The sequence below is a fragment of the Niveispirillum sp. CC-CTL257 genome (assembly GCF_059489915.1).
Window position 1 is genome coordinate 871,006 of the sequence record NZ_JCAJXE010000003.1, and the last position, 57,671, is coordinate 928,676.

Annotated in this window: 50 protein-coding genes, 1 pseudogene and 1 riboswitch (1 of these 52 running past the window's edge); of the genes and pseudogenes, 29 read left to right on the plus strand and 22 right to left on the minus strand. The window is 61.9% G+C overall.

Features of this window, described 5'->3' with window-relative positions; all coding sequences use genetic code 11:
* Window positions 1–31: 31 nt before the first annotated feature.
* From ABC729_RS20555 to ABC729_RS20585, 7 genes are all read right to left on the minus strand, one after another.
* Window positions 32–625 (minus strand): putative metalloprotease CJM1_0395 family protein, encoded by a 594-nt coding sequence (locus ABC729_RS20555; RefSeq protein WP_495609469.1) that lies wholly within the window; start codon window positions 623–625, stop codon window positions 32–34.
* Window positions 626–778: 153 nt separating this feature from the next.
* A complete protein-coding gene (locus tag ABC729_RS20560) occupies window positions 779–4,090 on the minus strand; it encodes a flagellar hook-basal body complex protein (RefSeq protein WP_495609470.1) in 3,312 nt (1,103 codons plus the stop codon).
* 270 nt (window positions 4,091–4,360) lie between these two features.
* A complete protein-coding gene (locus ABC729_RS20565) occupies window positions 4,361–4,648 on the minus strand; it encodes a hypothetical protein (RefSeq protein WP_495609471.1) in 288 nt (95 codons plus the stop codon).
* Between the two features lie 28 nt (window positions 4,649–4,676).
* A complete protein-coding gene (locus ABC729_RS20570) occupies window positions 4,677–6,767 on the minus strand; it encodes a hypothetical protein (RefSeq protein ID WP_495609472.1) in 2,091 nt (696 codons plus the stop codon).
* Window positions 6,764–8,170, minus strand: a complete 1,407-nt coding sequence (flgK, locus tag ABC729_RS20575; protein WP_495609473.1) for a flagellar hook-associated protein FlgK — start codon at window positions 8,168–8,170, stop codon at window positions 6,764–6,766. Before flgK ends, ABC729_RS20570 begins: the two co-directional genes overlap by 4 nt.
* Window positions 8,171–8,427: 257 nt before the next feature.
* Window positions 8,428–8,730 (minus strand): DUF2934 domain-containing protein, encoded by a 303-nt coding sequence (locus tag ABC729_RS20580; protein WP_495609474.1) that lies wholly within the window; start codon window positions 8,728–8,730, stop codon window positions 8,428–8,430.
* A gap of 126 nt (window positions 8,731–8,856) precedes the next feature.
* Window positions 8,857–10,347, minus strand: coding sequence for a class I SAM-dependent methyltransferase (locus ABC729_RS20585; protein WP_495609475.1), 1,491 nt, complete (start codon window positions 10,345–10,347; stop codon window positions 8,857–8,859).
* An 89-nt stretch (window positions 10,348–10,436) separates the two neighbouring features.
* Between ABC729_RS20585 and ABC729_RS20590 the strand changes: the two genes are divergently transcribed.
* The 6 genes from ABC729_RS20590 (at window position 10,437) to ABC729_RS20615 (ending at window position 14,028) form a co-directional block, all read left to right on the plus strand.
* A complete protein-coding gene (locus tag ABC729_RS20590; RefSeq protein WP_488967248.1) occupies window positions 10,437–11,021 on the plus strand; it encodes a thymidine kinase in 585 nt (194 codons plus the stop codon).
* 75 nt (window positions 11,022–11,096) lie between these two features.
* Entirely contained in the window at window positions 11,097–11,573 is a 477-nt protein-coding gene (locus ABC729_RS20595) for a YchJ family protein (RefSeq protein ID WP_495609476.1), read from the plus strand.
* 91 nt (window positions 11,574–11,664) lie between these two features.
* Entirely contained in the window at window positions 11,665–11,835 is a 171-nt protein-coding gene (locus tag ABC729_RS20600; protein WP_495609477.1) for a hypothetical protein, read from the plus strand.
* 40 nt (window positions 11,836–11,875) lie between these two features.
* Window positions 11,876–12,922, plus strand: coding sequence for a ferrochelatase (gene hemH, locus ABC729_RS20605; protein WP_495609478.1), 1,047 nt, complete (start codon window positions 11,876–11,878; stop codon window positions 12,920–12,922).
* Between the two features lie 120 nt (window positions 12,923–13,042).
* Complete coding sequence (locus tag ABC729_RS20610) at window positions 13,043–13,777, plus strand: substrate-binding periplasmic protein (protein WP_495609526.1); 735 nt, start codon at window positions 13,043–13,045, stop codon at window positions 13,775–13,777.
* Window positions 13,778–13,833: 56 nt separating this feature from the next.
* The gene (locus ABC729_RS20615) at window positions 13,834–14,028 is read left to right on the plus strand and encodes an AbrB/MazE/SpoVT family DNA-binding domain-containing protein (RefSeq protein WP_495609479.1); all 195 of its coding nucleotides are present in this window, start codon (window positions 13,834–13,836) and stop codon (window positions 14,026–14,028) included.
* 202 nt (window positions 14,029–14,230) lie between these two features.
* Here the strand turns inward: ABC729_RS20615 and ABC729_RS20620 are convergent, their stop codons facing one another.
* The 3 genes from ABC729_RS20620 to ABC729_RS20630 are packed head-to-tail and all read right to left on the minus strand — an operon-like array spanning window position 14,231 to window position 15,789.
* A complete protein-coding gene (locus ABC729_RS20620) occupies window positions 14,231–14,845 on the minus strand; it encodes an SCO family protein (RefSeq protein ID WP_495609480.1) in 615 nt (204 codons plus the stop codon).
* Window positions 14,846–14,856: 11 nt separating this feature from the next.
* Window positions 14,857–15,354, minus strand: coding sequence for a copper chaperone PCu(A)C (locus ABC729_RS20625; RefSeq protein WP_495609481.1), 498 nt, complete (start codon window positions 15,352–15,354; stop codon window positions 14,857–14,859).
* Window positions 15,355–15,405: 51 nt separating this feature from the next.
* On the minus strand, window positions 15,406–15,789 hold the full coding sequence (locus ABC729_RS20630) for a hypothetical protein (RefSeq protein WP_495609482.1): 384 nt from the start codon (window positions 15,787–15,789) through the stop codon (window positions 15,406–15,408).
* Window positions 15,790–16,071: 282 nt separating this feature from the next.
* On the opposite strand from ABC729_RS20630, the gene ABC729_RS20635 reads away from it, so the two are divergent.
* From ABC729_RS20635 to ABC729_RS20690, 12 genes are all read left to right on the plus strand, one after another.
* Window positions 16,072–16,647, plus strand: coding sequence for a PAS domain-containing protein (locus ABC729_RS20635; protein ID WP_495609483.1), 576 nt, complete (start codon window positions 16,072–16,074; stop codon window positions 16,645–16,647).
* A 699-nt stretch (window positions 16,648–17,346) separates the two neighbouring features.
* A complete protein-coding gene (locus ABC729_RS20640) occupies window positions 17,347–18,669 on the plus strand; it encodes a replication initiation protein (RefSeq protein WP_495609484.1) in 1,323 nt (440 codons plus the stop codon).
* 117 nt (window positions 18,670–18,786) lie between these two features.
* Window positions 18,787–19,002 (plus strand): alkylphosphonate utilization protein, encoded by a 216-nt coding sequence (locus ABC729_RS20645; RefSeq protein WP_495609485.1) that lies wholly within the window; start codon window positions 18,787–18,789, stop codon window positions 19,000–19,002.
* Between the two features lie 102 nt (window positions 19,003–19,104).
* Window positions 19,105–20,094 carry a ParA family protein gene (locus ABC729_RS20650; protein ID WP_495609486.1) on the plus strand — a complete coding sequence of 330 codons (990 nt, stop codon included), beginning with the start codon at window positions 19,105–19,107 and terminating at the stop codon, window positions 20,092–20,094.
* Window positions 20,084–20,926, plus strand: coding sequence for a ParB/RepB/Spo0J family partition protein (locus tag ABC729_RS20655; RefSeq protein WP_495609487.1), 843 nt, complete (start codon window positions 20,084–20,086; stop codon window positions 20,924–20,926). Before ABC729_RS20650 ends, ABC729_RS20655 begins: the two co-directional genes overlap by 11 nt.
* Before the next feature lie 85 nt (window positions 20,927–21,011).
* A complete protein-coding gene (locus ABC729_RS20660) occupies window positions 21,012–21,665 on the plus strand; it encodes a hypothetical protein (protein ID WP_495609488.1) in 654 nt (217 codons plus the stop codon).
* Window positions 21,666–22,111: 446 nt separating this feature from the next.
* The gene (locus ABC729_RS20665) at window positions 22,112–23,296 is read left to right on the plus strand and encodes an efflux RND transporter periplasmic adaptor subunit (RefSeq protein WP_495609489.1); all 1,185 of its coding nucleotides are present in this window, start codon (window positions 22,112–22,114) and stop codon (window positions 23,294–23,296) included.
* Window positions 23,297–23,317: 21 nt separating this feature from the next.
* The gene (locus ABC729_RS20670) at window positions 23,318–26,443 is read left to right on the plus strand and encodes an efflux RND transporter permease subunit (RefSeq protein WP_495609490.1); all 3,126 of its coding nucleotides are present in this window, start codon (window positions 23,318–23,320) and stop codon (window positions 26,441–26,443) included.
* A gap of 5 nt (window positions 26,444–26,448) precedes the next feature.
* On the plus strand, window positions 26,449–27,837 hold the full coding sequence (locus ABC729_RS20675) for an efflux transporter outer membrane subunit (RefSeq protein WP_495609491.1): 1,389 nt from the start codon (window positions 26,449–26,451) through the stop codon (window positions 27,835–27,837).
* A gap of 564 nt (window positions 27,838–28,401) precedes the next feature.
* Window positions 28,402–29,421 carry a glycosyltransferase family 4 protein gene (locus tag ABC729_RS20680; RefSeq protein WP_495609492.1) on the plus strand — a complete coding sequence of 340 codons (1,020 nt, stop codon included), beginning with the start codon at window positions 28,402–28,404 and terminating at the stop codon, window positions 29,419–29,421.
* 156 nt (window positions 29,422–29,577) lie between these two features.
* Window positions 29,578–29,883 (plus strand): PepSY domain-containing protein, encoded by a 306-nt coding sequence (locus ABC729_RS20685; RefSeq protein ID WP_495609493.1) that lies wholly within the window; start codon window positions 29,578–29,580, stop codon window positions 29,881–29,883.
* Window positions 29,883–30,461, plus strand: a complete 579-nt coding sequence (locus ABC729_RS20690) for a cytochrome b/b6 domain-containing protein (protein WP_495609494.1) — start codon at window positions 29,883–29,885, stop codon at window positions 30,459–30,461. Before ABC729_RS20685 ends, ABC729_RS20690 begins: the two co-directional genes overlap by 1 nt.
* A 69-nt stretch (window positions 30,462–30,530) precedes the next feature.
* Here ABC729_RS20690 and secD read toward each other — a convergent pair whose 3' ends face one another.
* The 9 genes from secD to ABC729_RS20735 all read right to left on the minus strand — a co-directional run bounded on the left by secD (window position 30,531) and on the right by ABC729_RS20735 (window position 43,173).
* On the minus strand, window positions 30,531–33,074 hold the full coding sequence (gene secD / locus ABC729_RS20695; RefSeq protein ID WP_495609495.1) for a protein translocase subunit SecD: 2,544 nt from the start codon (window positions 33,072–33,074) through the stop codon (window positions 30,531–30,533).
* A 77-nt stretch (window positions 33,075–33,151) separates the two neighbouring features.
* Window positions 33,152–33,523: a hypothetical protein gene (locus ABC729_RS20700; protein ID WP_495609496.1), complete on the minus strand. Its 372-nt coding sequence runs from the start codon at window positions 33,521–33,523 to the stop codon at window positions 33,152–33,154.
* Between the two features lie 69 nt (window positions 33,524–33,592).
* Window positions 33,593–35,347 (minus strand): allophanate hydrolase, encoded by a 1,755-nt coding sequence (gene atzF / locus ABC729_RS20705; protein ID WP_495609497.1) that lies wholly within the window; start codon window positions 35,345–35,347, stop codon window positions 33,593–33,595.
* Window positions 35,347–38,862 carry an urea carboxylase gene (uca, locus tag ABC729_RS20710; RefSeq protein WP_495609498.1) on the minus strand — a complete coding sequence of 1,172 codons (3,516 nt, stop codon included), beginning with the start codon at window positions 38,860–38,862 and terminating at the stop codon, window positions 35,347–35,349. Before uca ends, atzF begins: the two co-directional genes overlap by 1 nt.
* An 18-nt stretch (window positions 38,863–38,880) precedes the next feature.
* Complete coding sequence (locus tag ABC729_RS20715; RefSeq protein ID WP_495609499.1) at window positions 38,881–39,531, minus strand: urea amidolyase associated protein UAAP2; 651 nt, start codon at window positions 39,529–39,531, stop codon at window positions 38,881–38,883.
* A 19-nt stretch (window positions 39,532–39,550) separates the two neighbouring features.
* Complete coding sequence (locus ABC729_RS20720) at window positions 39,551–40,366, minus strand: urea amidolyase associated protein UAAP1 (protein WP_495609500.1); 816 nt, start codon at window positions 40,364–40,366, stop codon at window positions 39,551–39,553.
* 14 nt (window positions 40,367–40,380) lie between these two features.
* Complete coding sequence (locus tag ABC729_RS20725) at window positions 40,381–41,211, minus strand: ABC transporter ATP-binding protein (RefSeq protein WP_495609501.1); 831 nt, start codon at window positions 41,209–41,211, stop codon at window positions 40,381–40,383.
* Window positions 41,208–42,029, minus strand: a complete 822-nt coding sequence (locus ABC729_RS20730) for an ABC transporter permease (protein WP_495609502.1) — start codon at window positions 42,027–42,029, stop codon at window positions 41,208–41,210. The genes ABC729_RS20725 and ABC729_RS20730 overlap by 4 nt, the downstream gene beginning before the upstream one ends.
* Before the next feature lie 67 nt (window positions 42,030–42,096).
* Window positions 42,097–43,173, minus strand: coding sequence for a putative urea ABC transporter substrate-binding protein (locus tag ABC729_RS20735; protein WP_495609503.1), 1,077 nt, complete (start codon window positions 43,171–43,173; stop codon window positions 42,097–42,099).
* A 68-nt stretch (window positions 43,174–43,241) separates the two neighbouring features.
* A riboswitch (guanidine-I (ykkC/yxkD leader) is annotated at window positions 43,242–43,359 on the minus strand.
* Between the two features lie 207 nt (window positions 43,360–43,566).
* Here ABC729_RS20735 and ABC729_RS20740 point away from each other — a divergent pair.
* The 3 genes from ABC729_RS20740 to ABC729_RS20750 all read left to right on the plus strand — a co-directional run bounded on the left by ABC729_RS20740 (window position 43,567) and on the right by ABC729_RS20750 (window position 45,494).
* Entirely contained in the window at window positions 43,567–44,076 is a 510-nt protein-coding gene (locus tag ABC729_RS20740) for a TIGR00645 family protein (protein ID WP_495609504.1), read from the plus strand.
* A 116-nt stretch (window positions 44,077–44,192) separates the two neighbouring features.
* Window positions 44,193–44,561 carry a DUF6249 domain-containing protein gene (locus ABC729_RS20745; protein ID WP_495609505.1) on the plus strand — a complete coding sequence of 123 codons (369 nt, stop codon included), beginning with the start codon at window positions 44,193–44,195 and terminating at the stop codon, window positions 44,559–44,561.
* A 114-nt stretch (window positions 44,562–44,675) separates the two neighbouring features.
* Window positions 44,676–45,494 (plus strand): substrate-binding periplasmic protein, encoded by an 819-nt coding sequence (locus ABC729_RS20750; RefSeq protein ID WP_495609506.1) that lies wholly within the window; start codon window positions 44,676–44,678, stop codon window positions 45,492–45,494.
* Here the strand turns inward: ABC729_RS20750 and ABC729_RS20755 are convergent, their stop codons facing one another.
* From ABC729_RS20755 to ABC729_RS20765, 3 genes and pseudogenes are all read right to left on the minus strand, one after another.
* Complete coding sequence (locus ABC729_RS20755; RefSeq protein ID WP_495609507.1) at window positions 45,495–45,752, minus strand: hypothetical protein; 258 nt, start codon at window positions 45,750–45,752, stop codon at window positions 45,495–45,497.
* Window positions 45,753–45,935: 183 nt separating this feature from the next.
* Window positions 45,936–46,271 (minus strand): annotated as a pseudogene (locus ABC729_RS20760) (MFS transporter); the annotation flags it as partial.
* Between the two features lie 25 nt (window positions 46,272–46,296).
* Window positions 46,297–47,262 (minus strand): alpha/beta fold hydrolase, encoded by a 966-nt coding sequence (locus tag ABC729_RS20765; protein ID WP_495609508.1) that lies wholly within the window; start codon window positions 47,260–47,262, stop codon window positions 46,297–46,299.
* Between the two features lie 138 nt (window positions 47,263–47,400).
* Between ABC729_RS20765 and ABC729_RS20770 the strand changes: the two genes are divergently transcribed.
* From ABC729_RS20770 to ABC729_RS20805, 8 genes are all read left to right on the plus strand, one after another.
* Complete coding sequence (locus ABC729_RS20770; RefSeq protein ID WP_495609509.1) at window positions 47,401–48,243, plus strand: helix-turn-helix domain-containing protein; 843 nt, start codon at window positions 47,401–47,403, stop codon at window positions 48,241–48,243.
* Between the two features lie 119 nt (window positions 48,244–48,362).
* Window positions 48,363–49,535, plus strand: coding sequence for a formate-dependent phosphoribosylglycinamide formyltransferase (gene purT, locus ABC729_RS20775; RefSeq protein ID WP_495609510.1), 1,173 nt, complete (start codon window positions 48,363–48,365; stop codon window positions 49,533–49,535).
* Window positions 49,535–50,752, plus strand: coding sequence for an MFS transporter (locus tag ABC729_RS20780; RefSeq protein WP_495609511.1), 1,218 nt, complete (start codon window positions 49,535–49,537; stop codon window positions 50,750–50,752). Before purT ends, ABC729_RS20780 begins: the two co-directional genes overlap by 1 nt.
* A gap of 3 nt (window positions 50,753–50,755) precedes the next feature.
* Window positions 50,756–51,697, plus strand: coding sequence for an AEC family transporter (locus ABC729_RS20785; protein ID WP_495609512.1), 942 nt, complete (start codon window positions 50,756–50,758; stop codon window positions 51,695–51,697).
* Between the two features lie 212 nt (window positions 51,698–51,909).
* The gene (locus ABC729_RS20790) at window positions 51,910–53,190 is read left to right on the plus strand and encodes an efflux RND transporter periplasmic adaptor subunit (protein ID WP_495609513.1); all 1,281 of its coding nucleotides are present in this window, start codon (window positions 51,910–51,912) and stop codon (window positions 53,188–53,190) included.
* A gap of 26 nt (window positions 53,191–53,216) precedes the next feature.
* On the plus strand, window positions 53,217–56,306 hold the full coding sequence (locus tag ABC729_RS20795; protein ID WP_495609514.1) for an efflux RND transporter permease subunit: 3,090 nt from the start codon (window positions 53,217–53,219) through the stop codon (window positions 56,304–56,306).
* Between the two features lie 209 nt (window positions 56,307–56,515).
* Window positions 56,516–56,863 carry a RidA family protein gene (locus tag ABC729_RS20800; protein WP_495609515.1) on the plus strand — a complete coding sequence of 116 codons (348 nt, stop codon included), beginning with the start codon at window positions 56,516–56,518 and terminating at the stop codon, window positions 56,861–56,863.
* A 117-nt stretch (window positions 56,864–56,980) separates the two neighbouring features.
* Window positions 56,981–57,671, plus strand: the beginning of a protein-coding gene (locus tag ABC729_RS20805) for a fumarate hydratase (RefSeq protein ID WP_495609516.1). It continues 932 nt past the right edge of the window; only the first 691 of its 1,623 coding nucleotides appear in the window; the start codon lies at window positions 56,981–56,983; the stop codon falls past the right edge of the window.

Below are 57,671 nucleotides of genomic sequence, written 5' to 3' on the forward strand. Positions count from 1 at the left end.
CAACGCGGGCAGCAACTCGCCGTCGAGACCTCTATGCAGAAATACTGATGTTGGTTCCGGCTTGCGCCACTGATGTTGCGCGCTGGTAGCTGGCGATGGCGTTGTTTGGATCAGCCCCGACCCGACTACCGGCGCCGGTATCGCTTTCATTCACGCCGCCGGTATTGCTTGATTGTCGCAGTTCCGTTTGGGCCTGTGCCTTGGTGGCATCTGCCCGCGCGGCAACGGCCCGATCTTGGGGGGACGGGTTCTGCGGTGCCAGAGCCGCACGCTTGACGACCTCCATCTTGGTGATCGTCGCTTCAGGATTGCCGCGCACGGGTGACGCGTCAATCGGCACTTCCCCCGCCGTCGCATAACGGCGTCCATCGGGACCTGTCGTGTATTCGAGCTGAATGCTGCCGGCATAAGGACCGCCAGCGGTTTTGTGCGCCTGCTCGTGGGTGCGCACTTCGGAATCGGTCTTTTTCAGCTGACGCAGTTGCGACTGCTGCTCACTGCTGAGGTCTTTTTCAGCCGCTGGCGTCCCCGGCGGGGCGGTGTCAGCCGTATCTGTGCCTTGCCCACGCCGCCCTGCGGCGACGGTTGGCTTGAACAAGGCGGACGATATTCCGGAAATGGCCATTGGGGGCTGCTGCGGGAGAACAGGGGTCTACCGCAAGGTACAACCACACGACCCGACACCAAACCCCAAAATGCGAAATCCCGGCCCCCAAGGAAGGGGACCGGGACTGACACGCCATGCAACTGGGGTAAGGGGCCGTTGCCGCCCGTCATCTTACCGCTTCAGGTTGATCGTCTCCGTCAGCATTTCGTCGGTGGTGGTGATCACGCGGGTGTTGGCCGTGTAGGACCGCTGCGCCACGATCAGCTTGGTGAACTCCTGCGCGATATCAACGTTCGAACCTTCGATGGAGCTGGCGGCGATCACACCAGCACCGTTGACGCCCGTAGAGGTGAAGCGAGCGCGACCGCTATCCGCCGTTTCGGTGAACGTACCGCCCGTCTCACGGCCCAGCGCGTTCGCGTTGTTGAACAGGACCAGCGGAACCTGTGCAATCACCCGGCGGCGACCATTATCGTAATTGGCAACAACGTCGCCATTCTCACGGATTTCTACATCGCGGAACGTGCCCTGCGGGCTGCCATCCTGAAGCAGCGAAGTGACGTTGATGGCGTTGCCTTCATACTCAGTCAGACCGGTCGCCTCACCAAAGGTACCTAGATCCAATGTGATACGCTGCGGGCCATTGCCATAGTCCACGGTGAAGCTCACTTGCGCCGGCTGGCCACCTTCGGTGACGGCGCTGACCGTCGCATTGCCGGTGCCGACATTGGCGGAAGACAGGCTAGACAGCGTACCGGCCTTCGCCGCATCCCCATTCGGCAGGGTACCACCGAAATTCAGCGTAATGTGCGGCGGGGTAGTGCCAATGTTGGAGCTGGGTTCGCCCAGGAAGGGGATACCATCCTGATTGCTGGTCATGGTGATGACACCGCCAACCGACGTGGCCTGCACGGGAATGCCGCTTTCCTGGTTAACCTTAAGGGCCAGATTGGCAGCAATCTCGTCCAGCGACACTTCATTGCCGGTGGTGGTGTAGGTGATGGTACGGTTGAAGTTGGGTGCCACTTCCTGCGTGCCGTTCAGCTGAATGCTGGCATCCTTGGCGGTCAGCAGGATGCCAGTGGTGACGCCATCATCCTTGATGGCCGAGGCCGTGAAGGGGGCACCGAAATCATTGCCGACTTTCGTGATGATGCTGTCCAACACGCTGGCCGGCGTCGGGAAGTCAGCAATATTCTGCTCCGTGATCTGAACCGAATAAGTGGTCCCGTTCATGGTAACCGCGTAGCGATTACCGACAACCGGCGTGGCCGTGGTGGTGGAGAAGTCGAAAAGCTGCGACGATGGATCCGTCGCCAGTTCGTCGGTGCCGGTCACACGGAACGGCGTGTCTACAGCATTTGCCGTCAGAACGATCTTGTTGCCGCTGACCGTCGCCGCCACATCGGCTGAGGTTATCGCCGGCAGGAACAGATTCGTCAGGGCCTCGGTCTGCGTCGGGGGCTGCGTCGGCAGGCCATCCAGGTCAGCCTGCGTCAACGGCCCATAGTTGTAGGCAGTACCGTTGATGGTGACACTATAGACATCACCTACCTTTGGTGCGGCGCTGGGGTACGACACCTCGGTCACCTGCGAAGCCGATGCCGAAGGCTGCGTTGTCGTGGTACCTTTCAGGGCGATCGGATCAACCTGGTTGGTGGACGGGCTGCGCAGGGTCACCGAATAGGTGGCACCGACGTCGCCCGGTACGCCCGTGATGGAGATACGCTGCGTCTGACGCGAACCCGTGATGTTGCCCTGTACAGAGCTGACGAAGGTAGTGTTGTCAGCGGGCGGCGCATTCTTGACGTTGGCTTGCATCAGGCGGTCGCGGCCGCTGACGGTGAAGGCCGTATTCACGGCATCAGCCGTCAGAACCAAGCGCGTACCCGATCGGCTGGCAGTGACGCCCAGACCCTGGGCATTGATATCGTTCGCGAAAGCATCCAGTTCCGTCTCCATGTCATTACCGGAAACGGGTGAGTAGGTGATCGTGGTGCCGTTAATCGTCACCGACATATCATTTTCGTCGGCAGTGATGTCACGATCAGGATAGCTCAGCTCCGTCACCTGCGATGCGGTTGAGGATGCAGCCGTTGTTGTCGTACCGCTCTGCTCGCCGACATTGAAGCTGTCGCCCACCGTCGTGCCACGCAGGGTCAAGGTGTTACCCGTAACCGATGCGATAACCTTCTCCGTGGAGGAGTTGGCATTCACCTGAGCTGCCAACGCGGTCACGACCCCGTTCAGATCCTTCAGCTGGCCGATATTGGCCGCCGTGACAGTCACCTTGTAGGATTGGGTCGAGTTGTTATCGACATTCAGAGTGAATTCGTCGCCGATATCCACCGAGCTGCCGGCAAAGGTGATGACCGACTGCTGCTGCTGCGTGCTCGTCGCTGCCGTCGTGACCGGGGTATTGGCCGTATTGATAGTCGGCGTCGCATTGTTGACGGTCGTGGTCAGCGTAAAGTCGTCGCCGGCGGTAGTGGAGGTGATCCGCAAGCGGCCGTTCGATACGTTGGCCGTCACGCCAACCGGCGGCACGGCACCGTTGATCTTGTCGGCCAGCGACTGCGCAACACCCGTCAGATTCGACAGCTGTGAGGAATTAGTGGTGGTCACCGACTCCGTGAACTCAACACCGTTTACGACAACACGATAGGTATCGCCGATCTTGAAGGCACCATCGCCGTTGGGCGACGTGAACTGTACTTCCTCAATCTGCTTGCGCGGCGTGATACCCTGGGTCAGCGACGTGGACTGCGCCGAAACCGGGAAGCCGTCCAGGTTGCCCGACAGCGGAAGGCTGCCGACGGCGCCGGGCGTATCGACGGACAGACGCCAGGCACCATCCACCTGCCCCGGACGCCAGCCCAGGGTGATGTCACGAGGTTTGCCCGTGCTGTCGAAAATCTGAATGGTGGTCGGCTGGATGGGCTGACCCGGGGTCGGATCGGTCGGCAGGTTTGCGCGCAGCTCGATCGACTTGGTGGGGACCGGGCTGTCGATATCAGCGGTCACCTGGATCGGCGTAGCGGAGGTCGAGAAGGAGTTCGTCGCCTCGCTGTAGATGTAACCGTTCAGCGCGAAACCGGAGCGGTTGACCAGGATACGCTCGTCATTCAGCTCGAAGGAGCCATCGCGGGTATAATAGCGCTCACCGGTCGGCACCGACGTGCCGTTCACTTCCGTCAGGCGGCTGACATTGAAGAAGCCCTGGCCACGGATGGCGAGGTTCGTGGTGCGATCGACGGTTTCGATGTTGCCAGCCACACTGTTGGCGTAGCTGGGGCGGGCCACCACACCACCAGGATTATGCACACGAGCATTGGATTGCAGCACCAGGTTCGTAAAGGCGGTATCAACGCGCTTGTAACCCGTGGTGCGTGCGTTGGCGATATTGTCAGAGATGTGACCAAGGGCGGCTGCCTGGGCCTGGAGGCCGGAGATGCCGGTGGTCAAGGATCCGAAGATGCTCATGGAACTGCTCCCGTTGGAGTGATGGCGTGTCGTGGTCTATTGAGCAAGTTCGATGCCAACCGCAGAAAAAATCTTAGCACTTTGATTTTATTGAATTCATGGGAACAAACTTGATCGGCATTCCCTGCCTCGGTACAGGGCGGGCGATGCCACTGGGCCAAATTTGCCGGGGAGGCGGTGTCTTTTGCCGGGACGAGGCAGACAGGAAAAGGGGCCGATCCACCTGCCGATGGATCGGCCCCTTTCAGGGCAATCTGTTGGATGAAAAGTTCAGTTCGGACGTGGGGGAACCGCGAAGAGACCCGTGCGGACGTCATTGGCCATCCCTTCCAGGAACTCTGCCGTCGTGCCGATGCCATGCTTCGCCAACAGGCCATAGACGGCGGCAGTGACCGACATGGTGCCAATCATGTCATACGGCACCCCCTCGCGCGAGGCGTTGACCCAGAAGGTGTTGAATTGGTCGAACAGCCGGGTGCGCATGGATTCATCGGCGCTGGGGGCGCTGCTGGGGGCGGGGGCGGCCGTGAAGCCATTGGGGGGGGCAAACGCGTTCATTTCTCAGTTCTCCTTTGGCTGGATCGGTTCAGGCAAGAAAGTTGATCAGGGACAGGGACTGCATGCGGCCAGTGATGGTGTAGCTGGCCTGCTGGGTAGACATTGCCGACTGCAGGCGGACAGCCACCTCGTTCTGGTCGATGCCTTCGATGGTGGCCAATTCGCCCTGGGCCTTGGAAATGGCGTCCTGGTGGCGGCTCTGCGTGTTGTCCATGGTGGCGGCGGCATTGACGACGCGGGAATGGACGCCCCGCAGATCGTTCTGCGCATCGATCAACAGATTGCGGCCTTCTTCCATCAGCTTGGTATAATCACCAGGGCGGTTTATGGCGGCGGTCAGCCGGCGCAGACCACTGACCAGCTTCTGGATCGCGGGGTCATTGCTGCTGACCCCGTAATTGACACTCAACCCGTCATCGACTTGCAGCTTCGCGATGTCATAGGCCGCCGATACCTGCCGCGAGGTCGCAAACTCAGTATCATAGAAGGGCAGACCTGGGGGGCTGACGATGCCTTCGAAGGTGTCCTGTTCGGCCAGCGGTGGGAGATCCTTGGTGATCAATCGTGTCTGGTTGCCGGCATTGTTGATATCCGCCACGGTCTGGAACTGGCTGTTCACATCCTTGGCGGTGAAAATCAGTTTCGTATCGTCCGCCGGATCAATGCTGGCCACTACCGACGCTGCAGGATCGGCGTTGATCTGCACGGCCATCCGCTGCGTCACCCAGTTCGACATGGAGGTCGGGGTGGTATAGGCCGGTACCTGCCCCGGTGCATCGGCCGGAAGGGGGGCATTGCCGCGCAGGATGTCAGTATCACTGGGGCTGATGACGTAGGAGTATTTCGTCGGCCCGGCGATAATCACCTGCGGCGGCGCATTCTCGTTCTGCACAATGGTGCGCGCACCGATGGAGACGTTGAATACGTCACCAACATCAGCTTCGGTCCCATGGAACTTCACATTGTCGATCTGCCGTTGCGTTTCGCTGGCTTCCTGTACCGTATAGGGTGCCTGATCGGCATTGACGGCATCGGGGGCCGTCAGAACGACATTCGCGTGCGTTCCATTGTCATAGACACGGCTGGTCAGTGTGAACTTCTCCTTCACATCATTCGCCGTCGCCGTAACGATACCGTTGGAAACCGACAGGGTCACATTGAAGGGCGGATCGCTGAACTGACGGATCTGATCGACAAGGCCGGTGCCCGTGCCGTTGGAGAACACTTCGTCCAACGACTTCTCATTTCCTGTCGTGACATAGGTAAAGCGCTTGCCATTCAGGACCATTTCATAGGTCTCGCCGGCATCCCCGCGCTCACCCACCAAAGTGGTGCGGGTAATCTGCTTTGCGGCGACGATGTCATCGACCGGCTTAGTGTTATAGCGAGAGCCTGCAAACAGATACCGGTCACCAACCCGTTCATTCAGCAGTGACTCCAGTTCCACGGTCATGCCGCGGATCACTTCACGTGTCGAGGCCATATCGGGCCAAGTGACATCGAAGGAGGAAATACCCGAACCTTCCAGGCTTTCGATGTTCAGCTTGATGACAGCGCCGTCGCCAGGGCCACCGGAAATGATGAACCGGTCGGCATCCACCTGCGGCGGAACCTGCTTCATGTTGACGGTGTTGACGGCGCGGCCGCCCAACCCATCGGTAACAGTGATCTCGAAGCTGCCCTTCGGCCCGGTCTGGCTGGGCACAGCGGAGATGGTGTAGGTCGCCTCGGCCTTGAACTTGCTGTTGATATCGTCCACCGACACCTTCATGGCACCAGAGGACTGGTTGGTAACACTGCTGACGCGTGAAGCGCCCGGCCCCTGCGGAAGACGCGTGGTGCTGGACAATTCCGTCGCCATGTCGGCCATACGATCCATCAGCGTGTCGTAAGACTTCACGCGGGTCATCGTCTGATCAATGGTCTGCGAATAGGCCTGACGGCGCACCAGTTCCGACTTCAGATCGAGAAGACGCTGCGACTGCGTGCCAAAGAAGGCCACGTCCTGTGACTTCTTACCCGTATTGAGCTGGGTCGAAAGGTCGTCGATCGCCGACTGCCCGCCCGTAAGCGTGCGGACCATGTTGATATAGCTGCCATAGCTGCTAATGCGGGTCATCTGACGATCCCCTCGATGGCATCCAACATATTATTGACCGTCTGCATCACGCGGGCGGCAGCGGAGTAGTTGCGCTGGAGCACCTGCAACATGGCGATCTCCTCATCCATGTTGACCCCGGTATTGTTCTTGTAGCGGCCTTCCAGCTGCGCCTTGAAATCGGTGGCGATGGTGGCCTGCTCGCTGGCGACCTTCTGGTTGCTGCTCCACTGAGCGATGACCGTAGAGACCATGGAGCTGTAGGACAGGCCGGTCGCCCGCAGACCGTCGGCATTCATGGTGCGGCCTGCGGCCTGCATCGACGCGGCCACGCCTTCGGCAGCGCTCGTCTTGACGCTATAGTCACCCGACAGAAGACCGGGATTGATCTCAATATTGCCGGCCCCGGTCCCAATGAAGAACCGGTTGGGCAGTTCGCCCTCCCCGACAGGGTTGGCGCTGGTATAGGCATCGGCAAAGCTGGTGGGTTCGCCCGGCTTGGTCGAACCCAGGAAAGCCTCCGCAATGGCTTGGGTCTGCGACCGTAACTTGCGCAGGATTTCCGCACCGGGCAGGTTGGAGGCGGGCTGCGGCGGTTCCTGCACGGACCCGTCCGAACGCAGCTCCAGCAGCGCACCCAGCTTTCCGTCTCGCACCATACCCGTCAGATCACGATCCGACGCAGAAGAGCGCAGCTGACCGTTGGCATAAGTGAACTTGACGGGCGCAGCATCCAGCAGCGATACGCCGGAAGTCGTGAAGATCGACAACTTGCCGTCCCCACGTTCTACGGTACGGATGCTCATCATCCCGGCCACTTCGCGCACCAGGGCATCACGGCGATCTTCCATCTCCATGGTCGGATCGCCAGCGCCGCGCGTTACCAGGATGTTGGTGTTGAGTTCGTCGATAGAGGACAAGGCTGCGTTCAGCTTGTCGACCGACTGGTTAATGTCCGTATCCAGCTGCTTCTCGATGCTGCCGATACCATCGTTCAGACGGCGCAGTTCGCGCGCCAGATCCTCGCCATGCACGACGATCTGGCCCTTGGCCACCGTGCTTTCCGGCGTGGCGGCCAGCTCTTTCCAGGCCGTCTCGAACTTGTCCAGCGCGTCGGTCACCGGCGGCTTGCCGGCTGTCGTGCCTAGCAGATCGGTCGCCTTGCGCATGTAATCGGCTGTCGTCGCCGCCCCGGATTCCTCCGAAATCGTTTGTTCCAGCTGCACGCGCAGCGCCACGTCTACCTGGCGCTTATACTGGGCTATACTGGCATTGCCCTGGTTATCAGAGGTCTGTTCCAGCGAATGCCGAGAACGGTTGGGATCATCCGCCTTGGCCACGTTCTCGGCAACCAGCCCCAGCTGCCCTTGGATCAGGCGCAGGCCGTTGCTTGAGTTGTTGAGGACGCCAAACAGGCTGGTCATCGGACGGGTCCCTTGTACCGGCGAAATGCCAGGACCGATCCCCATGACCGGCCCGTCCTGTCATCTGCAATAGGCGGGCCAACATTGGGGATTTAAGGATTTACAAGGGATTATGGGCATTCCAGGGCGGTCGATATGACCCGTGGGCAGAATCTGCCGGATGGAAAAAACCGGAAACGGCAAGGATGGCCTGGTGCAAGAACGAAAAACCCCCGCCCGTGTGGGCGGGGGTCTCAAAATCGGCTGGTAGGCCAGGATCAGGCCGAATGAACCGCCGCCGACAACAACGACAAGCGGCTGCGCACGATCTGTTCGGCCAACAGCCAATGTTCAACGTCACGACCGGGTGGCTGTCCTTCCGACAACCACAATAAGTAGGCTTCTTCCGCCACCTGACTGGTCGTCGGCTCAACTGCGATGGCAGCGTCAGCCTTAGGGACCGGATCGACCTTCTTGGTCCGGGGCTTGGGCAGGGCCTTCGCCTTCTTCACAGGTGGCACCAGGACAGGTTCGGTTTCGGGAACGGACAGGGCTTCGGACTTGGCGGATTTGCGCGGCATGGTGCTATCTCTCCATCGCAGGGAACCAAGCGGACTGGGCGCAAGGAGATGGTGCACTGCAACCGCAGAAATTTCCACTCCCTTCCTTTGGATTGCCTCGGAATTTCCGCAAGCCCACCCTGCGCTTTATGGCACCGCACCCAAAGCGTGCAGCACCGGCAGACGACGCCGGGCAAAGGATTCCCAGCGCTCGGCCAATTCCGCCTTGTGTCGTTCCGCTGTCGTGATCGCCTTGCCATCGCGCAGCACACGTTGGCCCAACGCTTCCAGCGCCGTGAAGGCATGAACCCCCGGTTCCTCCCCCCGCTGCAACGCCGCCAGGAACAGCTTGCCCAGCCTGTCGACCGCTACACCGCCACCCGTCACTGGGCTGGCCAAGGCCGGCATCCGGTCTGCCGATGCAGCATCCGCAAGCAGGAGTGAGTTCAGCCGCGCGCACGCGTCGCGTCGCTGGTCATCGCCCTCAGGCGGCAGGGCCGGTGCAATCAGGTCCAGCGCCTTCAGGGCCATCAACGCCGTCGCCCCCTCCCCCCCAACCTGCGCCATCAGGACCGCTTCATCCATCGGCCCCGCCCGCAACGCCGTCAGTATGGCGTGTGCCGCATCAAACGGCACCTCCAGGGGCCGCGTGGCTGGCGTCGCCCGGCGGGGCAGGTCACGCGGATGACCCAGCGGCGCCCAACGCCTTTGCACTGCCGGACCTGCCGTCCCCCCATCCCGGATGAACAGGTCGCGGCGAAAGGGCCGGTTGGTCACATAGTCGCGCAGCAACTCCCTGAAGTCAGGATCATCGGCTGCCGCCTTCCCCCCAACGGTAAGGATGGCATCCGCCAGCCCCTCCTCCTCCCACCGGTCGGCGGCCCGCACCTGCGCGGCCAGCCGTAGACCGGCAGAGGCTAAGGCCTGAGCCAGATCCGTGAAATAGGTCGGGTGCCAGCTCTCATTGAAATATTCATGCGCCAGATAGTCGACGGGCCGTTCCAGCAGGGCATCCAGGCGGGTTGTAACCGTCGGATTAACCCGGAAGTACCCGGCCTCATGCGCCCCCAACCGCTCTGCCAGGGCCAGGGAACCGTTGATACGCTCGGCCAAACTCCCCTGCCCCCGCCGCGCCGATGCCAGCATTAGTTCCCGCAGCGGCAGATACTGGGCCCAGCCCGGCAGAACGTTATAGCCGAGATAGACGACCCCGCCGGGCTTCAGATGCCGGTCCAGAAAGGCCACGATCTCCGCCCGTTGCTGTGGCCCCACCCAGGACCAGACGCCGTGCAGGGACACGACATCAAAGGCAGGAAGATCGCTATCGGCATAATCGGCAAAGCCCAACGGACTGACCGTCAGGTTCGGCAGGCCCGCACTATCGGTCAGCCATCTTGCATGGGCCACATGGTCCGGGTTGATATCATTGCCCCAGAACCGCGCCTGCGGGTTGGCGGCGGCCAGCAGGGCCAGACTGAACCCCTGGCCGAAGCCCAGCTCGCAATAATCAAAAGGCTGCCCCGGCTGGATTGGCGACCGTTGCCCCAGGGCATCGGCCATGGGCCAGGGTTGCAGCTCCGAGTGGAAGCTGTAGGTATAGCCAATTTCCGTGACATACCCGTCCGTCCAGCCGCGCATGATCCCCTTCCCTGCCCTATCCCTGTTTTCATGGCATGAAGTCGTGAACTCGGCTATGGAAAGCCCCGGCCCATCGACAGGAAACAGGCATGCGCTACGGAAAGCTGGAAGTCATCTGCGGACCCATGTTCTCGGGCAAGTCCACGGAGATCCTGAAGCGCGCCATCTGGTACACGCACGGCACCGGCTCCCACATCATGCTGCTAAAGCCGGCCTTTGACGTGCGCTATGCAGAGAACCGGGTGGTCAATCATGATGGTATTGGCTTCGACGCCATGCCTATCACCCGCATGCCGGCCATCGCTGACAGCATCAAGGCCGTCTTCATCGACGAGGTGCAGTTCTGCGTCGATCCGCATTATCACGGCGATGTCGTGGAGGATGTGCGCAGCCTGCTGCACCGGGGCATCGATGTTGCCGTATCCGGCCTGGACATGGATTGGCGCGGTCGGGCCTTCCCCGTGACAGCCACCCTGGCCGCCATGGCCGACGGCCTATGGAAACTGAAGTCCCGCTGCGCCGTCTGCGGGCATGAAGCGCACAAGACGTTCAAGAAGCACCGCAACGACCGCACCGTCGAACTGGGTCAGGCCGACCTGTACGAGCCCCGCTGCAACCTGCATTGGCACGATCACAGCGAGGCGTCGGGCCGGGAATTGTCATTGGATTTGTAATAAGCGCACTGGTGAAGGCCACAATGATGCGCTATCCCGCCCTTCAGCAAATGTCTTTCAGGAACGAGTGAGAAAATGAGCAAGTGCCCCTGCGACAGCGGTCGTGAGTTTGATGCCTGCTGCGGCCCCTATCTGGCCCGCACCACACCGGCCCCGACGCCGGAAGCGCTGATGCGTTCGCGCTATACGGCGTTCGCCAAGCAGGACATCAAGTATCTGGGCGAAACCCTGCTGCCGGGCACGCAGGATGATTTCGACGCTGAACAGGTCACCGAATGGGCATCCAAGAGCATCTGGACAGGTCTTGAGGTGCGCTCCACCGCCGATGGTCAGACCGCTGACGAGGCGTTTGTGGAGTTCGTGGCCAAGTTCACGATGGATGGCAAGGACCTGATCCACCACGAAACCGGCCGCTTCAAGAACCAGGACGGCCGTTGGTGGTATGTGGACGGCGTGATGGGCCAGCGCCCGCGCACCGTCGTGAAGGTGGGGCGCAACGATCCCTGCACCTGCGGGTCGGGCAAGAAATACAAGAAGTGCTGCGGCGCCTGATAGGCTCCACCTATCATCATAATCTGATCAATCGATTTCCTTGTTGCTATCCTTCCTGCCATCCTGAAACACACAGGATGGAGGAAGGATCATGGCAACCAAGTCCCTGGAAAAACTGATACAGTCGCTTCGTCAGCATGGGGCGGGACTGTCTGCGGAAAATGGCCGTTTGGTCATTGAAGGTTCGGCGCCAGCGGATATCTTGATGCAGGCGCACCGTCACCGCAAAGCACTGGCGGTGATGGTGCGCGCCCGTTCCTGACCAGGGCGGGCTCCCCTCCCCTGTCAGAGTATGTCTCAAATTGACCCAGAACAGCCCCTCGCCCGCCTTGCCCGCCGGCCATCCGCCCGTCAAGGCGCCCCAGATTGGCGTGCTGCTGATCAATCTGGGAACACCCGAAGCCACCGACTATTGGTCGATGCGCCGCTATCTGTCAGAATTCTTGTCTGACCGGCGCGTGGTCGAGGTGCCGCAGGCCATCTGGCAGCCTATTCTGCAGGGCATCATCCTGACCTTCCGGCCCAAGAAAAGCGGCCATGCCTATGCAGGCATCTGGAATCAGGAGCGCAATGAAAGCCCGCTGAAGACCTTCACCCGGGCCCAGGCCGACGGGCTGCGCACTGCCCTGAAGGGCGCGCATAATGACCGGATCGTCGTGGAATGGGGCATGCGCTATGGCCACCCATCGACCGCCAAGGGCATCGACAGCCTGATCGAACAAGGCTGCGAGCGCATTTTGCTGTTCCCGCTCTATCCGCAGTACAGCGCCACCACGACGGCGACCGCCTGTGACCAGGCTTTTCGCCATCTGATGACCCTGCGCCGGCAGCCGGCCATACGCACGGTTCCGACCTATCACGACGACCCCGCTTATATCGATGCACTCGCCGCCGGCGTCTCCCGCCATCTGGACGGCCTATCTTGGAGGCCGGAGCGGATCATCGCGTCCTTCCACGGCCTGCCGAAGATGTATCTGGAGAAGGGCGACCCCTATCACTGCTACTGCCTGAAGACGGCCCGCCTGCTACGGGAGAAGCTGGGCATGGATGCGGGGATGCTGACGCATGCTTTCCAGTCGCGGTTTGGTCGGACGGAATGGCTGCAACCCTATCTGGAACCCATGGTCAAGGCCCTGCCGGAACAGGGGGTGAAGAAGCTGGCGATCCTGGCCCCTGCCTTTGTCAGCGACTGCGTAGAGACGCTGGAAGAGGTCAATCAAGGCATTCGGGAGACTTTCCTTACCGCTGGGGGGACTGATTTCACCTACATTCCCTGCCTGAATGATCACGCCGACCATATCGGCCTGCTGCACGGCATTGTGGAGCGGGAACTGGCAGGCTGGATTTAAGAATCCTTACCCCTGGGGGGCAGAAGATTCTTTAACCTTCGATTGACCACGGACCAGGGTTAACCATAGTCTGAACAAGGTGTTGACGGTTTACGGGGGCATCCGGTGCGGCGCTTGGCGATGGTCCTGATGGTCTTGTCGCTTCCGGCCCTGCCCGCCCTTGGCCAGACCCCACCGTTGAAATTGGTCACTGGCACCGACTACGCACCTTATGTTGACCAGAGTTTGCCGGACGGTGGCCCTGTGACCCAACTGGTGCGACAGGCCTTTGCAAAGTCCGGCCAGAACGTGGAACTGACGGTAGAGCCGTGGCGACGGGGCTATGAAGGGCTACTTGCCCGTCGCTTCGACGCCACCTTCCCTTATATCCGGACCGAACAGCGGATGCGGGAAATGCTGTTCTCCGACCCGATTACAACGGTGCGCCAGCATCTGATCGTCGCGCTTGGGAATGAACGCGCAGCCATGGTTACCGGCTGGATGAAGGGCAAGCGGGTTTGCGCCGCTGTCGGTTATGGCTTGCCGCCCTGGATGGATACGCTGATCCGCCAAGGCGATGTGCTGCGCGTAACGCCAACCCAACAGCGCAGTTGCCTGTCCATGATCGTCGGTGGTCGCGCCGATTTCATGGTGGAGGATGAACGCATCGCCACCGCCCGCCGTGCGGAAGGCGCCGAGCGTGAAAAACTTGCCACCGTCCCAGGTCCCGCAGCCAGTGAAGCGACCCTGCACTTGATCGTCGCCCGTAACCACCCGAATGCGCAAAGCATACTGGATAATTTCAATCGCGGTCTGGCGCAGTTACGGGCCGAGGGGGCGATACCCGACCTATTGACGGCAAAGCCGCCTTCGTGACCCCATTGGCCTACCTGTCCCCTACTCCGGCAGGCTCATCAGTCAGGACCCATATCATGGAAATTACTATTGGCCCGGATGGCAACATAACACTGGCCCCCGAAATGCTGGAGCATCTTGGCCTAAAGCCGGGTGACCGGCTGATTGCGCTTTTAACGGCGGATCATCGCGTGGAATTGGCAGCGCCGGCGAAAGCACCTGGAGAGAAGCTGTTGAAAAGTATGCTCGGTCGCTCAGGCAAAGGATCCTAGAAAGAAGAAAGCCCAGGTGTTGGCTCCCCTGGGCTTCTAAAGTTTCCATCAGACTGAGGTAATTCGCTCCGCATCCTTACTTCCTGGGGGCGCGGGCGATCGGTCCTTTCGCATTTCATGTCCGGCAATTGCGACGTCGCAATCTAGCCACATGCAGAGAGACAGATACGCTATCCCAGGTCATTCAAAGTATGGGAGAACCTTAGCTAGCGCGTACTTTACGAAACCATTCGATCATCTCTGCGGGGTCCACCCCATGTCCGAAAACCCGCACAAAGTTTCCGTCACGATCCATGAGATAGATGAAGGCGGAATGATCCATCAGATAGTCTGACGTTCCTGCTTCCTCGGCTGAGACTTTCTTGTAGTAAGCACGATAAGCCTTGGCCGCGACCTCGATCTGTTCCGGTGTACCCGTCAGGCCTCGGATCTGCGAATGGAACAGGGGAACATACCCCGCCAGCTGCTGCGCCGTATCACGCTCAGGGTCGATGGTGATGAACAGGGCCTGTGCATCGGCGCGTTCTTCGTCCGTCATCTGATCCAGCGCCTGCCCGATGAGCTGCAGGTCGGTAGGGCAGATGTCGGGGCAGAAGCTGTAGCCGAAATAGACAAGCGATATTTTGCCTTTCAGAGTGTTCTGGGTGACCGGCTGCCCCGTATGGTCGGTCAGGGAGAAGGGCCCGCCGATGGCGGCGCGCCCCTGTCCCTGTTCCGATTTCTGCGGTGACAATCGGTCAGCGATCAGAATGACGGTGCCCAGCAGTGCTGCAGTCGCCAGCACAGCCAGACCAGTCCAGAATGTCCGGCGCTTCACGATGCGAACAATCAGTGCTGGTGGCCAGAATGCTCACCATGACCGCCATGGTCATGCTCAGCCATCGGTGCTTTTGCACCGGGCCCCTGTACCGGCACATTGACGGTCACGGTCCCCGCCTTTTCAAAGTTCAGGGTCAGAGGGAAGCTTTCCCCCTGCTTCAGCGGAGCCTTCAGGCCGATCAGCATGATATGCAGGCCACCGGGCTTCAGTTCGGTCGGCGTACCCGCAGTGACCGTAATGCCCCCCTCAACCGGACGCATTTTGGCAATTCCGTCCTGCATCAGGTGGGTATGCAGCTCCACCTTGTCCGCCACGGGGCTGCTGGCGCTCAGCAGCTTATCGCTACCGGCATCGACGTTGAGTGTCAGGAAGGCGGCCCCAACCTTTGCCATGGGGGCAGAGGCGCGGGAGAAGGGGCTGGTCACACTGATCTCTGCCTGCGCAGCAGTACAAGCCAGCAGCATGGCGGCGGCTGAAAAGAACAGGCTATGAGTGAATTTGCGCATTGGGAACATCCGTCTATGAAACATTGTGGAACAGGATGAAGGCAGGGAACGTCAGCCCTTTGGCGGCCCCCGCGCACCCAATCCATGTACCCAGACCGCCACGTACCGAATCAATGCCGGTACCAATATCATCGGCACCCGATCCCACGGCCATGACGGGAGAGGACCCGCCTGCTGAAGCGGTCCCAGCGGCGTCGGCAGCAGGCCGAACGGGCAGGCCAGCGTATGATCAACCGCTTGGGTATCGGCCTCGCCCGGCACAACCTGGACCACGCGGCACAGTGTCAAGGACAGGGTGCCCCGTCCCAAGGCGGTTCTATCGGGCATATAGCCGCGTGGCAGCAGGGCAATCAGTATCAGCACCGGCAACAGCGTCCACGCTGTCCAGTCCCGCCAACCATCCTGCCGCATGATCATGGCGCCTGTCATACCCATGCGATGCCATGCGGGAGGACCGCTGTCCAATGTTCTGTTGTCGCAAGCCCAACGCGACTTAATACAACCGGCTGCTCACCGATGGTCGGCCCAGCACCGCGCCCGGTTGGACAGCAAGTCATAGGCTGCATACAGGACGAGACCGTTGATCTGTACGTTGCTTAATCCTTCTGGAGATGCGACGTCGCAACAAATGTGATGTTAATTATCACTCTTAATTACTCAACATCTGTTGCTACCTTATGCCCGACAGTCCATTGTGAACGGACGAAAGGTTTCATCATGGGCATGCTGATCTTCTCCCGTCTGGCCGCGCCCTTTGGCATGTGGGAAACCCACGCCAGCGAGCCTTTGCAGGACACGCCGGATATGATGGTGGAATTGCGCGACCAATGGCGCGAATGCGCCGCCGGCCCCGCAATACCGCGCGCCCTGGACTTTACCCCGGTTGCCCTGCGCAGCATCGCCAATAACCTGGCCCTGGTGGATCTGCGCCTGGGCGTGGAGCAGGCGCGATATTTGTGGGCGGGGCAGGGGCTGGTGAAACTGTTCGGTTCGCCGCTGACCGGCAAGCTGCTGTCACAATGTTATAGTGGCCAGACATTGGCCGAAGTGCGCGACGCCTACCGTCGCATGCTGGATCTGGCTGGCCCCGTTTTCTCCGACCGCCGCTTTCGTGTCTTCACGGAGAAGCTGGGCTATCACCGCCTGATGCTTCCTTTGCTTGACGATGCGAGCGAAGTGGGATTCGCGATGCTGATGATTCTACCCAAGGGAAATCTCCACACGGCCAGCGATTGGCGCTGCCTGGAGATGGAATTGGACCTTGTCGAGGCCCTGCGCAGCACAGAGCGCTGACCCTTTCCTTACGGTTTGGGGGCAGGGGCCGCATCTTGGAGACTCGGCCGATCCTTACTCTTTGGGGGAGAGCCATCTCGCCCCGAATGCTTACCGCCCGGGGGATAGCTTCCTTACCGCTTGGGGACCCAAAGCCCTTGCGTTTGCTTATTTGTTTCCGAGTCTCGGGGCATACCAGGCAGAGGCCGGCTTTCGAGTCTCCTTACGGCATGGGGGAAGCTGTTACTTACGGCATGGGGGCTTGCCAGGTCGCACAAAATAGGCCCCCAAACAGTAAGGATTCCCCCAGGGTGTAAGGACTGGCACAGATGATCGCAGTCGGATTCGACACTACCCCAAACGGTAAGGATAAGGCGTTGCGATTCGGGGCCAAACGAACCCACCGACAATTCCGGATAATGCCTCCCCATCTCCACTAGAATTCTCAATCAACCCAAAAAACTGACCTGTTTAGTGTTCTAAGATTCTAATAAAGATTCTAGGGACCGGAGAAGCCCGGAATTGCTGGGGTTTTTGGGCATCATCCTTACAGGACGGGGGTATCTTTCCCCACTTCCCGGGGGCATTTCGCCCACGCCCCAGGGCGTAAGCGTGTCCCCCATCCGGTAAGGCATGGAAATCCCTGTGGAAAACACCTTTCCTTACTTGCGTCGGCTGTAAGGAAGGGACTAACTTCGGTGCCAAGAGAAGGGACCCGCCATGCCACCCAGCCGCCGCAAGACCAGCAGTGCCGAACCGGCGCGGGATGAGCCTTTGGCCGCCATCGTACCCTATGTTCCCTCGGCGGGCGACAGCGGCGTGGTGATTGATCTGGACGGCAGCTTGGTGGAAAGCAGCCGTGGCGGGGAGAATATGCCGGCCCTGGATCGTATGGGCCAGACGGCGCGTGTGGCCGCCGCTACCTTCGAACGGGACGGCTACAAGCACCTGATCAAGGCTGCGGAGGCGGTCTACTCTTACCCTGCCAATGGGTCGCGTCTGTCATTGCCGGCTCAGAAGATGCTCAATTTCATGATCCATCTGGCCGGCAGTCAAAACTTCGCCAACAAGCTCTATCGTTTGCCGAAAAAGGTGGTGCGCGGCAATCACAAGGGCAATGAACGTATTTTCGACGCTTTGAAGGAGATTTACGAAAGCTCTCTGGTGGTCATTGGTCCCTTCCGTGGACGGCGCAGCCGTGCGGAACTGCGCATCCTGTCCTCCTATGTCCGACCGGAAGATGAGGTGGAGATCGACAGCGCCGATATCCATTTCCAGTTCACGGACGCTTTCCTGGAGCTGCAACGCTCCTCCCAGCTATGGGCGCGTCTCTCCGGCCCGGCCATGGTGAAGGTCACCAGCACCTATGCACTGAAACTCTATGAGATCGGGATGCAGCGCTATCAGATGGATCATCCGTCGTTGACGCTGGATATCGAAACGCTGCGCAAGCTGCTGAACGTGCCGGAGGGAGCGTACAAGGATTTCGGCATCCTGCGCACCCGCACCATCGACCGTGCCATGGCGGAGGTCAACCAGTTGGCCCCATTCCGGGTGGAGATGCCGGAAGAAAAGATGAAGCGGAAGGGCCGCAAGATCGAGGAAGTGACCCTCGATTTCCACGCCAAGGATGAGGATGAGGCCGCCGACACCTTCCTTGAACGTGAGCGGAGTTCCACTGGCCGCAAAACACGGCGCGAGGCGGGGGAGGGGGCTGCACCCATCCTGACGGCCACTCCGCGTTCCCTGCCGGAACCCGCGCCGTCTCTGCCCGACGCTGATGATGCGGAGGCGCTGTGGGCCGCCGCCCGCCATGCATTGGGTCAGAAGCAGGTGCCGTCTCCCCTGCTGCGGGATCTGTCGGTGGTAGGGATTGAGGAAACGACGCGTGGTACCCGCAAGCTCGTCCTGTGCGCTGGTCACGCTGCAACAGCAGACACGGCCCGGCGCAGCCATGAGGCGACCATGCGGTCGGTCCTGTCCTCCCTCACCTCCGGCAGCATTGCAGAGGTGGAGTTTCTATCTGCACGCACCGGTCGATAATCAAAGCCCATATTCAAGAGGTGCACATTGTGGCCGGTGCGCGATGTGCAATCGGCACGTCAGGTACCCTGACAGCCTGCATTATTCTCCCCGTCAACAAATCATGACGGGATGCGGATGATGGATGTGAAAGACTGTAACGGCAATATCCTGGCCGAGGGTGACAGCGTCACCCTGATCAAGGACCTGAAGGTCAAGGGTGCCAATGTCACGCTGAAGCGCGGCACTGTCGTGAAGAATATCCACCTGACCGACGATCCAGAGGAGATCGAGGGCAAGGTGGAAAAGGTGAAGGGTCTGGTGCTGAAGACCTGCTTCGTGAAGAAGGCCTGATCCGACGCCTGTTGACGTCCTACAACCCCACCAGTTGACACACCGTCAACCAACCCCTATGCTCGCCACTAAGGAATAGCCACAAGCTTTTGGGGGCGCAGGATGGACGGTGCAGCGTTGAGGGCCGCGCGGGAAGCGCGCGGTGATACGCAGCAGGCCTTTGCTGACTGGCTTAACGCCCGCCTGGGCCGCCGGTATGACAAGGGCCGTGTGTCGCGCTGGGAAGGCGGAACGGAGAAAATCCCGCAGGCGGTGGCCGATATTGTTGATACGCCGGCCCGGCGGCAACGCGACCGGGCTACCGTCATCGCCATTTCCAATCAGAAGGGCGGGGTGGGTAAAACCAGCGCTGCGGTGAACATTGCCGCCGCTCTGGCTGCCCTGGGGCAGCGCGTGCTGCTGGTTGATGCCGACCCACAGGCCAGCGCCACTGTGCATCTGGGTATCAGCCAGGCCGAGGCGTCGGACGCGGGGCGGACCACCTATCACGTCATGCTGAAGGATCAGCCCGTATCCGGTGCGGTGCTGCCGGTCTGTGACGGGCGGTTCCATCTTCTGCCGTCCACCATCCTGCTGTCAGCGGCAGAGACGGAACTGATGGCGGAGCCCATGGGCACTCTGGTGTTGCGGGAGAAGTTGTCCAGCGTGGCGCGGTCCTATGATTACATCCTGCTGGATTGCCCCCCGCACCTGGGAATGATGACCTTGAACGCGCTGGCGGCGGCGACAGGCGTGTTGATCCCTGTGCAGACCGAGATGCTGGCCATGATGGGGGTGCCATTGTTGTTGGACACCATCGCCAAGGTTCGGCGGCGGGGTAATCCCGACCTGTCGATCATCGGTATTCTGCCCACCATGTTCACGTCCCGCCATACGCAGGACCGCGCCACCCTGGCCGACCTGACAGAACGGTTCGGCGGGTCGCTGCGCATCTTCTCCCCGGTGCCGCGTTCTACCATTTTCCCGCAATCAGTGGCCGCCGCACAGCCGACAGTGGATGTTGCGTCAGACCCCGCCATCGTCGCCCCCTTCCGGGAGGTGGCCAGCTCCCTGCTTGAAGCCGACCAGACGGAGGAAGCCCGTGTCGCGTAAGCTCGCCCGTACCAATCCGGCGCTTGCCCCCGCCACGCCGGCTGTGCCGCGCGATTCTGGTTTGAACCGGCTGTTCGGGACATCGGCTGATTTTCCGGAACTGGTGGAACTGGACCTTGATCAGGTTCACCCCAACCCGGAACAGCCGCGCCGGCATTTCGATCCTGTGGCCTTGATGGAATTGGCCGACAGCATCCGCCATAATGGCCTGTTGCAGCCGATCCTGGTGAAGAAGCACGCCGAGGGCGGCTATATCATCGCCGCTGGCGAGCGTCGCTGGCGTGCCCATGGCCTGTTGGGCAAGCCCACCATCTTCGCGGTCATCACCAAGGGTGACATCGAGGAAGTTGCCCTGGTCGAAAATCTTCAGCGCCGGGATCTGGACGCGCTTGAAACCGCCTCCGCCCTGGCCCGACTGGGCGAGCGGCACAATTACGCGCAGGAACAGTTGGCCGCCGTCGTCGGTCTTTCAAAGTCTGAAGTATCCCGCCTGCTGGCGCTGCGCGGATTGCCGGAGAAGGTACAGGTCGAATACCCCGCCTTCCGGGACAAGGTGACGAAAAGCCACCTGTTCGTTCTGGCCGATACGGAGGGGGAGGATGCGCGTTTGGCCCTGTGGGCGCGTATCAAGGATGGCGCAACCATCAAGGAGCTACGCGTCGCTAAGCAGAAGCCGACAGAACCTGTCGCGGAGAGCCCGGTGATTGCCGTCGCCCTTAAGTTGGGTCGCAGCCTGGACAAGCTGTCGCACCGTGCAGGCAAGCTGGCTGTGGAAGAGGTCCAGAGCCTCACGGTCCTGCGGGACCGGATTGATCGGTTGATCAACGGCTGAACTTGCGACGTCGCAAGTATTCCCCCAAACGGTAAGGATTATCGATTCTCCCCCAAGGAGTAAGGATTGCATGACAATGCGTTGGATGCTGACGGCAGCGCTGACGGTGACCCTGGTTACGAACCCCGCAATCGGCCAGAATCGGCCCACCGTGGCCCCTTTGGCGCCGACCGCTGCCGCCAAGCAGGCGCAGGTCGAAGGCTTCCGCAATGCTCGCTTCGGCATGACCGAGGCACAGGTACGCGACGCCATCGGTAAGGATTTCAAACTGTCCGGAGAGGCGATCCAGCGGATTGAGGAGCCGACAGAACGCACCACGGCCCTTCTCGTGAAGGTCAATGACCTGCTGCCGGACAGTGGACCGGCGGTGATTGCTTACCTCTTGGGGTACAAGACGAAGAAGCTGTTCCGGGTGAATGTAATCTGGGGGCAGGAGATTGGCTCCCCCACCAAACCGGAGCAGATTGTTGGCACGGCCAATGCCTTGCGCAATTATCTGTTGGGTCAGGGATATCGTCAGGAAGGGCTGATCCTCAATCAGGCGCTAAGTGACGATAATGTTTTGGTTTTTCAAGGTACAGATGAACAGTCCCGCCTGACCGAACTGATTCTGGGGATCACAAAGAAGTCGCCGGCCAAGCCCGACGCTCTGCCCGAGGTCACTGGTGCAAGCCTTCGGCTTTCCTATGTGGAGAAGCCGAAAGATCCCGATATCTATCGGGTGCCGGGCGGGTTCTGATCCTTACTGCCGGGGGGAATCCTTACGGCTTGGGGGATTGTGCTGTCTGGTGCTAAAAAAGATTGAGTACCTTGTCGGATTTGCCTGTCGCCATCCGTCTTCCTCATATCAGCCAGCATTTGGGCGGGAGGAGACGGCTTTGCGCACAGAAACAGGCTTTCTGATACCCGAAATTTTGCAACACGGGTCTGCCGACCCTTTCGCGTCTTCCTTGTGATTGGGATCACATGAACTGATCCATCTTCACCTGATAAAGACCGAAATTCCTTCAAGGCCGCTGTTTCGGCAGGGCGGTCTTTGCAGGGCCGTGACCTTTATCACGAAAGTGCTAAGTGCCTCGGCCTGCTTCGGCATACCCAAGGGCCGTCATTCATGATACATCCGCGACCGGATGTAATTTCGTGACCGGCTCAACCGGCAACAATAAAGTTCAAGGAACACTTGTCATGCGCATGACCACCCGGCTTTCCGGTCCCCTGTTTCTCCTGGCACTGACGCTCACCGCTTGTGGTCAGGATGGCGGCAGTGGTGCAGGTATGATGGGTGCGATGCCGCCGCCGGAGGTGGCTGTTGTCGCTGTTAATCCTGCACCCTACACGCTGACGACCGAGTTGACCGGGCGTGTGACGGCTTACCGTGTGGCTGAGATCCGGCCACAGGTATCTGGCATCATCAAGGACAGGCTGTTCACGGAAGGCAGTGAGGTTAAGGCGGGGCAGCCGCTTTACCAAATTGATCCCGCCACGTATCGCGCGGCCCTGGCGCAGGCTCAGGCCGAATTGAAAAGTGCTGAAGCACAACTGACATCGGTGAAGGCGCGGGCGGGCCGCTATAAGGAACTGGTGGCCGTAAAGGGCGTCAGCCAGCAGGAATATGACGACGCGATAGCCGAATTGGGCGCGCGGGAGGCGGCGGTGGCCGCTGCCAAGGCCGCAGCAGAGACGGCGCGCATCAATCTGGATTATGCGGGCCTGACGGCCCCCATCGCGGGCCGGGTAGGCCGGTCGCGCGTAACGCCGGGTGCCCTGGTGACTGCCGGTCAGGCGGAAATGCTGACCAGCGTCACACAGCTTGATCCGATCTATATCGACCTGACCCAGTCCGCCGATGCCGTAGCGGCACTGCGCCGCCAGGTTGCGGCGGGGGAGGCGACCATTCCCGAAGGCGGCAAGCTGAAGGTGAAGTTGATCCTGCCTGACGGCACACCCTATGCCGAGGATGGTGCCCTGGACTTCTCCGACATTACGGTGGACGAGGGGACGGGTACCGTCGGCCTGCGCGCCACCTTCCCGAACCCGCGCCTGGAATTGCTGCCGGGCATGTTTGTCCGCGCCGTAGTCGACCAGGGTACTCGTGCCGATGCCATGCTGGTCCCGCAGCAGGCGGTGTTGATCGGTCCTGGCGGCATTGCCACCACCATGGTGGTTGGCAAGGAGGACAAGGTGGAGATCCGTCCCGTCACGGCGGCCAAGGCTGTCGGCGACCAGTGGGTGGTGACCAAGGGCCTGGCGCCGAAGGAACGTGTGATCGTTCAAGGTGTGCTGAAGGCAGCCCCGGGTGCCCCGGTCAAGCCCGTGCCCTATAATCCGGCCCCGGCCGCGGCGGGTGCCGCGCCGGCACCGGCGCGCTGATCATTCCTGGAGAGAACCGAAATGGCGAAGTTCTTCATTGATCGCCCGGTCTTTGCCTGGGTGATCGCCATCGTCATCATGCTGGCGGGCGCACTGTCCATCATGCGACTGCCGATTGAGCAATATCCGGCCATCGCGCCGCCGGCCATCGCGGTCAACGCCTCCTATCCGGGTGCGTCGGCTGAGACGCTGGAGAAAACCGTTACCCAGGTCATCGAGCAGAACCTGAAAGGTATCGACAATCTGCGCTACCTGTCCTCCAGCAGCGATGCGTCGGGCAGTGTCACCATCACCCTGACCTTCAATGCGGGCACCGATCCCGACATTGCGCAGGTGCAGGTGCAGAACAAGGTGACGCCAGCCTTGTCTTCGCTGCCGGCGGAGGTGCAGCAGCGCGGCGTGATCGTGACCAAGTCATCCTTCAGCTTCCTGCTGGTCGCGGGTTTTGTGTCGAAGGATGGAAGGCTTGACGGCAACGATCTGGGCGATTTCGTCGCCTCACGCGTTCAGGACCCGATCAGCCGCGTGAACGGTGTCGGTTCGGTACAGGTGTTCGGTGGCGGCTATGCCATGCGCATCTGGCTGGACCCGGTCAAGATGGCTGGCTTTGGCATCACTGTGGATGAAGTTGCCGCCGCTGTGCGGGCGCAGAACGCCCAGGTTTCCGCCGGTCAGGTCGGCGGCACGCCGTCGGTCAAGGGTCAGCAGTTGAACGCCACGGTGACGGCGCAGAGCCGTTTGCAGACGCCCGAGCAGTTCCAGGCCATCCTGGTGAAGTCGGCCCGCGATGGTTCCGCCGTCTATCTGCGCGATGTCGCGCGGGTGGAACTGGGGGGCGAGAGTTATGATTTTGTGTCGCGCTACAACCGACTGAATGCGGTTGGTCTGGCCGTGAACCTGGCCACCGGTGCCAATGCCCTGGAAACGGCGGAAGCAGTGAAGCAGGCGATTGAGGCGCTGCGCCCCAGTTTTCCGTCCGGCGTCGATGTCGAATATCCGTATGAGACGACACCGTTCGTGAAGCTGTCCATTCATGAAGTGGTGAAGACGCTGGCGGAAGCCGTCGTCCTGGTCTTCCTGGTGATGTATCTGTTCCTGCAGAGCCTGCGGGCAACGATCATCCCCACCATCGCCGTGCCGGTCGTGCTTCTGGGCACCTTTGGTATCCTGGCGGCCTTTGGTTTCACTATCAATACGCTGACCCTGTTCGGTGTGGTGCTGGCCATTGGCCTGCTGGTGGATGACGCCATCGTCGTGGTGGAGAATGTGGAGCGTGTGATGGCGGAGGAGGGGCTTTCGCCCCGCGAAGCCACACGCAAATCCATGGAGCAGATCACGGGCGCGCTGGTCGGCATCGGTCTGGTTCTGTCGGCCGTGTTCATTCCCATGGCGTTCTTCCCCGGCTCAACGGGCGTCATTTATCGCCAGTTCTCCATCACCATCGTTTCGGCCATGGCGCTGTCGGTGCTGGTGGCGCTGGTGCTGACGCCGGCCTTGTGCGCGACCATCCTGAAGCCGCAGGACCATCATGAACGCGGTGGCTTCTTTGGCTGGTTCAACCGTGGTTTTGGTCGGGCCAACCGTGGCTATGTCCAGGCCGCAGGCGGTGTGCTGAACCGGAGTAAGCGGTTCCTGGTGCTTTTCGCGGGTTTGGTAGCCATCCTGGGCTTCCTGTTCGTGCGCCTGCCCACGGCCTTTCTGCCGGAAGAGGATCAGGGCATCATCTTCGCCATGGTCATGGCACCGCCGGGCTCCACCCAGGAACGCACCATGCAGACGGTCAAGCAGGTTGAAGATTACCTGCTGAGCCAGGAAGGCCATAACATCAAGGGTGTGTTCTCTGTCGGCGGTTTCAGCTTCGCCGGTCAGGGGCAGAATTCGGCCATGGTCTTCATCAATCTGAAGGACTGGTCAGAGCGCAAGGGCGCGGACAATACCGCGCAGGCCATCGCGATGCGCGCCATGGGGGCCTTCATGGGCCTGAAGGATGCCATGGCGTTTGCCTTCACGCCGCCGGCCGTACTGGAACTGGGCAATGCCACGGGCTTCGACTTCCAGCTTCTGGATGAGGCCGGGTCAGGGCACGAGGCGCTGCTGGCTGCGCGTAACCAATTGCTGGGCATGGCGGCACAGCACCCGGCCCTGGCCGGCGTTCGCCCCAACGGTTTGGAAGATACTGCCCAACTGCGCGTTGATGTGGACAAGCCGAAGGCGGCGGCACTGGGTTTGCAGATTGCTGACATCAACAGTACGCTCTCGGCCTTCTGGGGTTCCACCTATCTTGATGACTTCGTCGATCGGGGTCGTGTGAAGCGTGTGTTCTTGCAGGCTGATGCACCGTTCCGCATGCTGCCGGAGGATATCAACATGCTGCATGTGCGTAACGACCGTGGCGAGATGGTGCCCTTCTCCGCCTTCGCCACCGCGCACTGGACCTATGGTCCGCCCAAGCTGGAGCGGTTCATGGGCACGGCGTCCATGAATATCCAGGGGCAGCCTGCACCGGGCTACAGCTCTGGTGAGGCCATGGCGGCCATGGAGGAACTGGTGAGGAAGCTGCCGCCGGGCATCGGCTTCGCCTGGACGGGCCTGTCATTCGAAGAACGGCTGTCCGGTGCGCAGGCGCCCGCCCTCTATGCCATTTCCCTGCTGGTCGTGTTCCTGTGTCTGGCGGCCCTTTATGAAAGCTGGTCCATCCCGTTCGCGGTGATGCTGGTGGTGCCGCTGGGCGTGCTGGGGGCTGTGGTCGCGGCCAGCCTGACCGGCATGGCCAACGACATCTATTTTCAGGTGGGCCTGCTTACAACCATCGGGCTTTCCGCCAAGAACGCCATCCTGATCGTGGAATTCGCCAAGGAATATTACGACAAGGGCATGGATCTGGTGGAGGCGACCTTGGAAGCCGCCCGTCAGCGCCTGCGTCCCATCATCATGACCTCCCTGGCGTTCATTCTGGGTGTTTCGCCGCTGGCTTTGGCATCCGGTGCCGGATCGGGCAGCCAGAACGCAATCGGTATCGGTGTCGTCGGTGGCATGTTGTCGGCGACGGTGCTGGCCATCTTCTTCGTGCCGATCTTCTTTGTCGGGGTGGAAAAGCTGGTTTTGCGCTTTGGCAGCCATAAGAAGCCGAAGGCGGGGCAGGAGTGATCAATATGAACAAGCGTCTTATTCCTCTGACCCTCCTGCCTCTGCTGCTGGCCGGGTGCAGCATGGCCCCTGACTACCAGGCCCCGACCACGGGTGTTGCCGCTTCCTATCCCCAAACGGGGGGGCAGGCGGCACCCGTGGCTGATCTGGGCTGGCGCGACTTCTTCCTGGATGAAGGGTTGCGCGGCCTGATCGATCAGGCGCTTGCCCAGAACCATGATCTGGTGGCGGCCACTGCAAATGTGGAACGCGCGCGGGCGCTCTATCGGGTGCAGCGGGCCGATCAACTGCCGACCGTGGCAGCCGGAGCGTCGGCTACCCGTGCGCGGGTGAATGAGCCGGTGACCCAGACCGGTAACCAGTATCAGGTCAATGCCGGCATCACCGCGTTCGAGCTGGATTTCTTCGGTCGCGTGCGCAACCTGTCGGATGCGGCCCTGGAAAGCTATTTCGCGACCGCAGCGGCACGGGAGACGGCGCGTCTGGCCCTGGTGGCAGAGGCGGCGAACGCCTACCTGACCCTGCTGGCGGACCGGGAGCAGCTGGCCCTGACGGAGCGGACCTTCGGCACGCAGAAAGAAAGCTACGACCTCGTCAAGCTGGCCTTCGACCGGGGTGCCCGTTCCCTGCTGGATCTGCGGCAGGCGGAAACCGCGCTGGAGACGGCGCGGGCAAACCTTGCCGCCTTCCGCCGTCAGGTGTCGCTGGATGAAAACGCCCTGACCCTGCTGGTTGGCAGTCCGGTTACCGTGCCAAGAGACAAGGCTCTGGGTGAGGAGGGGGCCTTGCTGGTGCCGGCCCTGCCAGAGGGGTTGCCGTCTGACCTGCTGACCCGCCGGCCGGATATTGCGCAGGCCGAGCATAATCTGCGGGCCGCCAATGCCAATATCGGGGCCGCCCGTGCGGCTTTCTTCCCGCGTATCGGCCTGACCAGTGCGCTGGGGACCGCCAGCACGTCGCTGTCGGGTCTGTTCGAGAGCGGTAGCAAGGTCTGGAATGTCGGGGCCGATGCTAGCCTGCCCATTTTTGATTTCGGTCGCAACCAGTCGAACCTGGATGTCGCCAAGGCAGAGAGAGACATCGCCGTCGCCAATTATCAAGGTGCAGTGCGCACCGGCTTTCGCGAGGTCGCGGATGCGCTTGCCGCTCGGGCGAGCCTGGACGATCAGGTCAAAGCACAGACTGCCCTGGTGGCGGCCACGCGGGAGACCTATACCCTATCCAAGGCCCGATATGACCGTGGCGTAGACAGCTATTTGCAGGTCCTGGACGCGCAGCGCAGCCTTTACGCTGCCGAAAGCGGCCTGATCGTCCTGCGTCAGCAGCGGCTGTCGAATCTTGTCACCCTTTACAAAGCCCTGGGCGGTGGGTTGTCCGACCGGGCGCCAGCCTGAGTCGCTGTCTGACGACTACAGCCGTATGGCTCACGGTTTCGGCAGTGCAACAAATCCTTCACGCCAGGGGCGGTCCCGTACAGACGGGGCCGCCCCTTTCTGCTTTTCAGCACTGTTCCACAAAACCGAGTCGTCGCTGCGGCTTGCGCGACAAGGGGTGTTTCCCCTTACCGGACTACCCCGGAAGTCCTTGCCTTCCGCCATTTTAACCATCTGACCCCTGCGCAAAGGCATAGGGTCCCTCGTCTAAAGACTGTGCCTTTCCGGCATCAGATATGATAATCTCTATGTCAGTAAGTTGTTTTTGTCGGTCTGCGCTTCCAACGCAGACCTTCCCTACGGTAATGTCTTCTCGATAGGTCGGGGCCTATGGTAAACCACCATCGGCTTCGGCACTGCGGTACGAAGGGGCGGACCGCGGGATAACCTCAATAAGGAGTGCCTGTTTCAACGGTGAATTTCCGCTTGCCGTCGATTTCGACGGACCCATGGCGGGGGTTCCGGTGTTGTTGACAGTCAAACTCGCAAACCCGCGCCTGAAGGGTGGCAAAATTGGAATATCCTTTGGCCCTTATCCTGCAGATCGCCCTATCTGCCCTCATCTGCTTCGCCGCGAAGCCCATCGGCAATGCCCTTGGCATCATGGATAAGCCCGACAGCCTTCGTAAGCTGCATCGTGGCGCGGTGCCCCTGGTTGGGGGGCTGGCCATTCTGCTGCCGGCCATGCTGATTGGCGGCGGTCTTTCCTACATAGATGGCGTTGGTCTGCATTGGGTTATCGTCCCGGTGATGGTTGTGCTGTTCGTCATGGGCATGGTGGATGACCGGCAGCATCTTCCTCCTGTTGTGCGCCTCTCCATCTCCCTGGTGATGTTCTCGTTCGCCATCATCCTGGCCCCGCAACTGGCGTTGACCTCGCTGGATTTCGGCGATGGCATGCGTGTGGATATCCCGCCCTTCATGGGGGCGATGCTGACCATCATCAGCTTGGTCGGCTTCCAGTATGCCTTCAACATGAGCGATGGGGCAAATGGGGTGGCGTCGGGCATGGCCATGATCTGGGCCCTGTTCTTCGCCATGGCCGGCACCGGCACGCTGTCCATGCTGGCGCTGCTGATCGTGGCTGGCGGCGCCGTGTTCCTGGCCTTCAATATGCGTGGCCGCATTTTCCTGGGTGACAGCGGTGCTTATGGCATCTCTGCTGTCATGGGTCTGCTGGGTTTGGCCATTACGGGCCATGCGGAGAGCAGCCTGACCAACATGCAGCTGATGGGCCTGTTCCTACTACCCGTGCTGGACTGCCTCCGCCTAATCGTCAGCCGTCTACGCGCTGGTCGCGCCCCGTTCTCTCCTGACCGGGAACATCTGCATCATTATCTGCTGCGCTGGCTGGTGTCGCCCACCCGCACTGCCTTGGCCTATTGGTCCATGGTGGCCCTGCCCAATGCAGCGGGCGTGCTGGTCGGCGGAATTTCCGGTTTTGCCGTGACGGTCGTGCTGACGCTGATCATGTATCGTTTTGCTATCGCCCGTACAGCGGCGGTACCCGCCCCTGCCGCAGTTGTCGGTGGCGAGGTGCGTTGAGCTTTCGATCCCGCCGGGCTCCTCCCGAAGCGGTTTCACTGTCAAGCGGCCGGGGGTTTTCCCGGCCGTTTTTCTTTTTGTGGCGCATTCAGATTGGGTTCAGCGCCGTCCTGTCAGGATCGGTTCCATCATCGATCCCACAGGAAGAAACCCATCATGCCTTATCCTCGTTTTCTAGCCGGCTTGTTGTTGACCGGCTCGCTTGCCGCGGGTGCCTATGCTTATGCACAAGGGGCCGGCACTGGTGCGGCTCCCGTTGTCGGCCAGACGGCGTCCATTGACACGCTCCCCGTGCCGGTACTGCTCGACAAACTATCGGCTCAGGGGTACCGCGACGCCCGCTCTGTTGAACGCAAGAGCGGCAAACTGGTGGAGGTGAAGGCTATCGGTCCCGATGGGCATCGACAGGAACTTTATGTCGATGCCCGCACCGGTGAAATCCTGAAGGTGGAGCGCGACTGATGGCTGACATGACATTGCCGGTGGGGGAGGCCGCCTCCGCCCCGCCGAAATCCGATACTGTCCGCGTTTGGGACCCACAGGTGCTGCTTGTTCACTGGGGAATTGCCACCGCCTTTGTGATCGCCTGGCTGACAGCAGAAGAGGTCATGGCGGTGCATGAGGCGGCGGGCCTCGCCATCATCGCCCTGATCGGACTGCGTGCGCTCTGGGGCTTGATCGGCAGTAGCCATGCCCGCTTCAGCGATTTTACGCCGTCAGGTGCCGGGCTTCTGGCCTATATGCGCGCGCTGGTTCAGCGCCGGGCGAAGCGGCATCTAGGGCATAATCCCGCCGGCGGTGCCATGGCGCTGACATTGTGGTTTGCCCTGCTGGGTACGGCGGCGCTGGGCCTGCTGACCCGCTATCCCGTGCCAGCCCTGCGCCCCTACGGCCACTGGCTGGAGGAAGCGCATGAACTGCTGGCCAATGGCACCCTGGTCCTGGTGGGCCTACATCTGGCCGGTGTCCTGGCCAGCAGTCTGCTGCACCGGGAGAACCTGGCCCTGTCCATGCTGACGGGACGCAAGCGGGCGGAATGACAAAACCCGCACAAACAAAAACCCCGGCGCCCTTCGGTGCCGGGGTTTTGTCTTTGCGGAACGTCGGGATCAGGCCTTTGCGGCCTCGCCCTCGCTGCCCTCGGTACCCGGCGGGTCTTCCGCATCCATCGTCTTGCGCAGCCGGTTTTCACCCAGATAAAGCAGGATCGGGGCCGCAATGAAGATGGAGGAGGAGGTCGCCAGCAGGATACCGAACAGCAGAGCCCAGGCGAATTCCCGCAACGCCTCGCCGCCATAAAGGGCCAGCGGCACGATGGACAGGAACACCGCGATGTTGGTGTTGATGGTACGGGTCATGGTCTCGTTGATCGAGCGGTCGATCAGCTCACGCAGCGGCATCCGGCGGTAAAGCCGTAGATTCTCGCGCACGCGGTCATAGACCACGACCTTGTCGTTGATGGAGAAGCCCATGATGGTCAGCATGGCCGCCACGGCCGTCAGGTTGAACTGCAAGCCGGTCAACGCATAGAAGCCGATGGTCTTGGTGACGTCCAGCATCATGGTTACCACCGCACCCACACCGAACTGCCACTCGAAGCGGAAGGTAATGTAGAGCAGCATGAAGAAGGCGGCCAGCCCCAGCGCCAGCATACCGTCGCTGAACAGTTCCTGGGACACGGACGCACCCACCGCTTCGACGCGGCGCACCTCCGACCCGGGGAAGTTCTGTTCCAGGGCGGCGGTCACGGCCTTGATGGCGGCCTGCTGATTGCTTTCCGCTCCTTCCTGACGTTCCATGCGCAGGATGACGTCGCGGTCGGTGCCAAAGGCCTGCAGGGCCACAGGGCCGACATTCACGCCCTCCATCACCTGACGCATCTTGGGGAAGTCGGTGGCCTCTGCCGTTCGCACCTCCATCACGATGCCACCGGCAAAGTCGATGCCGTAATTCAGGCCCGGTTTGAAGAACATGGCCACCGACGCCGTGGACAGGATCACCGACAGGGCCAGACCGACATGGCGACCATTCATGAAGTTGATCTTCATGCCGGCGGTCTTCAGCTTGATGGGGCCGAAGAGGGGCAGTTCCTTGGCGCGGGTACGCTTGTACCAGATGGCGGTCAGAAGACGGGCCACCAGCGTGGCCGTAAACATGGAGGTGATGATGCCCAGCGACGTGGTGACTGCGAAGCCCTTCACCGAGCCGGTACCCACGACATAAAGCAGGACCATCTTGATCAGGGTAGTCAGGTTACTGTCGATGATGGTGCCACGGGCCTTGATATAGCCCGTCTCCAGTGCCGACAGGGCCGTCTTGCCCTTGCGCAGTTCCTCGCGGATACGTTCATTAATCAGGATGTTGGCGTCCACCGACATACCAAGCGTCAGCACCACACCGGCAATGCCGGGCAGGGTCAGCGTGGCTTCCAGCATGGCCAAGCAGGACAGGGTCAGGAACAGGTTGAACACCAGGGCGGCATTGGCGATCAGGCCAAAGAAGCCATAGGTCAGCCACATATAGGCAAAGACCAGGACAACACCGACGATACAGGAAATGACGCCGGCCTTGATGCTGTCAGCCCCCAGTTCCGGCCCGATCGACCGTTCTTCGACCACGGTCAGCGGGGCGGGAAGGGCACCGGCGCGCAGCAGGACAGCCAGTTCGGTCGCCGTCTGAGCCGTGAAATTACCGCTGATCTGACCGCGACCGCCCAGGATCGGTTCGTTGATGACGGGGGCGGAAATGACGCGACCATCGAGGACGATGGCAAAGGGCCGCCCGACATTTGCCTTGGTAATGTCAGCGAAGCGGCGGGCACCGATGCTGTCAAAGCTGAAGGACACCACCCAGCGGCCCGATTGCGGGTCGGCACTGGGCTGGGCATCGGTAAGGGTTGCGCCATCGACCTCGACGCGCTTGCGGACCAGGACCTGACCACCACCGGCTCCCCGGTCGCTGTTCTGCAACCATTCAAAGCCCGGCGGGGCGGACGATCCTGGAGCCACAGTGGCGTCGCCCACCAGATGGAAGGTCATCTTGGCGGTCTGACCCAGCAGACGCTTGATACGGCCCGGATCGGTAACGCCCGGAAGCTGTACCAACACGCGGGAGGCACCCTGGCGAGCCACGATGGGTTCATTCACGCCCGTCTCATCGATACGGCGGCGGACGATTTCCAGCGACTGGTCCACGGCCTTGCTGACACGATTAGTCAGGGCCTGCTGACCGAAATCCAGGCGCAGGCGTCCGGCTTCGGGCACGATGGTGAAATCGGCGATCTCACCGGGCAGGGATGCCTGGGTCAGGGGGCGCAGGGCGTCGGTGATGCGCGGTGCATCGCCCGGATCGGCCAGACGCACAATCAGGCCGTTGCCTTCCACCGCAACGCCGGCGGCGCGCAGGTCGGCAGTGCGCAACAGGCCGCGCACCTCGTCCACGGCATTTTCCAGCCGCTCGCGCCTCACGGCCTCGGCATCCACCTCCAGCAGAAGGTAAGAACCGCCCTGCAGGTCAAGGCCGAGGTTGAAATGGCGCATGGGCAGCCAGGAGGGCATGTTGTGCGGCCCCACCAGACTGGGGATGGCCAGCGCACTGCCCAGGAAGCAGATCAGCAGAATTGCGATGGTCTGCAGGCGTGTGAATTTTAACATGGCATTTATCCGATCATCGGCGGCAGCCAGATGGCTGCGCCCAGGTGATCAAGGGAGGGTGCGGAATGAATGGCGGATCAGGGCCGGGCGGGTGGCCCACGCGGCTGCCCAGGACCGGCGGCCAAGCGGCGGGCATGGATGGCCTCGGGTTCCGCCAGGGTCGCTTCGGCTGGGACGCGCTGATGGAAGAAGGCACTGGCGACGGGTAGGGCAGGACCGCCATGGCTCGCCCCCGTCAACGCCTTGCCATCAATGCGCAAGGTGGCTTGGATCAATGCCGGCTGGGCCGGGGCCGTCAGCCGCTGTTCACAGCCGCTATCATCCGGGCAGGCAGACAGGGCCGGGACCAGCCCCGCCCGCGCCATCGCATCGCCGCCACCCATGGCAGCCGCCAGCAGCACAAAGGCCGCCAGAAGCAGGAAACGCCATCGGGTGAAAGTAAGACGCAAGGGGACCACCATCCAGACCATGAAGGATGGAGGAATACGCTGGTGTTGGCTTGCTGGCAAGCGGCAGGGTTAGGCCAGACTGGCGCGGTAGGCCCGCCAGCCGCCGAAATGGGTGATATCGGTGGCACCAGCCAAGGCGTGGCTTTCGCATAGGAAACAGGTGACCTGTCGGCCATCATTCAGCGTCACCTTGCCCACACCCAGGGGGGCGGGGATGCGGGCGACGAACTGGCCGAAGGCGGCGGGGGGCAGGGCCCATTCTTCGGCCACGATGCCGGGACCTTCGAAGGCGGGTTCGCGGACCAGGCCGGGTTTCGGCGGCACGGTGCCGGCCAGGGCATAGAAGCGATAATCAGGGGCGGTGCGGACATCGGCCAGCTTGATCCCGCCAACGCTGGTCAGCTCGTGGTTCAGCGGCATGCCGGATAGATGGGCCCCAACCACCACGATGGGCAGCCAGTCGGCTTGTATGGTTGGCATGATCTCTCCCTTACCATGCAGTCGGCTGGCCAGAACGGCCAAACCATTGTCTGTGAAGGCAGGCCCGATGAGCGTCACGCCGAAAGGCAGGCCATTGGGGCGGAACCCGGCGGGCACGGCCACCGCCGCACAATCCAGCAGGTTCACGAAATTGGTATAACGGCCCAGATTGCTGTTCAGCCGCACCGGATCGGCCAGCATGTCGGCGACCGTGTAGATGGTGGGCGTGGTCGGCAGCAGCAGCAGATCGACATCGCACCACAGGCGGGCAATTTCCTGGGCATAGAAAGCCAGGGAATATTGGCCGACAAATGCCTCTACCGCCGTTTTGCCCTGGGCATCGGCGACGATGCTGCGCACCGTCGGGTCCATGGCATCGGCCTGGCCTTCAAAAAATTCCTCAATCGCGGCCAGACGCTCGGCCACCCAGGGTCCGCCATACAGCAGATGGGCGCATTCGCGCAGTGGCTTGTAATCAAACGGCACCGCCGTACCGCCCAATGACACCAGCCGTTCCACCGCCGCATCATACAGCGCCTCTGCAGCATGATCGCCCAGGAACTCCTTCTCCGCCCCCGTCAAAACCCCAAAGCGGAAGCCGGACAGGCGTAGGGGCCGGGTCTGTGCCGGCCGTGAGAAGGGGTCGGCAGCATCGAACCCTTCGGCCACACGCCGCACCAGATCGCCGTCGGCCACATCATGGGAAAGGACGGTGATACAGTCCTGCGACCGGCAGGCCGGCACTAGACCGCTGGTGGACAGCAGGCCCTTGCTGGGCTTGATGCCCACCAGATCGTTGAAGGAAGCCGGAACCCGGCCCGATCCCGCCGTGTCGGTGCCCAATGCGAATGCCACTTGCCCGCGCGCCACCACCACCGCCGAGCCGGAACTGGACCCGCCGGAAATATAGTCGCTATTGAACACACAGCGTGGGGCCCCATAGGGGCTGCGCGTGCCATTCAGGCCGGTGGCAAACTGGTCCAGGTTGGTTTTGCCGACCAGAATGGCCCCGGCGGCGCATAATTTCGCCACTACCGTGCTGTCGGCGGCAGGCGTGAAGGCAAAGGCCGGGCAGGCGGCGGTGGTTGGCAGGCCGCCTGCGTCGATATTATCTTTGGCCGCAAACGGGATGCCCCAGAGCGGCTTCGTTGGGTCATAGCCCGTGGCCGCCAGGGCCGCCGCTTCGGCACGCAATTGTTCGGCGGGAACCGTGCTGATCCAGGCGGCGGGGTCGGGGTTAGCGGACAGCCGATCCAACACCGCCTCGATCACCGTGACCGGGCTGGCCTTGCCGGTGCGATACAGGTCGGTCAGGGCCTGAATGGTGAGTTTTTTGGGCAACATCAGACGATATCCTCCACAATGGCGACGGTCTGTCCGGCATTCACGGTACGTCCCGGCTTCACCGTCACCTCCCGTATCCGGCCCGCCGTGGCGGCCTTGACCTCCATCTCCATCTTCATGCTTTCCAGGATCAGGATGGTGTCACCGGCGGCAACCATCTGCCCTGGTTCCACCATGATCTTCCAGACATTGCCCGTGACACCCGTTTCGATACCGGAACAACCGTCGGGAAGGGCGGTGGCGTCGGCTGTTGGGCCGCCATCATCGCTGACGAAACTGTCCAGGCCCTTGGCCTTCCAATCCTCTCGCTCGGCCTCAAACGCCGCCTGCTGGCGGGTTTTGAAGGCGTCGATGCTGTCTGCATTGTCGGCCTGGAAACGCAGATGGTCGGCGTAATCCAGGGTGGTTTCCTCAATCCGTATCGGATAGCGGCCATGGGGGAAGGCTTCGCGTGCCTCTTCCAATTCCTGTTCTGTTACGGGAAAGAAACGAATCTGGTCAAAGAAGCGCAGCAGCCAGGGGCTGCCCTGCTGGAACGGCGGCGTGCTGCGCCAGGAATTCCAGACTTGGATCGTGCGGCCAAATAATTGATACCCGCCCGGCCCCTCCATGCCATAGATGCACATATAGGCACCGCCGATGCCGACGGCATTCTCCGGGGTCCAGGTGCGGGCGGGGTTGTATTTGGTGGTGACCAGCCGGTGGCGCGGGTCCAGCGGGGTGGCGACCGGGGCACCCAGATAGACATCACCCAGCCCATAGACAAGGTAGGAGGCGTCAAAGACGATGCGCTTCACATCCTCCTGGCTGTCCAGCCCGTTGATGCGGCGGATGAACTCAATATTATCGGGGCACCAGGGGGCGTCGGCCCGCACCAGTTCCTGATATTTGGTCATGGCCAGCCGCACCTGCGGATCATTCCAGGACAGGGGCAGATGCACGATGCGGCTGGGCACCTTGGCCTGTTCGATGCTGCCCAGGCTCGCCTCGATCTCTGCCAGCACACCCAGCAGGGTCGATAGCTTCAATGTTCCGTTGTCGTAATGAACCTGAAGGGACCGGATGCCGGGGGTCAGGTCGATGATGCCGGATAGGGCGCGGGCACGGAGCGCTGTAACCAGCAGATGCACGCGCAGCCGCAGGCCCAGATCCAGCGCCATCGGCCCATATTCGACCAACAGATAATCATCCCCCGCCCGGCGATAGACGACCGGCACCGGCCCGTCGATCCGCGTTAGGATGGGGGAGGGCAGGCTGGCGTGGGTGATAACGGTGGGGGCAACGTTCCCCACCGGCACGAAGCGCACCTTGTCGCCGGGGTGCAACTGCCCGACCTTCCACAGATCATCCTTGGCCACGACCACGGGGCAGACAAAGCCGCCCAGGCTGGGGCCATCGGGGCCCAGGATGATCGGCATGTCGCCCGTGAAATCCACGGCTCCGATGGCATAGGCATTGTCATGGATGTTGGACGGGTGCAGCCCCGCCTCCCCCCCATCGGCTCGTGCCCATTTCGGGCGGGGGCCGATCAGGCGCACACCGGTGCGGGCGGAATTGAAATGCACCTCATAGGTGGCGGCGAACAGGTCAGCGATGTCGTCTTCCTGAAAAAAGTCCGGCGCGCCGTGCGGTCCATAATGGACGGACAATTGCCATTCATGGGAAAGGGTGGGCAGGGCTGGTGCCTCTGCCGCCCCCACCGGCAGCCCCGCCAGCGCCAGTGTGTCGCCTGCCTTCAAACAGCCCGTGGCATGGCCGCCAAACCGGCCCAGGGCGAAGGTGGCCTTGGAGCCGAGATATGTCGGCGCATCAAAGCCACCGGCGACGGCCAGATAGGTGCGCTGCCCCGGTCCTTGAATCCGGCCCAGCGCCAGGGTTTGCCCGGCCCGCACCGCCACCGGCGTGCCGTGCGCGATGGGTGCGCCGTCCAGGGTTGCGGCCATCACCGCCCCCGTCAGGGCGATGGTGGCATCAGCGTTGAAGCGTAAGGTAGGCCCGGTCAGCGTGCATTCCAGCGCCGCCGTCCCCTCCGCATTGCCCAGCAAACGGTTGGCCAGACGGAAGGATTTATCATCCATCGGCCCCGATGGTGGCACGCCCACATCCCAATAGCCCAACCGGCCCGGCCAATCCTGGATGGATGTCTGGGCACCGGGCGACAGTACCTCCACCGTGGGGGGGGTGAAGGCGAAATCCTTCAGGACAGAGGTTGCCACCTTGCCCTGTCGGAAAATCTCCGACCCGATGATGGCGGATAGATAGGACAGGTTGGTCTCAATTCCTGTCACGCGGCTGGCGGCCAGCGCCGCCGACAGCTTGTCGATGGCCGCATCGCGGCTATCGGCATGGACAATCAGCTTGGCCAGCATTGGATCGTAATTGGCGGTGACCTCGGTGCCGGTGGCGACCCAGCCATCGACGCGGATATCGGTGGGGAAGGTGACTTCGGTCAGAAGGCCGGTGGAGGGGCGGAAATCAGCGGCGGCGTTTTCGGCGTAAAGCCGGACCTCAATCGCGGCCCCGTGGGGGATCAGGCTGTCCTGGGGGGGCAGGGTGAAATCACCGGCGGCCTGCCGCACCATCCATTCAACCAGATCGACGCCGAACACGGCCTCTGTCACCGGATGTTCGACCTGCAGGCGGGTATTCACCTCCAGGAAATAGACCTGGGCGCGGGCCACGTCATAAATGAACTCCACCGTCCCGGCAGAGGCATATTTCACCGACTGGCCCAGGGCGATGGCGGCATCGCGCAATTGCAGGCGCACGGCCTCGGGCAGGCCGGGGGCGGGCGTTTCCTCCACCACCTTTTGATTACGCCGCTGAAGCGAGCAATCACGTTCGCCGAGTGCGACGACCCCACCCTTGCCATCGCCGAAAATCTGCACCTCAACATGGCGCGCCTCCGCCACGAACCGTTCCAGATAGACGCGGGCATCGCCAAAGCTGCTGGTGGCCATGCGCTGTACGGCGGCGAACTTGGCCGCCAGCTCGTCCGCACTATGGCAAAGCTGCATGCCGATACCGCCACCGCCTGCCGTGCTTTTCAGCATCACGGGAAAGCCGATCTCTGCCGCGGCGGCCTGTGCCTGTTCGACATTCTCCAGAATGCCGGTGCCGGGCAGCAGGGGCACGCCCGCCGCCTTGGCCAGGGCGCGGGCCGTGTGCTTCAGGCCGAAACCCTGAAGATGTTCCACGCGCGGGCCAATAAAGGTGATCCCCGCCGCATTCAGCCGTTCCACAAACCCGGCATTTTCCGACAGGAAGCCATAGCCGGGATGAACCGCCTGTGCCCCCGTCGCCTTGCACGCGGCAATGACGGCGTCGATATCCAGATAGGATTGTTTGGCCGGTGACGGGCCAATATGCACCGCCTCATCCGCCGACAGGACAGGCAGGGTAAAACGGTCGGCGTCGGAATAGACGGCGACAGAGGCAATACCCATGCGCCGCAGGGTTTTGACCACCCGCGCGCAAATCTCGCCACGATTGGCGATCAGAACCTTGGTGAACATCACATATCCCCTTTGGCGTCAGGCGGCCCAGATCAACACCCGGATCGGGGTGGGGTCGAAGGCGTTGCAGGGATTATTCACCTGGGGACAGTTGGAAATGACGCAGAGCAAATCCTGATGCGCCACCATTTCCACATAATCCCCACCCGATGACACGCCATCGGCAATGGCCAGCGTGCCGTCGGGGTCGATGGGCACATTCATGAAGAAATTGATGTTGGGCACGATATCGCGCTTGCCCATGCCATGGCGCGACACGGCGATCAGGAAATTCTCCCGACAGGCGTGCATATATTTGGTCTGATGGCCAAAGCGCACTGTGTTGCTTTCGCAAGAACAGGCCCCGGCGGAGGTGTCATGGCTGCCGCTGGTATCGGCGATGATGGTCGCCAGCGCATTGCCCCGGTTGGAATATAGCACCGAGCCCGGCCCGATATAGGGCGTGCCCTGGGCCAGCACCGTGTCCTGGGCGCTGTAGCGTTCGGTATGGTCGGACAGGCTGTAGAACAGGGTGTCGACCGCCTGACAGCCCTCGCTGTCGATGATGCGGAATACCTGGCCTTTGCGCACAATGCCGGACCAGGGATGCTCGGCCGCAATCACCTCATCATGGATGGCAGTACCCGTGTCGCGGCTGGACAGGACGGAGGTGAAGCTGCTGTTGGTCATAATCTCTTCCCTCCCCCGATCAGGCCGACAGATAGGCGTCGGTATTGATGAAACCACGTACAGCCTCTGCCGTGGCGGTGCGGCACAGATCATCGGCACCGGCGGCGGCGGCCTTATGGATGGTCAGTTCCACCGGCACAGGGGACACGGATGGGGCCAGCGGGTGGGGGGTGTTGGAGATGGCCAGGATCAGGTCCATTTCCGCGCGCAGTGACACGAAATCACCCGGCGTGACGCCCGCTTCATCAAAGCTGAACCGTCCGTCCGCCGTGACGGTGACGGGGGCGAAGAACGTGATGCAAGGCGGAATATCACGCTGGCTCAGGCCATGTTTGCCGACGGCCAGGATGAAATTGTCGCGCGCATTGCGCGCGCCGCTGTCGGGGCCATAGGTACGGGTGACGGATGCCGGGGTGGACCCGCCCACGACCGTATCGTGTCTGCCGCTGCTATCCTCCACAATCGACAGCAACACGCGGCCCATGTCGGAAAACAGCACCCGGCCCTTACGCAGTTCCGCCGTCCACTGAATCTTGATGGTGTCGGCATGGTTATAGCGTTCGGATGGATCGGCCAAATTCCAGGCCAGCAGCGACACGCCCGGCGTCGCATGCGGGTTGGCGATGCGCAAAACCTGTCCCCGCCGGATTACCCCGGTCCAGTACCAGCCGCCGGGCAGCGTTTCTGACAGGGTTACGCTGTCGGCGCTGGGCGGGGCGGTATCGCGCGGCGTGGGTGGGGGCAGGACCAGGGGGGCCCGGCCCGCAGCGGTGGCTTTCAGTTCCAGGTAACGGGCCCGATTGGCGGCGATCTGTTCTGGGGTCTGGCGGGGCATGGCGGCTCCCTCCCTTACGCAGCGTCAGCCGGGTCGTCCCGGTCTGGTTGCCCATCAACAGCGGCCGGGTCGTCCCGGCGGGGCGGATTGGGGTCTGTGCCAAAGCCTGGATTGCCCGCCACGCGGCGGGGCCAGACCTCGATATCGTTGGTGATGCTGGCACCATAACGCAGCCGCTCTTCGGGCAGGTTACGGCGGCGGTCAAAGGCGATGACGCGGGTGCCCAGGTGAAAGGCTTCCGACAGATCATGGGTGACCATGACCACGCTCATCGGATGTTCATGCCACAGTTTGCGCATCAGCTTATGCACATCCCCCCGGATGCCGGGGTCGAGCGCGCCGAACGGTTCATCCAGCAGCAGCACTTTGGGGCGGGATATCAACGCCTGGGCCAGCGCCAGACGTTGCTGCATGCCGCCGGAAAGCTGGGCCGGGTATTTATCCAGCGCGTGGGACAGGCCGACCGCGTCCAGCAACCTGGCCGCTTCATCCCTGGCCTGACGCCGGGCGGCACCGAACAGGCGGCCCAGCACGCCACCACCCTTCAACTCTGCCCCCAGCAGCACATTGCCCAGCACGGTCAGGTGTGGGAACACGGAATAGCGTTGGAACACCACGCCCCGGTCGGGGCCGGGTTCGGGCGAGATGGGCACACCGTCGATCAGGATTTCGCCCTTGGTTGGGGTTTCCTGTGACAGCAGCATGCGTAGAAACGTGGTTTTGCCACAGCCGGACGGGCCGACCAGCGCGACGAAGGAACGGGGTGCGATTTCCAGGTTGATCTGTTCCAGGACCACCTGCTCGCCATATTCCTTCCAGACATTGCGGACGGAGATCTGTGTCATGCCCCGGCCCTCGCATCCTCAAACCACGGGAAGGCCCGGCGTTGCAGCATCCGCAAGCCCAAATCCATCAGGAAGCAGAGCAGCGTAATCCAGACGACATATGGCAGGATCACATCCATCGCCAGATAGCGGCGGACCAGGAAGATGCGATAACCAAGGCCGCTTTCACTGGCAATCGCCTCTGCCGAGATCAAGAACAGCCAAGCAGGCCCCAGGTTGAGGCGGATGCTGTCGATCAGGCGCGGCAGGATCTGCGGCAGCACCACGCGAATGGCAATTGTCCAGCTGTTCGCCCCCAGCGTCTGTGCCTTGATCAATTGCTGTCGTGGCAGATCGTCGATTTTTAGCATCAGATCACGGATCAGGCAGGGCAGCACACCCACCACGATCAGGGTGATCTTCGACGTCTCCCCTAAGCCCACCATGATGAACAGGATGGGCAGCACGGCCAGCGGCGGCACCATCGACACCACCGTGACGAAGGGGGCCAGTGTGGCGCGTACATAGGGTAGCAACCCGGCGGCCAGCCCTACCAGCAACCCACCCGCCGCCGCGACGGCAATGCCTACCGCCAGTCGGGCCAGCGAGGCGCCCGTATCCAGCCACAGCAGCACATCGCCCGTGCGTTTGTCGGCGGTAAAGGCCATTCGGTCGATGGCATCGGCAAAGGCGGTCAGGCCCGGCAGCAACTTGTCCGCCGGGTTCTCCGCCAACCGCACCGCTGAGCCCAGGGCATAGGCAATCAGCACCGCCACGAAGGGTAGAGCCGCCAGCAGCAGCCAGCTTGTCCGGTCGGGTCGCTTGTTGATCAGACGCATGGGCGTCTCCATGGCAAGCTCGTAGCGCGGATTAGCGCAGCGTAATCCGCGCTACGGTTCATGCTACTCACAGCGTTCCGTCGGCCGCCGCCGCCATGTAGGTGTCAGCGAAACGGAACTTCACGAATTTGGTGTTGCCGTAGGTGACGCCGCCCGGAAACTCGATCCCCACAGCCTCCGCCGACGGGGCACCATTACCCAGCAGGCCGTGATCGAACAGGAAGCCGGCGACCTTCTGCATGGTGGCCTTTGGCTCGGTTCCCCGAACGAAGGCCAGCGCGTCGGCCGGCTTGTAGAACATGCGGGTGGCCTTAAGCTGTGCCTCGTACCCGGCGAGATCGGTACCCGACGCCTTACCCATGGCGGTGCGCGCTGCGATACCGGCGGGGGTATTGGCGGACATCAGCGCCATGGTTTCATACCAGATGCCGGCCAGCGCCTTGCCGAAGGCCGGGTTATCTTTCAGCACTTCAGTGTTGGCGACGGTCAGGTCGATGATCTCACCAGGGATCTGGCTGCTGTCGAACACCTTCTTGGCACCGGGCGTGGCCAGGATTTCGGCCACCAGCGGGTTCCAGGTGACCACCGCCGTCACATCCGCCGTGGACCAGGCGGCCACCATGTCGGCATCAGAGGTGGAGACGACGCTGACATCTTTCTTTTCCGTCAGCTTCACGTTCTCCAGGGCGCGGGTCAGCAGATAATGGCTGACCGAATATTCCACCAGATTGACCTTCTGGCCCTTGATGTCGGTCAGCTTGTCTTTGCCCTTCAGGATGACGGCGTCATTGCCGTTGGAGAAATCGCCGACGATGACGGCGGTGGTATCCACGCCGCCGGCGGCGGGAATGGACAGGGCATCCATATTGGTTACGGTCACTGCGTCAAAGGCACCGGCGGTGTACTGGTTGATGCTTTCAACATAATCGTTGAACTGCACCACCTCGATCTTGATGCCGTACTTATCGGCCCATTTCTTCACGATGCCCTGTTCGGCGGCGTACTGCCACGGCATCCAGCCGACATAGATCGACCAAGCCAGCTTGAATTCCTTCTTCGGCGCCGCAAAGGCGGGAAGGGAGAGCAGCGAGGCGGCAACCAGGCCGGCGGTCAATTTTCCAAGGAAGCGGCGCGTCTTCATCATCCAACCCCTGTCGTTCCAAACCGGTTTGGGGGTTGGCGGAGACCGGAAGAGGGCGCCAACCCACCTCGATCTCCCGGGCTTTTGTCCCGCCGTGTACCAGATGCGACCGATGGGATCGGTACCTGGCGGCAGCTCTCGGACCAGTCACCGTGGTCTTCCACAGTCGGAACCCTAGCCACCTTTAATACTCTGCATAGCAGCAAGGGTCGTGCCAGCCGACGGAGGGCCGTTTTACGTGGCGTGCGCGCTGCCGTTGCTGTATCGGCGGGCAGTTTGCCCATGATTGCCGCATAAAATTTGGGCAAGTCCAGCTTTGTCGCGCCTGCGGTTGACAGGCTGGCACCTCTGGGGCCATTTGCCTGCCAGTTGTCCGAGTTGATGGAGTGCCTGTCCGTGATCGAACGTCTGATCGAACGCACATTATATTCGGCCCGCTGGCTGCTGGTGCCGATGTATCTCTGTCTGGCGGTGGTGCTGATCGCGTTCACCATCCGGTTCGGCGTCGAGCTGGTTCATCTGTTCGATTACGCGCTGTATGGAGAGAGCGAAGCCGATCTGATCCTCGCGGCGCTCAGTCTGGTTGACCTGACCCTCGTGGGCAGTCTGGTGGTCATGGTGATGATCAGCGGGTATGAGAATTTTGTTTCCCGCATCGAATTGGGCGAGGATGACGAAAAACTGTCTTGGCTGGGCAAGCTGGATAGCGGCACGCTGAAAGTGAAGGTGGCGGCTTCCATCGTCGCCATTTCCTCCATCCATCTGCTGAAAAGCTTTATGGATGCTGACAAGGTGACAAACGACAAGCTGATGTGGCTGGTCATCATCCACCTGACTTTTGTGGTGTCGGCCGTGCTGATGGGCTGGCTCGACAAGCTTTCCTTCTCCAACAAGGGTAAGGACTGACGATGGGCGGGTCCCTACATTTGTGGCGGATTGGCCCCTTAGGGCCGTTTGGGATGCTTGTCTATGGCGGGAGGTTCATCGTTCCATAGGTCCTGTGTGGGGATGTGGGGGACGCGATGGACTGGAATGTGCTGTTTATCTTCGGCAGCCTGACGCTGGTGCTGCTGGGGTCGTTCTATTTCAACTATCAAGGCCGCCGCGACCTGGCACGCGCGATTCGGCTGGTGGTCGAAAAGGCCGATATGTCCGACCCGGCACTGGCTGCTGACTTGTTGAAATCACTTACGGCATCACCGTCGGACCTGCGACGTGGCACCCTGTTCATCGCTGTCGGGCTGGCCTTTGCGATCCTGGCCATCATTTTGGACCAGCCGGAGGCGCTACGCCCCATGCTAGGCGTGGCGGCCTTTCCCACTCTGGTCGGCTGTGCCTATCTGTTGTTTCATTATCTTTCGCATGGACGCCGCACCGGACCCAGTGTGTGACCTTTTGTTTCAGAGTTGCAATATTTCCAATTAACCATAAGAAATTTATTAAAAAATCCTTAAACCTGGGATATGTGATCTGAACATGTCCCGACGGGTAATGGGGGAACCGGGATGACCGGTCTTTTCAGGGGAATATTTTGGTACTGTACGGTCATTCTGGCCGCGCTCGCCATATACACCCCGGCCATGGCCCGCCCCCTGACTTTCGCCTTCGGTGACCATAATGAAGCACCCTTCGCCATTGTGGAGAATGGGCAGCTGAAGGGCGGCTTCGCGTTGGAATTCGGCCGTGCGTTGGCGTCGCGTCTGGGCCTGGATGCGACGTTCCGGTTCGTTCCGCGCAACCGCATCACGGCTGAAATTTCTACGGGCACTGTCGATGCCTATTGTCTGGCTGCTCAGCCCTATTACCCGGGCTTCACGGCGGATCGGTTCACCCAGTCCTTTTTCACCGATTACGATATCGTGCTGCTGTCCGCCGGGTTGCGCGGTCCGGCGGCCATTGACACTCTGCACGGTGCGCGGGTTGGGACGGTGCTGGGGTTCCTTTATCCTGCTGCGATCGAGACGCTGTTCAGCAGTGCCAAGGCCGAGCGCATTGATGCGCGCAATGCCGAAGGCAATCTGCGGAAGTTGCAGGGGGGACGCCTGGATGCGGTGATCCTGCCCCTGGCGTCATGGCGGTTGGCTCTGTCGCGTGATCCCATGCTGGCGAAGGTCGCACGCCCGGATTTCATCTCCATTGCCGCCCGCGACCGTGTCTGTCTGGTCAGTCCACTCAGTCCGGTCACGGTGTCGGAGATGAATCTGGCCATCCAGTCACTGGTGGCGGATGGAACGCTGGCGGTTCTGGTGCGTGACCTGGGACTATCGACATCCCTGCAATCATCGCAATTACCAATGACGGTGCTGGGCCCGGCGCGGCGCTGATCAGTCCAGCAGCCCGTCAATATCGGTCATCAGGCGCTGACGCCGTTGCACAACGGGTACGTTGTCGGCGTTGATCGCTGGCGTGTCTGCCGCTTCCTGCACGGGCGTTCCGGTGTCGGGCTGTTCATCGGCCAGAACGGCCGCCACCGCTGCTCGCACATCGTCCCGGCGCGCAGCCGGCACCCAGAATTCAAGCCGCACCAGCCCCGCCGCCTTGCGGCGGGCGCGTGCCCTGATTTGCCGGATCGCGTCGCTCATACCGTCACCTCTTCAGATGCGACCACAGTAATGCAACCTGCATGCGAATGAAAAGTGCAGCCGGCGCGGTGCGGTCATTCCATCACGGCGGCATGCTTGTCCAACGCGGCGGTCGCCTTTGGCCTGCGCAACAGCAGCAATAACGGAATGGCTGCCAGCGTGACCAGCATCATCATGTGGAAATCATTGAGATAGGCGATCATCGCTGCAGTTCAGGCTTTCGGTCAGCCAGCCGCCGAGTGTCGGGCCGATGATAGGGTCGACCATAACGCCTGCACCCCACATGGTCATGGCCTGACCATGCCGGTCGGGCGGGTTGATGTTCAGCAGTACCGTCTGCGACAGGGGTACAAGGGCGGCGCCGAACACGCCCTGCAACAACCGCCAGGTCACCATTTCCGTCAGGCTGCCGGCGGTCCCGGATAGCATGGAAGCCGCCGTGAAGCCGACCACGGATACCAGGAACAGCTGTTTTAGCCCGATCCGGTCGGTCAACCATCCCGTCATTGGCGTCATGAGGGCGGATGCGACTTGTTAGCGGCGTTCAGGCAATCCCCCACAGGCGCTTGGCTTCCTCTGCGATCAGGTCGGGAAACTCCTCGGGGAAAAACAGCATACCGCCGGGGATTTCCCGCACCCCCATGGCGTTCGGGAACAGGGTATTCAGATAGGTGGGTGCCTTGGGTGTGAAAATCGGATCGCCGGTGCCCCAGATGATGCGGACGGGCTGTCCCTTCTGACGCAGCACAGCCTCGGTGCCGGCCAGGGAATTGGCTTCCAGGGCCAGGGCATAACCATTGGTCAGGGTCTGATTGGCGACCAGCGGGGCCAGATACATGTCGATAGTGGCCCCCACCATCCGCTCTGGATAGGTGAAGGTCTGGCCACCCAGGCCGATCTTGGATCGGGCGCGGTCATGATCAGCCAGATCAGGGGCCAGCCATTCCCGGGCGAACGCGCCGGCCTTGGCCCGTTCGATCACGGGCAGAAGGGCGGGTGGCGGGCAATCGATTTCCGTATCGCCGTTGGTCAGTAGCAGGCTGCGTACCCTGTCCGGGTACTTGACCAGGAACAGCTGCGCCACGGCGACGCCACTGTCATTGGCGACAATGTCGACATAACGCTCGCCCAACCCATCCAGGAAGGCGGCCAGCATGTCTGCTTGTGCTGCCGGCGCCAGGCTTTGTCCTGCCCGCACCCTGGTATAGCCGAGCCCCAGGAAATCTGGTGCCAGACAGCGCCGCCAGGGCGACAGGCGTTCCAGCTGGCCCCGCCACTGAAACCCGTTCAGCGGAAAGCCGTGCAGGAACAGGGCAGCAGGCCCCTTGCCCCGCTCTACATAGGCGATGTCGCCGAAGCTGGTGTTCAGGAAACGGCGGGCGGCATGAAAGGCGCTGGCGTCAAGGGCTTCGGCTCCTGGGGTTGCGGTGCCACCAAGGACATGGCGCACCGGCAGGGCAGTGGTGGCCAGCAGACCCAGGCTGGACAGGGCAAAGGAACGGCGGTTCATGGCAGGGCTCACGATCAGGGTGGACATGCCACAAGCAATGCCGTGCGGGGGTCATGCCCTCAATGACGCCCCCGATCATGTCGATATGACCTGGCAGGTTATTGTCCTTGGCCGCATTCAGCTCTTACGCTACTCCCCATGATCAAGCCACAGACGCAACCCAACCCCGCCATCGTCCCTTCCAACGCCAGTCTGGGCGTTATGCTGCGCGAATGGCGTGCGGCGCGGCGGTTGAGCCAGCTTGATCTGGCTCTGGACGCCGACATTTCCGCCCGCCATCTGTCCTATATCGAAACGGGAAAGGCGCAGCCGTCGCGTGAGGTGTTGATGCGGCTGGCAGATGCGCTGGAGATGCCGTTGCGCGAACGTAACGGCTTGCTGGTGGCCGGCGGCTTCGCCCCGATCTTCCGGGAGACCGGCCTGGGCACACCCAAGCTTGTGGGCATGAAGCAGGCCATCGAGGCGATCCTGGCGCAGCAGGAGCCCTATCCTGCCTTCGTGTTGGACCGGCGCTGGAACATCATCCAGGCCAATGCGGCGGCGGCGCGGGTGAATGACTGTGTGACGCGCGGCGCGCCGGCGGTTCATGACAATATGATGCGGCAGATTTTCAGCCCCGGTCCCTTCCGTGACGCGGTGGCGAACTGGCATGAGATTGCCGGCGATCTGTTGCGCCATCTCTACCAGGAGGTGGCGATGAATCCCGCCGACCGCGTGGCGAAGGCGTTGCTGGATGAATGCCTGCGCTATCCCGATGTGCCGGCAAGCTGGCGGTTCCGGGACTTGGCGGCGGGGCCATCGCCGATGGTGACTACCATGCTGCACCATCCTGATGGTCGGGTTCTGCAGTTCTTCTCCACCATTACCAGTTTCGCCACACCGTATGATGTGACGCTGGATGAACTGCGTATCGAATGCTGCTTTCCGTTGGATGAGGTTACGGCAGCGATCTGCCGGGACCTGCGGGTTCAGAATATATGACGTCGCCGGCATGCCACCCGCGCGCCGCGCCCCGGTTGCGCACCCGCACCCTTCGCCCTAGGGTCATTGTCCATGGGGGCGCCTTTGGACGGGCAGCCCGGAAGACATAAGGGTGGGCCATGCCTTTCACGGCGAAAATCCTTCTGCTCGGCTCCGGCGAATTGGGGCGCGAGTTCGTCATTTCCGCCAAGCGCCTGGGCGCAGAGGTCATCGCTTGCGATGCTTATGACAACGCGCCGGCCATGCAGGTGGCCGATGGGCGCGAAGTGTTCCCCATGTTGGATGGTGAGAAGCTGCGCGCCGCCGTGGAGAAGCACAAGCCGGACTTCATCGTACCGGAGGTGGAGGCCATCCGTACCGAGATGCTGGCGGAACTGGAAAGCGAAGGCTTCACGGTGGTGCCGTCCGCCCGCGCGACACAGATGACCATGAATCGCGACCGCATTCGTGAACTGGCCGCCGTCGATCTGGGTCTGCGGACCAGCAAGTACCGCTATGCCGAAAGCTTTGACGAGGTGAAGGCGGCTATTGCCCATACCGGTCTGCCTTGTGTCATCAAGCCCGTCATGTCGTCGTCGGGCAAGGGCCAGAGCACGGTGAAGGAAGAGGGGGCGCTGGAGGCCGCCTGGACCTACGCCGTCGCCAATATGCGCGGCGACCGTGCCAAGGTGATTGTCGAGGAGTTCATTCCGTTCGAGTATGAGATCACCCTGCTGACCGTCCGCACCAAGGACGGCATCGTCTTCTGCCCACCCATCGGACATCGCCAGGAGCGCGGTGACTATCAGGAAAGCTGGCAGCCGATGGGCATGCGGCCGGACCTGCTGAAGGATGCGCAGGATATGGCGGCCAAGGTCGTCGACGACCTGGGCGGGCACGGGATTTTCGGGGTGGAGTTCTTTGTGACCAAGGATGAGGTCATCTTCTCCGAACTCAGCCCACGCCCGCATGACACAGGCATGGTCACCCTGACCTCGCAGAATCTGTCGGAATTCGACCTGCATGCCCGCGCCATCCTGGGCCTGCCCATCCCGGCGGTAGAGCTTTACGGACCATCGGCCAGCGCCGTGATCCTCGCCGACCGCGAGGCGAAGGAGTTTGGCTTCTCTGGTCTGGCCAATGCCCTGTTCACGGGTCGCCCGGAACAGGCGGTCGATGTCCGCCTGTTCGGCAAGCCTACCACGCGTCCCTATCGCCGTATGGGTGTGGCGTTGGCCCGTGGTGCCGATACGGACGAGGCGCGGGTGACCGCGCATGAGGCGGCGTCGCGCATCCGCATTGATTACAAGTGATGCCGTCAGGCCCGCCGCCCTTCAGCGCCATGACCGGCATCCATGTTGGTAGCCCGGCCTTCCGCCGGGTATCGCTGGCTCTGTTCGCGGCGGGCTTCGCCACCTTTGCCTTGCTGTACCATGTGCAGCCGCTTCTGCCATTGCTTGCCGACGGGTTCGGCGTGGCCCCGGCTGAGGCCGCCTTGGCTCTGTCTCTTGCCACCGGTTTCCTTTCGGTTTCGCTGCTGCTTTCTGGTGCACTGGCCGATATTTTCGGGCGTAAGCCGGTGATGGTGGCTTCGCTGACTTTGTCGGCGCTGCTGACCCTGCTGACGGCTGTTATTCCGTCCTGGCACGGGCTGCTGCTTGCCCGCGCCTTGTTTGGGGTAACCCTGGCGGGGCTGCCGGCGGTGGCCATGGCCTATCTGGGGGAGGAAATGCACCCCAATGCGCTGGACCGGGCCATGGGTCTTTACATCGCGGGATCGGCGATGGGCGGAATGGCCGGGCGGCTCGTCACCGGTATCGTGGTCGATTTCCTGCCCTGGCAGGTGGCGACCGTCGGCATTGGATTGATGGGATTGCTGGCCTCCTTGGCGGTCTCGCGATCCCTGCCGGTATCGGCGAAGTTTGAACGGCGATCCGCCCGGCCCGGCGGAATGTTTACGGCACTGGCGGCCCCATTGCGCCGTGGCGATCTACGGCTGCTGTTCGCGCAGGGTTTCCTGCTGATGGGCGCCTTTATCACCATCTTCAATTACATGGGCTTTCGCCTGCTGCTGCCGCCGTTCGATCTGCCGCAGTCGGTGGTGGCGCTGATCTTCAGCGCTTATCTGCTGGGCATGGGTTCGTCCTCCTCTGTCGGGCGGTTGACTGCGCGGTGGGGACGGCCGCGGGTCATGGCGGGTGCCGTGCTGATCATGCTGGCCGGCATCGCATTGACCGTGGCCGACAATCTCTATGCCATTGTCCCCGGTATCGGGCTGATGACTTTCGGCTTTTTTGGTGCACATTCGATTGCCAGCGGCTGGGTCGGGGCGCTGGCCCCCTCCACAGGCAAGGCGCAGTCCTCCTCCCTCTACCTGTTTTCCTACTATATGGGGTCCAGCCTTGTGGGGGCTGGTGGTGGCGTGGTTTGGGCGGCACGGGGGTGGGAAGGGCTGGTGGCTGTCGTGGGGGTGATGCTGCTCCTGTCGCTTTTCGCTATTGCTGTCTTGTCGCGAAAGGCACGGGGGTAGGGCATGGATACGATTCTCAACATCATCCTGCCCGTGTTCGGTCTGGTCGCCATTGGCTTTTTCATCGGTCGGCCGCCACTGTTCCCGGCGGATTTTGCCAAGTCGCTGTCCAACTTCATCTTCTATCTGGCGCTGCCCTGTTTGCTGTTCCGTTCCATGGCGTCGCGGGGCCTGCCGCATGGCGACGAGATGAACCTGATCGCCGCTTATTATCTGGCCCTGACGGCCATCATGCTGGCCAGCTTCTTTTATGCCCGCTGGGTCTATCGGGAGACGCTGGGCGGGGCGGCGACCTTGATGCTGGGGTCCTGCTTTTCCAACACGGTGCTGGTCGGCGTCCCTTTGATGCTGGCGGCGTTTGGGCAAGCGGGATTGCAACAGATGCTGCTGTTGGTCACTGGGCATTCCGCTTGGCTGATCGGCATTGCCACCGTCCTGGCGGAGGCGTCCAGGGCTGGAAAGGGGGGCGGGCCGCTGCGCATCGCGGGGCAGACGCTGGTGGCGCTGGTCAAGAATCCGGTAATCCTTGCCATTCTGTCGGGCGTCGCCTTCGGTACTGCTGGCCTTTCCATTCCCGGCCCCATTGATGGTGTGATGCGCATGCTGGGCGAGGCGGCGGTGCCTTGTTCCCTGTTCGCGCTGGGTGCCAGTCTGGTGGGGTTGACGGTCACCGACCTTGTCGGGCGAACGCTGTTCATGAGTGTCGTGAAACTGTTTGTGCTGCCGATGGCGGTGTTTGTTTCCGGCCGTTACATTTTCGATCTCCCGCCGTTGGCCCTGGCCGTGGCGGTCACGACGGCCAGCATGCCCAGCGGCATGAACGCCTTTCTTTTTGCCCAGCGCTATGAAACCCATGTTGCACGCACCGCCAGTTCGACCATGTTGACCACTCTGTTCTCTGCGCTGACCACGGGTCTGGTCATCGATATTTTCCGTGGCGGCTGAAATTGAGGTTTTCAGCGCGTGTGCGGGCTGCGATCGTAATAAATCGTTACATGCGTGAAACCATGTGTGACTTTCCGCCACAATCTTCCGCATGTAATGTCCCGCAATAGGACGGGGGGAACGTTGTTCATCGCAGGGGGCGGTGGGTAGCGGTGGATCGCCCTTGCCCGGTAGCCGCGCCCGTTGTCGCGGCCCCGACGATGGTGAACGATATGACGGTGCAGCCTCTTCACATCCGCCCTGGCCAGGATGGTAACGATAACCGGCCCAATCTTCCGGGTGGGCAGCGCTGGACCCCACCGGGCGGGCGAGGTCCGTCCAAGCTGAAATGGATATTGCTTGGCACTGTGCTGGTGGCCATTGCCGGCGCCGGTGCCTATGTGGCTTTTAAGCCCAAGCAGGCCGCAGACGGCAAGCCGGCGGCCGCCGCTGACAAGGGCGAGAAGGACAGTTCCTCCATCCTGACCGTGACGACGGTCAAGGCCACGTCGAACGACGTGCCGCGCCAGTTGCTGGTCACAGGTTCGCTGGCGTCATGGGACGAATTGCCGATCGGCACGCAGACTTCCGGTCTCGCCATCACCGAGGTGCTGGTGGATGAGGGCGACAAGGTGAAGGCCGGCCAGTTGCTGGCCCGGTTCGATGACAAGGTGCTGCGCGCCGACCTTTTGTCGCGTGAGGCGTCGCTGCGTGAGGCGCAGGCCTTGGCGACGGAAGCCGAGGCCAATATCCGCCGCGCTGAGGAACTGGCCCGTACCGGTGCCATTTCCACCCGCGATCTTGATGCCCGCCGGTCGGCGGCGCTGACCACCAAGGCCCGCGTCGGCGTGGCCGAGGCTGCGCGTGCCCAGGCAGTCGCCCGTCTGGCGCAGACAGAGGTGCGGGCGCCCACCGATGGCACCATTGCCAAGCGCAATGCCCGCCTGGGTGCGGTTATGTCGGCCGGTGGCACGGAACTGTTCCGCATCATCCGCGATGATCGCGTCGAACTGCTGGCCGAAGTGCCGGAGATCGACCTGCGCCAGTTGGCCGTGGGCCAGGAAGCGGAACTGTCCGCCGTCGATATCAACGGCAAGCCCTTTGTTGGGACGATCCGTATCATCTCCCCGGTTGTTGATACCAAGACGCGTATCGGCACCGTGAAGATCGACGTGCCGCACGATCCCTACCTGCGCCCCGGCATGTTCCTGACGGCCAAGGTGCGTACCGGTACCCAAAGCGCGCCGGTGCTGCCGGAAGAGGCCGTAGTTTACCGCGATGCCAGAAGCTGGGCCGTGGTGGTCGATGCCGCCAAGGATGACAAGGGTCACCACACGGTGACCGCGCGGGAGGTGCAGACCGGTCCGCGCGATGGCAATCGTCTGGCTATCCTGTCCGGCGTGAAACCGGGTGAGGATGTGGTGCTGACGGGGGCTGGTTACCTGAAGACCGGCGACAAGGTGATCATCACCGAGGCGCCGAAGGACAAGGTCAACCCGCTTCCCGCCAACTGACCGCCCCATAGAGAAAGGCACCGGACATGAGCCGCGGCAATATCTCGGCGGTCGCCATCCGCCACCCCGTTCCACCCATCGTGCTGTTCATCATCCTGACGCTGGCGGGTCTGATCGCCTTCGTGAAGATGGACATCACGGGCAACCCGGATATCGACTTCCCCATCGTCAATGTGGGCGTGTCGCGTCCGGGTGCCGCCCCGTCGGAACTTGAACAGGAAGTGACGAAGAAGATTGAGGATGCGGTGTCCAACATCACGGGCATCGACCACGTCTCTTCCAACATCACCGACGGTTATTCCAACACCACGATCGAATTCAAGATCGGCTACAATACCGATCGGGCCGTCAATGACGTGCGCGATGCGGTCAGCCGCATCCGTTCCGACCTGCCGCAGGACATCTACGAGCCGCAGGTGCAGCGCTTGGATGTGACCGGCGATGCCATCCTTTATTATGCTGTCACCTCTACCCACCGCAGTGTTGAGCAGCTGTCCTGGCTGATCGACAGCGATCTGGCCCGCTCCTTGAAGCGGGTGAACGGTGTGGGTGAGGTGGAACGCCTGGGCGGGCAGAACCGCGAAATCCGCGTCAATCTCAGCCCGGAACGCATGATGGCGCTGGGCGTCACGGCGGGCGAGGTTAATTCGCAGCTGATGCAGCTGAATATCGACATGCCCGGCGGGCGTGGCGAGATCGGTGCCGCCGAACAGTCCATCCGTACCCTGGGCCGCGCCCAGAGCGTGGATGAACTCCGCAATATTGAGATTGCAGTGGCCGGCGGCCGCAAGGTTCGCCTGTCCGACATTGCCGATGTCGTGGATGGTACTTCAGAGCTGCGTGGCGTATCGCGTCTGGACGGCGTGCCGACCGTGGGCTTCGCCATCAGCCGTTCGCCCAACTCCTCAGAAGTGACCATCGCCAAGGGCGTGGATGCGGCCATTGAGCAGCTGAAGAAAGATTATCCCGATCTGACCTTCAAGCTGATCATCTCCAACGTGAAATTCACGGTGGACAGCTATTTCGCGTCCATTGAGGCGCTGGTGGTTGGTGCCATACTGGCTGTGGGTGTGGTTTGGTGGTTCCTGCGCGATATGCGGGCAACGCTGATCTCCGCGCTGGCCATGCCGCTGTCCACCATTCCGACCTTCCTGGTCATGCACTGGCTGGGCTTTACGCTGAACGGCGTGACCATGCTGGCCCTGGCTCTGGTGGTCGGTATCCTGGTCGACGACGCCATCGTGGAGATTGAGAATATCGTCCGCCATATCCGCCAGGGCAAACGCCCCTATGAGGCGGCGCTTGAGGCGGCGGATGAGATCGGGTTGGCCGTGGTGGCCACCACAATGACCATCGTCGTCGTGTTCCTGCCCGTCTCCTTCATGCCCGGCATTCCGGGGCAGTTCTTCAAGTCGTTCGGTATCACGGTGGCCGTGGCGGTGCTGTTCTCACTGCTGGTTGCGCGTCTGCTGACGCCCCTGATGGCGGCCTACTTCCTGAAGCCGTCGCAGACGGACGAGCATGAGGCCGGCCCCTGGACGCACAAGTACCTGAAGCTCCTGGACTGGTGCCTCGTCCACCGCTGGAAGACCATCGCGGCGGGTACCCTGTTCTTCTTCGCGTCGATTGGCCTGACCTTTACCCTTCCGTCCGGCTTCATGCCGTCGCAGGATATCGGCTTCTCGAACCTGCAGATGGAAATGGCGCCGGGCGTCAATCTGGAGCAGATGGATGCCGCCGTGCAGCGCGCCGCGACCGTCCTGAAGGCCCAGCCGGAAGTGGAAGTCACCTGGTCCCGCGCGGGCCGTGGTGGGCAGGTGCGCCGTGGCTCAATCATCGCCCTGTTGAAGCCGCGTGGCGACCGCATCCATCAGAAGGATTTCGAGACCCGCGTTCTGTCTGAATTGCAGAAAATTCCCGGTGTTCGCTTCTCCTTCAACTCCACGGGCGGGTTCGGTAACCGCGACGTTTCCATCATGCTGACCTCCGAAAATGGTCCGCTGCTGGATAGCCACGCCAATAAGGTGCTGGCAGAGATGCGGACACTGCCGATCCTGAAGAACGTCACCTCAACGGCTGCTCTGCAGCGCCCCGAAATCCAGATCAAGCCGATGTTCGAACGGGCGGCGGAACAGGGCGTGTCGGTGATTTCCATCGGTCAGGTGGCCAAGGTGGCCACGCTGGGCGAAATCGACACCAATTCCGCCAAGTTCAATCTGGGTGACCGTCTGGTGCCGATCCGGGTGCAGCTGGATCAGGACGCCCGTGGTGATCTGGATACCATCGCCAACCTGCGGGTCCGTACCAACACGGGTGCCACTGTACCCCTGTCGGCTGTGGCGAAGCTGGAAATGGGCTCCGGTGCCGTCCAGATCGACCGTTTTGATCGTGCCCGTCGCATCTCGGTCCAGGCTGACCTGAATGGGGCGGAACTGGGCGAGGCGATGAAGGCTATCAATGCTCTGCCGTCGATGGCCCATATGCCCTCGGGTATCTCCAAGCCGAATTATGGCGGGTCCGAGCAACTGGAGATCATGATGATGGGCTTCGCGGTGGCACTGGGCACTGCCTTCCTGCTGATCATCGCCGTGCTGATCCTGCTGTTCCACAATTTCTTCCAGCCCGTGACCATCATGACGGCGTTGCCCCTGTCCCTGGGTGGTGCGGTTGCGGGTCTGCTGATGGGCAACATGGCCCTGTCCATGCCTGCCCTGATCGGTATCTTGATGCTGATGGGTATTGTGACCAAGAACTCCATCCTGCTGGTCGAATATGCCATCGTGGCCATGCGCGACCATGGGATGGGCCGCCGTGAGGCGCTGCTGGATGCCGGTGCCAAGCGTGCGCGTCCCATCATCATGACCACCATCGCCATGGTGGCGGGCATGATCCCCATCGCCGCCGGCTGGGGCGCGGATACGGAGTTCCGTCAGCCCATGGCCGTAGCCGTGATCGGTGGCCTGATCACCTCCACCGCTCTGTCGCTGGTCTTCGTGCCCACAATGTTCACGCTAATGGATGACATCCAGAAATGGATCGGGCCGAAACTGGGCCGGATGCTGACCAACAAGGAGCCGGAGCTTCCGCTGCGGCCCCAGATGGTCGATGGCGAATAAGCCCGATATCATGAACTGATCATCATACGCCCGGATGGCCCCCATCCGGGCGTAATCATTTTACAGGTTTCAAGGGTGTTCTTGTAACAAGCAGCATGGGCTGCATGTCTGGCATTTGCCGCGACCGCTTGCGGGGCGATGCGCTTGTCCCTATCCCGGCAGGTGCCGGCCGCCATTCGGGCGCGGCCCCCATGGAAAGGACCTGTTCGGTGAGCATCACCCGCCTGCATCCCGGTCGCCGCATGAGCGAAGCCGCCATCCATAACGGCACCGTCTATCTGGCCGGCCAGGTGGCCGATGATACCAGCGTCGATATCAAGGGCCAGACGACCCAGGTCCTGGCCGCGATCGACAAGCTGCTGGCCGAGGCCGGCTCCTCCAAGTCCAAGATCCTGTCCACGACGATCTATCTCTCCTCCATCGGCAATTTCGCCGCCATGAATGAGGTGTGGGACGCCTGGGTGGACCAGGGCAACCCGCCTGCCCGCGCCACGGTGGAGGCCCGTATGGCTGCACCGGGCTATCTGGTGGAAATCGTCTGCATCGCCGCTGTCTGAGCGATGTGACGACCCCGGACCAACGGCCCTCTGGCGGGGGCCGTTGGCTTGCGCTATCTGAACGCCCATCAACGGCGGACCCCGGCCCGCCGCCCCCGAAAAGCCCCGGAGCCAGAAATGCCCGATGATGTTGTGAAGCAGAGCTTCAGCCTGTTCCCCCTGGGTCCCGACACCACGCCCTATCGCAAGCTGACCAGCGATTACGTCTCCACCGTCGACTTTGACGGCGAGACCGTGTTGAAGGTGGAACCGGAAGGGTTGCGCCTGCTGGCCGAAGCCGCCTTCATGGACATCAACCATTTCCTGCGCCCCGGCCATCTGGGCCAGTTGCGCGCCATTCTGGAGGACCCGGAAGCCTCCCCCAATGACCGGTTCGTGGCGCTGGACCTGCTGAAGAACGCCTCCATCGCTGCCGGTGGCATCCTGCCCATGTGCCAAGATACGGGTACGGCCATCATCATGGGTAAGAAGGGCCGCAAGGTCTGGACCAAGGGCGCCGATGAGGCCGCCCTGTCCGAGGGTGTGGCCGACGCCTACCGGAAGCGGAACCTGCGCTACAGCCAGGTGGCCCCGCTCTCCATGTATGAAGAGAAGAACACCCGCACCAACCTGCCGGGCCAGATCGAGATCTTCGCCGAGGGCGAAGACGCCTACAAGTTCCTGTTCATGGCGAAGGGCGGCGGGTCGGCCAACAAGACCTTCCTGTTCCAGGCCACACCATCGGTGCTGGCGCCCGACCGTCTGATCCCCTTCATTGAGGAGAAGATGGCGTCGCTGGGCACGTCGGCCTGCCCGCCCTATCACCTTT

What these genes read in the sequence shown, in the direction of transcription:
- ABC729_RS20555 (WP_495609469.1), bottom strand. Translation starts at nt 625, where the DNA reads ATGGCCATTTCCGGAATATCGTCCGCCTTGTTCAAGCCAACCGTCGCC.
- ABC729_RS20560 (WP_495609470.1), bottom strand. Translation starts at nt 4,090, where the DNA reads ATGAGCATCTTCGGATCCTTGACCACCGGCATCTCCGGCCTCCAGGCC.
- ABC729_RS20565 (WP_495609471.1), bottom strand. Translation starts at nt 4,648, where the DNA reads ATGAACGCGTTTGCCCCCCCCAATGGCTTCACGGCCGCCCCCGCCCCC.
- ABC729_RS20570 (WP_495609472.1), bottom strand. Translation starts at nt 6,767, where the DNA reads ATGACCCGCATTAGCAGCTATGGCAGCTATATCAACATGGTCCGCACG.
- flgK (WP_495609473.1), bottom strand. Translation starts at nt 8,170, where the DNA reads ATGACCAGCCTGTTTGGCGTCCTCAACAACTCAAGCAACGGCCTGCGC.
- ABC729_RS20580 (WP_495609474.1), bottom strand. Translation starts at nt 8,730, where the DNA reads ATGCCGCGCAAATCCGCCAAGTCCGAAGCCCTGTCCGTTCCCGAAACC.
- ABC729_RS20585 (WP_495609475.1), bottom strand. Translation starts at nt 10,347, where the DNA reads ATGCGCGGCTGGACGGACGGGTATGTCACGGAAATTGGCTATACCTAC.
- ABC729_RS20590 (WP_488967248.1), top strand. Translation starts at nt 10,437, where the DNA reads ATGCGCTACGGAAAGCTGGAAGTCATCTGCGGACCCATGTTCTCGGGC.
- ABC729_RS20595 (WP_495609476.1), top strand. Translation starts at nt 11,097, where the DNA reads ATGAGCAAGTGCCCCTGCGACAGCGGTCGTGAGTTTGATGCCTGCTGC.
- ABC729_RS20600 (WP_495609477.1), top strand. Translation starts at nt 11,665, where the DNA reads ATGGCAACCAAGTCCCTGGAAAAACTGATACAGTCGCTTCGTCAGCAT.
- ABC729_RS20610 (WP_495609526.1), top strand. Translation starts at nt 13,043, where the DNA reads ATGGTCCTGATGGTCTTGTCGCTTCCGGCCCTGCCCGCCCTTGGCCAG.
- ABC729_RS20615 (WP_495609479.1), top strand. Translation starts at nt 13,834, where the DNA reads ATGGAAATTACTATTGGCCCGGATGGCAACATAACACTGGCCCCCGAA.
- ABC729_RS20625 (WP_495609481.1), bottom strand. Translation starts at nt 15,354, where the DNA reads ATGCGCAAATTCACTCATAGCCTGTTCTTTTCAGCCGCCGCCATGCTG.
- ABC729_RS20630 (WP_495609482.1), bottom strand. Translation starts at nt 15,789, where the DNA reads ATGGGTATGACAGGCGCCATGATCATGCGGCAGGATGGTTGGCGGGAC.
- ABC729_RS20635 (WP_495609483.1), top strand. Translation starts at nt 16,072, where the DNA reads ATGGGCATGCTGATCTTCTCCCGTCTGGCCGCGCCCTTTGGCATGTGG.
- ABC729_RS20640 (WP_495609484.1), top strand. Translation starts at nt 17,347, where the DNA reads ATGCCACCCAGCCGCCGCAAGACCAGCAGTGCCGAACCGGCGCGGGAT.
- ABC729_RS20645 (WP_495609485.1), top strand. Translation starts at nt 18,787, where the DNA reads ATGATGGATGTGAAAGACTGTAACGGCAATATCCTGGCCGAGGGTGAC.
- ABC729_RS20650 (WP_495609486.1), top strand. Translation starts at nt 19,105, where the DNA reads ATGGACGGTGCAGCGTTGAGGGCCGCGCGGGAAGCGCGCGGTGATACG.
- ABC729_RS20660 (WP_495609488.1), top strand. Translation starts at nt 21,012, where the DNA reads ATGCTGACGGCAGCGCTGACGGTGACCCTGGTTACGAACCCCGCAATC.
- ABC729_RS20665 (WP_495609489.1), top strand. Translation starts at nt 22,112, where the DNA reads ATGCGCATGACCACCCGGCTTTCCGGTCCCCTGTTTCTCCTGGCACTG.
- ABC729_RS20670 (WP_495609490.1), top strand. Translation starts at nt 23,318, where the DNA reads ATGGCGAAGTTCTTCATTGATCGCCCGGTCTTTGCCTGGGTGATCGCC.
- ABC729_RS20675 (WP_495609491.1), top strand. Translation starts at nt 26,449, where the DNA reads ATGAACAAGCGTCTTATTCCTCTGACCCTCCTGCCTCTGCTGCTGGCC.
- ABC729_RS20685 (WP_495609493.1), top strand. Translation starts at nt 29,578, where the DNA reads ATGCCTTATCCTCGTTTTCTAGCCGGCTTGTTGTTGACCGGCTCGCTT.
- ABC729_RS20690 (WP_495609494.1), top strand. Translation starts at nt 29,883, where the DNA reads ATGGCTGACATGACATTGCCGGTGGGGGAGGCCGCCTCCGCCCCGCCG.
- secD (WP_495609495.1), bottom strand. Translation starts at nt 33,074, where the DNA reads ATGTTAAAATTCACACGCCTGCAGACCATCGCAATTCTGCTGATCTGC.
- atzF (WP_495609497.1), bottom strand. Translation starts at nt 35,347, where the DNA reads ATGTTGCCCAAAAAACTCACCATTCAGGCCCTGACCGACCTGTATCGC.
- uca (WP_495609498.1), bottom strand. Translation starts at nt 38,862, where the DNA reads ATGTTCACCAAGGTTCTGATCGCCAATCGTGGCGAGATTTGCGCGCGG.
- ABC729_RS20715 (WP_495609499.1), bottom strand. Translation starts at nt 39,531, where the DNA reads ATGACCAACAGCAGCTTCACCTCCGTCCTGTCCAGCCGCGACACGGGT.
- ABC729_RS20720 (WP_495609500.1), bottom strand. Translation starts at nt 40,366, where the DNA reads ATGCCCCGCCAGACCCCAGAACAGATCGCCGCCAATCGGGCCCGTTAC.
- ABC729_RS20725 (WP_495609501.1), bottom strand. Translation starts at nt 41,211, where the DNA reads ATGACACAGATCTCCGTCCGCAATGTCTGGAAGGAATATGGCGAGCAG.
- ABC729_RS20730 (WP_495609502.1), bottom strand. Translation starts at nt 42,029, where the DNA reads ATGCGTCTGATCAACAAGCGACCCGACCGGACAAGCTGGCTGCTGCTG.
- ABC729_RS20735 (WP_495609503.1), bottom strand. Translation starts at nt 43,173, where the DNA reads ATGATGAAGACGCGCCGCTTCCTTGGAAAATTGACCGCCGGCCTGGTT.
- ABC729_RS20745 (WP_495609505.1), top strand. Translation starts at nt 44,193, where the DNA reads ATGGACTGGAATGTGCTGTTTATCTTCGGCAGCCTGACGCTGGTGCTG.
- ABC729_RS20750 (WP_495609506.1), top strand. Translation starts at nt 44,676, where the DNA reads ATGACCGGTCTTTTCAGGGGAATATTTTGGTACTGTACGGTCATTCTG.
- ABC729_RS20755 (WP_495609507.1), bottom strand. Translation starts at nt 45,752, where the DNA reads ATGAGCGACGCGATCCGGCAAATCAGGGCACGCGCCCGCCGCAAGGCG.
- ABC729_RS20765 (WP_495609508.1), bottom strand. Translation starts at nt 47,262, where the DNA reads ATGAACCGCCGTTCCTTTGCCCTGTCCAGCCTGGGTCTGCTGGCCACC.
- ABC729_RS20770 (WP_495609509.1), top strand. Translation starts at nt 47,401, where the DNA reads ATGATCAAGCCACAGACGCAACCCAACCCCGCCATCGTCCCTTCCAAC.
- purT (WP_495609510.1), top strand. Translation starts at nt 48,363, where the DNA reads ATGCCTTTCACGGCGAAAATCCTTCTGCTCGGCTCCGGCGAATTGGGG.
- ABC729_RS20780 (WP_495609511.1), top strand. Translation starts at nt 49,535, where the DNA reads ATGCCGTCAGGCCCGCCGCCCTTCAGCGCCATGACCGGCATCCATGTT.
- ABC729_RS20785 (WP_495609512.1), top strand. Translation starts at nt 50,756, where the DNA reads ATGGATACGATTCTCAACATCATCCTGCCCGTGTTCGGTCTGGTCGCC.
- ABC729_RS20790 (WP_495609513.1), top strand. Translation starts at nt 51,910, where the DNA reads ATGACGGTGCAGCCTCTTCACATCCGCCCTGGCCAGGATGGTAACGAT.
- ABC729_RS20795 (WP_495609514.1), top strand. Translation starts at nt 53,217, where the DNA reads ATGAGCCGCGGCAATATCTCGGCGGTCGCCATCCGCCACCCCGTTCCA.